Genomic DNA, 57671 nt, shown 5'->3' with positions numbered 1-57671 from the left:
TCCGGTCAGCGGGTGCACCCGCACCCGCCCGGTGTCCCACCGCAGCGCGGCCACGACGAGCACGGCGCTCATCCCTTCCGGAAGACGACGCCGTGGCCGCCTTCGGGGTAGCTCCAGCTGATGGCACCGTCGGCGTCGCAGACGAGGTAGCAGGTGCCGCATTCGAAGCACTGCTCGTGGTTGAAGACGAGGCCGCCGTCGGCGGTGGGCACGAAGAGCTTCGCCGGACACGCGTGCAGGCAGGCCCGGGTGGTGCAGCCGCGGCAGACGTCGGTGTCGACGGTGATGTGCGCGTTCGGCGAGACCCGGAACTCGACGGTGTCCATCCGGTCTTCGAAAGCCGTCCCGTACTGCTGCGCGGCCGCCTTGGCGGTTCCGGTCATCCGAAAGTCCTCAATCCGTTGAGCGCGTCGGCCACCAGGTGGCGGGCGCGGACGCCGTGTCGGCGGGCCGCGGTACGCAGCAGCCGCAGGGCGCCCGGCTTCGGGCGCGGGTTGTCGACGTGGAAGAGGCCCTGCACCACGTCGCAGATCAGGGCCGGGTACTGCTGCTGGAACCGCTCCGAGAACAGCAGGCCCGGAGCCCGGCGCAGCTTCCGGTGGTCGGCCAGGACGAACGACGCCTCCAGCATCCGCCGGTAGCCGGACAGACCCATGCGGGAGCAGTCGCCGCGGGCCACCGCCGCCGCGGCGGCACGGCCCGCGTACATGCCGGCGCCGAGCGCGAAGTTGACGCCCTCGAGCCAGATGCCCGCGGCCAGGCACATGGAGGCGGCGTCCCCGGCCACCAGGATCCCGTCGCCGACCAGATCGGGGATGGTGTCGAAGCCGCCCTCCGGGATCAGGTGGGCGGAGTACTCCTTCAGTTCCGCGCCCCGGATCAGCGGGGCGATGGCCGGGTGCGCCTTGAGACCGGCCAGGAGGTCCTCGGGGCGCACCTTGGCGGCCGCGAGGCCCTTGAGGCCGACGACGACGCCGATGCTGACCGAGTCGAGGTGCGTGTACAGGAAACCGCCGCCCGGGATGGACTGCGTACAGCCCAGGATCTCCAGGTCCACGCCCTCCCGGCCGGTGACGGCGAAGCGCTCCTCGATGACCTCACGGGGCAGCGCCAGGGTCTCCTTCACACCGAGCGTGGTGTGCTCGACCGTCGGCCCGGACGGGTACAGGCCCGCTTCCTTGGCCAGGAACGAGTTCACTCCGTCGCAGGCGATGACCACGGATGCGGTGAGGTCCCCGTCGGGGCGGTCCGTACGGACGCCCGTCACCCTGCCCCGCGCATCGCGCAGCAGCCCCGTCGCGACCGTCGAGGTGACGAGGACGGCACCCGCCTCCACGGCGAGGGAGGCGAGCCAGGAATCGAGTTCGGCGCGGTGGACCGTTGCGCCGTTGTACGGGGGAGCGGCCCAGTCCTGGCTGCGGAAGTCCACCGTCAGGGCCTGGTCCTGGGTCATCACCATGGTCGAGCGGCGCGTCACCCAGCGCTCGACGGGCATCTTCTCCCACCAGTCCTCAACGAGTTCGCCGAGGATGCGCCCGTAGACGACCCCGCCGTAGACGTTCTTGGAACCGGGGAAGGGGCCGCGCTCGACCAGGGCGACCGTGCGGCCGGCGCGGGCCGCTTCCAGGGCGGCCGCGCAGCCGGCGGGACCGGCGCCGACCACGACCACGTCGAACATCGGGTCAGTCATGGGTGACTCCCAGGCGGCGGGCGAGCTCTTCGACCACGGCGGGCACGTCGGCGACGATGCCCAGGTCGGCGAGTTCGGTCATCGGACAGGACGGATCGGTGTTGACGCTCACCACATGGCGCGGCCGGCCGAGGCCGCCGGTGTGCTGGGCGGCGCCGGACACTCCGAAGGCGACGTACAGCTCGGGGTCGATCACCACGCCCGTCGTGCCGATCTGCCGTTCGTGATCGAGCCAGCCCACGTCGGTGACCACGCGGGTCCCGCCGACGGAGGCGCCGAGCGACGCACCGACCGCGGCGAGCCGCGTCGTCGACGCCTGACTGCCGAGCCCCGCCCCGGCGCCGAACACCCGGGGCGCCTCGGCGAGATCGGCGGTACCGGGCTCCGGCTCGAGTACCTCGCGCACGCGGGCGTCGGCCACCGGCGCGACGGCCCCGGGCAGGACGAGGGCGACGGGCCCACGGGCCGGCGTCGCGGGAAGGGCGCCCCGCACGCCCGGTACGAGCGTGGCCACGAACGGGCCGTCGACGGCGAGTTCCACCAGCGCCTGGTCCTCCCGGCAGAGCACGTCGGCCCCGCCCGGGGTCACGGTCACCGCCCGAGCCAGCAGCGGCCGGTCCAGTGCCAGGGCGAGGCGGGGAGCCAGGTCGCGGCCGTCCGGCGACGCGGGCAGCACCACGACGGGCACGTCCGCCAGCAGGGGCGCCAGGGCGGCGGCGAGCGCGCCGGGTGCCGTACGGGCGTCCTCGGCCAGCCAGACGCGTTCGGCGGACGTCAGCACGGCGCAGGCGCGCGCGGTGCCGTCGCCGACGAGCAGGGCCGCACCGCCCGCCTCGGCGACGGCTTCGTCGCTGCCGACCGGCAGCCGGCCGCCGCGTACGACGACCACCGCGACGGCGCCGCCGTCCACCACCGGCCGGCTCACAGCGCCACCGCCACGCGGTGGCCCTCGATGACCGCCGCGTGCGCACGGCGCGGGGCGACGCAGTCACCCACGCGGTGCACGGCGAACGGAGCGTCCTTCAGCTCGTGCCACAAGGAGTCCTCCGGTGTCTGGTGCGTGGCGCACACCACCCAGTCGGCGCGCATCTGCCCGGTGGCGCCCGTGGTGTGGGTGAGGACCTGCAACTCCACGCCGCCGCCCGTCGGTTCGGCCGCCGCGCCCACGACGACCCGGTCCGTCTGCTGGCCGATGCCCTTGGCGTGCGCGCGGACCTGGAAGGTTTCCATGTCGAGGGTGATGCCGAGGTCCTGCCCGACCACCATCGCGGAGGTGATGACGGTGACGCGGCAGCCGCGGTCGGCCAGCAGCTCGGCCACCGAGGTGGCCTGGTGGAAGCCGAGGTCGTCGACGATCACGACCTCGCCGGACGGGGCGGCCCGGCCCTCCAGCACGTCGCGGACGTCCACGACGCGCTCCAGAGCGCCGGACCACCAGGGCGGCGCGGGGCGCGCCCCGGTGGCCAGGACCACGGCGTCGGGTGCCTCGGCGCGCAGCGAGGCGGCCGTCGCTTCCGCGCCGGTCCGGATCGTCACCCCGCGGCGCCTGCACTCGGCGGCGAGATTGCGCACGACGTCCAGGAATTCGGCGCGGGACGGTACGGTCGCGGCCACCGCGACCTGGCCGCCGGTCGCGCTGCCGCGCTCCAGCAGGGTCACGTCGTGACCGCGTTCCGCGGCCGTGGCCGCCGCCTGGAGTCCGCCCGGGCCGCCGCCGACGACCAGCACCTTCTGCGGCCGGCGCCCGGGGACGGGCACGGGCAGCGGCACGGCCTCCCGGCCTGCCCGCGGGTTCTCGATGCAGCCCAGCCAGCGGTTCAGGCCCATGCGCCCGACGCACTCCTGATTGCAGGAGAGGCAGGTGCGGATCGCGGAGGTCTCGCCCGCGCGGGCCTTGGCCAGGAAGTCCGGGTCGGCGATCTGGCCGCGTACGACGCCGACGAGGTCGCAGTGGCCCTCGGCCAGCGCACGTTCGGCCTGGACGGGGTCCTTGATCCGGCCGACGCCGATGACCGGCAGGTCCACCGCGCGCCGGATGGCGTTCGAGATGAACAGGGCGTATCCGGCCGGGATCGCCATCGAGGCCTCGATCATGTACAGCGTGGAGGTGGCCACGCCGATCGAGGTGTTGATGTAGTCGGCCTTGCCCGTCGCCTCGACCATCCGGGCGACCTCGACGGCCTCGTCGATGGTGGTGCCGCCCTCGATCAGCTCGTCGCCGCAGAGCCGGACGCCCAGCGCCCGGTCGGGGCCGATGGCCTCCCGTACCGCGTCGATGATCTCCAGCAGGATCCGGGCGCGGTTCGCGAGGGAGCCGCCGTACGCGTCCGTGCGGTGGTTGGTGGCGGGGGAGAGGAACCCGCGGACGATGGAGGAGTGCGAGCACTGCAGCTCCACCCCGTCGAACCCGCCTTCGGCGCAGTGCCCGGCGACCGTGCCGTAGCCCGCCACGATCTCGGCGATCTCGTGTGCGTCGACGGCCTTGGGCACCTCGCGGAAGAGCGGGTCGGGCACCGGGGAGGGCGCCCACACCGGCAGCCGCGAGTACATGCCCGAGGCCTGCCCGCCGTTGTGGTTGAGCTGCGCGATGATCGGCACGCCATGGGCGTGCACCGCCTCGGTGATGCGCCGGTAGCCGGGGACGACCGCGGGCCGGAACCCGTGGATGAGCTTCTCGTACGGCCAGTCCGTCGGGTGGGTCGAGTGCTCCTCGGTGATGATCAGCCCGGCCCCGCCGGCGGCGCGGGCCGCGTAGTACGCGGCGTGCTGCTCGCTCGGCAGCCCGTCCTCGGCGTAGTTCGTCAGATGGGCCGAGAACACCACGCGGTTGGCGACGGTGAGCGGGCCGATCCGCAGGGGGCTCAGCAGATGGCGCAGCCGCCCGGGATTACTGCTCATGACACCACCTGGAACTCGCGGAAGGGTACGGCGGGCAGCACGGTCGCGGCGTCGGCGCCCGACACGGCGAGCGCGGCGCGCCGGCCCTCGAGCACCGCCTCGTACACGGTGCGGGGGGCCACCCGGTCCCCCGCGGGCACCGCGCCCGCCGGCGGGGCGGCCGGGTCCGGCAGCCGGTGGCCGCAGTGCACGAGCGCCGCGCACGGCATCTCGGTCCGTACGCCGGTCAGCGCGTCCGTGACCACCACGTGGTCCGGGTGGACCTCGCGCAGCACGCTGCGCCGGGCCTGGACCACGCCGGCCTGCTGGAGGCGGGAGTTGGCCGGTGCGAGGTCGCCGGTGACGGCCAGCTGGGTGCCCACCACCTGGTCGCGCGTGATGACGGTGACGGTGCGGCCGGCCGCGGCGAGCAGCTCCGTGACGCCGACGGCGACCGCGTCGCCCACCGTGTCGTACACCGCGACCGGACCCTCGGGCAGGGCGGCGGCCGGCTCCGGCGCGCCGAGGACGTCGGCGACGTCGAGGACCGTTGCGCCCTCGTGCACCGCGTAGTCGCGCGGGCCGGGCACCGAACCGGTGGCCAGGACCAGACCGCCGGCGGCGGCCTCCAGCTCGGCCGCGGAGGGCCGTGTACCGGTCTCGACGGTGACGCCCAGCCGTTCCACCTCGGCCGTCAGCCAGTGCGCGAGCCGCGCCAGCCGTTCCCGCCCCGGGATCCTGGCCGCCAGGTGCAGGGTCCCGCCGAGGCGTTCGGCCGCCTCGACGAGACGCACCGGGTGGCCGCGCAGCGCCAGCACGCGGGCCGCCTCGAGCCCGGCGGGGCCGCCGCCGACCACCAGCACCGGCCGGCCGCCGCGGGCGGCAGCGCCGTCGGCGGCCTCGACCGGCCGGTCCAGGGTCTCGTGGCCGCTGCGCGGCTCCGCGATGCACGAGACCACCGGGTTGCGGTTGTCGCGCACCTGGCAGCGCTGGTTGCCCAGGGTGCAGGGGCGGATCCGGTCGGCGTGTCCGGCGGCCAGCTTGCGGACGAACTCCGGGTCGGCGATCTGCGCCCGGGTCATCTCGACCAGGTCGGCGACGCCGTCCGACAGGGCCCGGCGGGCCGGTTCCGCATCGACGACCGAACCCTGCAGGACCACCGCGCAGTGCCCCTCGACGGCATCGCGGACGGACCGGCACAGCTCCGTGTTGAAGCCGGGAGCGGTGTGCGCGTCGGGGCGGGTCGCCGCCGTGCCCATCGCCGAACCCCTCACCACCACCAGCAGGTCCACCTCCGGGGCGAGCCGCCGGGCGAGCTCCGCACCGGCCTCGGGCGTGATTCCGGCCCAGGGCGCCAGCTCGTCGCAGCTCAGCCGCAGCGCGAGGACGCGCTCGTGGCCGATCCGCTCGCGCACGACGGCCAGCACCTCCAGCAGCAGGGCCGCCCGGTCGGTGCCGTACGCGTCCTCCCGCTGGTTGGTCAGACCCGACAGGAACTGCCGCAGCAGCGCGTGCTGTCCGGCGTTGACCTCCACACCGTCCAGACCGGAGGCGGCGGCCAGTTCCGCGGCGGCCGCGAACCCGGCGACGACGGAGTCGATCTCGGCCTGCTCCATCTCCATCGGCATCTCGCGGCTGACCACGTCCGGCACCCGCGAGGGCGCCCACAGCGGCTCCTGGGAGTACGCGGAGGAGCCCTGCGAGCCGCTGTGTCCGAGCCCGGCCAGGACCAGCGCACCGTACGGGTGGCAGGCGGCGGCCGTCGCCGCCCAGCCGGGGCCGCACGCGGTGGCCAGCGGGGCGCGCTCGTAGGGCCAGTCGGAGGCGAGGACGCTCGCGGTCTCGGTGACGATCATGCCCGCGCCGCCCGCGGCCCGCCGCTCGTAGTAGGCGACGTGCCGCTCGGACAGGGCACGGGCGGTACCCAGGTTCGTCTCGTGCGGACCGAAGACGACACGGCTCTGCGCGCTGCGGCCGGCCAGTACGACGGGGCCGGTCAGCAGGCTCACAGCCGGAACCCGGCGAGCGGGCTGGTGTCGCAGGGCCGGGCGACCGGGGCCGGGGATTCGGCGGGCGGCCCCCAGCCGATCGACACCGGCACCGCGGCGGACTTCGGACGCCGGGTGCGGTGCGAGTGGTCCTTGTCGGGGCGGGGCCGGGCCTTCGCGCCGACCAGCTCGAGGGCACGCTCGCCATGGCCCTGCACGCACTCCGGATCCGGGCCGTCCAGCGGCAGCCCGGTGAAGAACTTGGCCGCCGGGCAGCCCCCGCGGCAGGAGTCGAAGGCGGAGCACGAGGAGCAGGCCCCGGCCGGCTGCGGACTGCGCAGCCGCGCGAACAGCTCGGAACCGCGCCACACCGAGGCGAAGCCGCCGGCGTCGCGGACGTTGCCGGCCAGGAACTCGTCGTGGATGGCGAACGGGCAGGCGTACACGTCGCCGACCGGGTCGATCAGGCAGACCACCCGGCCCGCGCCGCACAGGTTCAGGCCCGGCAGCGGGGTGGAGCCCAGCGCGTTCAGGTGGAAGAAGGAGTCCCCCGTCAGCACCTTCTCGCCGTTGGCCAGCAGCCACTGGTAGAGCACCATCTGCTGGTCGGCGGTCGGGTGCAGGTCGTGCCAGACGTCGGCGCCGCGCCCGGAGGGCCGCAGCCGGGTGATCCGCAGCTGCGCGCCGTACTGCGCGGCCAGCGCGGCGAACTCGTCGAGCTGCGGGACGTTGTGCCGGGTCACGGCCACACTGATCTTGAAATCGCGGAAGCCCGCGTCGCGCAGGTTGCGCATCGCGGTCACCGCCATGTCGTACGAACCCTCGCCGCGCACGGCGTCGTTGACCTCGGCGCTGGCGCCGTCCAGGGATATCTGCACGTCGACGTAGTCGGTGGCGGCCAGCCAGCGGGCCCGCTCCGGGGTGATGCGCAGGCCGTTCGTGGAGAACTTGACGCCCACCTGGTGGGCGACGGCGTACTCGACGAGCTCCCAGAAGTCCGGGCGCACCGTCGGCTCGCCGCCCCCGATGTTGACGTAGAACACCTGCATCCGCTGGAGCTCGTCGATCACGGCCTTGCACTCGTCGGTCGTCAGCTCGCGCGGGTCGCGGCGGCCGGACGAGGACAGGCAGTGCACGCAGGAGAGGTTGCAGGCGTAGGTGAGCTCCCAGGTGAGGCAGATGGGAGCGTCCAGCCCCTGCTCGAAGTGGTCGACGAGTTTCATGCGCGTACCTCACTCTCGCGGGGCTCGATCGTCCCCGCGGTCAGCAGTCCGGCCAGCGCCTGGCAGTACTGGGCGTGGTGGTCGGCCGGCACCCCGGCGGCCGTGAGCGCGGCGAGCGCGTCCGGCAGATCCGCCAGTCTGCGCACGGTGCCCACCAGCGCAGGTGTCTTCAGGAACGACAGCCGCCGGGTGCGGAAGTCGTAGGCGAGGGCGCCGAACGGCTCCGGGCGCAGGGACACGCTCGGGCTGAGGCGGTAGGGGAGGCCGGGGTCGAAGACGTTGGTCACGACGGGCCTAGTAGACGCCGCACATGCCGTCGATCGAGACCTCTTCGACGAGCAGTTCGGATTCCACGATTTCGTTGTCCTCGGAGTGCTGCGCGATTTCATCCGAGGCGGTCGAGTCGAGCTCGTCCGTTTTCATGACGGCACATCCTTGTCGACGGGAGGGGATCGCCCGCGGGCCCGGCTGTTGCCAGCAGCAGCCGGGGGCAGGGGGATATCCCCATGGTGTGCCCTGCCGCGGGCCGCGATGCTTATGGCACTTGAGGGCGACTTGAAAACGAGGAGAGCATCATGCGGATTCTGCCGGGTGACGGAGTGACCAGCACGGCCCTGGTGAACGGCCAGATGGATCTGCGCTCCAAGGGCGACGAATCCGGATTCCGGTGCAGCCCGGTCGGTGCCGCGATGTGGGTCGCACTGCGCCACAACGACGGATTCCTGGAACTGGCCGCGGACTCCCTCGCCGAGGTCTGGGAGACCGACACCACCAAGGTCAAGACGGCCATGACCGTGTGGTCCCGCAAGATGATCGAGGCCGGGCTGCTGCGTCTGGAGAAGTAGCGGCCCGGCCGGGGTCCGGCAGCGTCAGTGCATCGCCGGGCCGAGGAAGAACCCGCCCGTCGCGTCGAGGACGTGGCCGGTGACCCACGCGCCGTCGTCGGAGGCGAGGAAGGCGACCGCGGCGGCGATGTCGGACGGCTGGCCGATGCGGCCGAGCGTCGTCAGCGAGGAGAGCGCGGCGCGGACCGGCTCGTTGCCCTTCAGCCACGAGGTGATGTCGGTCTCCGTGATGCCCGCCGCCACCGAGTTGACGGTGATGCCGCGCGAGCCGACGGAGTAGGCGAGGGTGCGGCTGAGCACGTCCACCGCGCCCTTGGTCATCGAGTACGCCAGGTCGGTGCTGGCGATGCGCGTCGAGGGCGAGGAGATGTTGATGATACGGCCGCCGTCGCGCATCAGCTTCAGCGCGCGCTGGCTCACGAACAGGGGCGTCTTCGCGTTGATCGTGAAGATCTTGTCGAAGAGCTCCTCGGTGACCAGCTCGAGGGAGCCCAGCGGGCCGTTCGCGATGCCCGCGTTGTTGACCAGGATGTCGAGCGGCCGGCCGTCGAGGCCGGCCTCGAGGCCGGTGAACAGCTTGTCGAGGGCGTCCGCGTCCACGCCGAACTCCGCCTGGATCGTGAACGCCTTGCCGCCGGCGGCCTCGATGGCGGCGACCGTCTCCTTGGCGGCCGTCTCCTGGCGGCCGTAGTGGACGGCCACCAGGGCGCCGGAGCTGCCGAGCCGCTCGGCCACGGCCCGTCCGATCCCGCGGGAGGCTCCCGTCACCAGCGCCGTCTTGCCGGTCAGATCCGCCACGTCATGCTCCTCTTCGGTAGAGATGGCCCGGCTCGCACAGGTGAGCCACTGGCTACGCTTTCAGCCACCCACCCGTGCGGACACCCTTACCGGCCCCCTATGACGGGCGGAACACGACATGGCGGGGCCCCCGCACCGAATCGGTGCGGGGGCCCCGCCATGCGCTGCGTCGGGCGCGTTGCCCGGTGCCTGCCGCGGATGCCGGCAGGAGAGCGGCTCAGTGGTGGACGAGCTGCTCACCCCGGGCGTCCGGGGCGGCCTGCGGCATGGCCGAGGCCTTCGGCATCAGCAGGCTGGAGATGCCCGCGAGGGTGAAGGAGCCCACGGAGATCCACAGGCCGACCTCGACCGCGTCCCGGAGGGTCTCCGGGGTGGGGTTGGCACCGGCGATGTCGAAGAAGACGACACCGACCAGGGCGATGCCGAGCACGTAGCCGACCTGCTGGAACGTGGTGAACGTACCGGAAGCGGCACCCGCGTTCTCCGGGTCGACCGTGGCCAGCGTGATGTTGTGCAGGGTCGGGAAGAGCAAGGTCATGCCGAGGCCGGAGAGGGCCAGCGGCAGGGCCAGGTCCCAGCCGCTGAGCTCGGCGCCCTGGTTGACGATCTCGTAGCGGATCCACAGGAAGCTGACGGCCTGTACCAGGCCGCCGACCAGGATCAGGCCGCGCCCGAACTTGGCGAGCGGGGTCAGGATCGGCGTCGTGAGGATGGCGCCCGCGGTCATCGAGGTCAGCGTGACACCGGTGGCGAGGGCGGAGAAGCCCAGCGCCGCCTGGAGGTAGTAGCCGACGATCAGCATGTACGTGCCGGTGGCCGCCCAGGAGATGACCTGGACGATGATGCCGGAGCGGAAGCCGTGGTTGGAGAAGAGGTACAGCGGGATCAGCGGCGAGCCGTCGCGGGCCAGCTTCTTCTTCTGGTGCAGGACGAACAGCAGACCGGTGACCGGGGCCGCTGCCAGCATCGTCCAGATCCACCAGGCCCAGTCCTCGTGGCGGCCGTCGAACAGCGCGAAGGTCAGCAGGAAGACGGTGCCGGAAGCCAGCACCACGCCGAGCAGGTCGAGCTTGAGCGGACGCTCCGACTTGGTGTTCGGAACCACGATCAGGGCGGCGACGATCAGGACGGCGCCGATCGGCAGGTTGACGAGGAAGATGCTGCGCCAGTCGGCGCCGAAGGCGTCGGCCGTGATGAGCCATCCGCCGAGGACCAGGCCGGCGACCGAGCCGAGCGCGGTGACCAGGCCGATGATGCCGTAGATCGGGCCGCGCTCCTCGGGCTTGAAGAGGACCTGCACGGTCGAGAGCACCTGCGGGACCATCAGGCCGGCGAAGGCGCCCTGGATGACACGGGCGAGGACGAGCACGGTCGGGGTGTCGGCCAACGACGCCATCAGCGAGGCGGCGGTGAAGCCGGCGATGCCGAGGACGAAGATGGTCTTGCGGCCGTAGATGTCGCCGACGCGGCCACCGGTGATCAGGGTGCCGGCGAAGGCCAGCATGTAGCCGCCGATGGTCCATTCCAGCTGTGCTGCGGTGGCGCCGAGGCTCTCCTGGATCGCAGGGAGAGCCGTGTTCACGATGGTCGAGTCAACCAGGTCCATGAACATGGCAAAGATGAGCACCGTCACCGCGATGACGCGCTTATTCATGCGGACTCCGTCCGTTGAAGGAGGGGGGATGGGGAGGGCCGGAGCCCCGCCGCCTGTGTGGTTGGCGGGGCTCCGCCCATGACCGGTCGCCACAACGGGGGGTTTGCGTGGTGACCGGGCACATCAAGGGCCTGGGAAAACTGGTCAACGCCCAGGCCCCTGGGTCGGCGGTGACGTTCTGCTCGGACTCCGAAGCTCACACCTGTCGGTCCGAGGAAAGGTGCCCCCAAGAATCTGTACGTACTTACGTCATAAACGAATGTACATGACGCTGATGGAGCGTGGCAACACGCCGACGAGGCGCCAACAGGGGCGCCCCGTGCCCTACTTGCCGTGCTTGACGGCGGTTCCGCCGTCAACCTTCAGCTGGCTGCCGGTGACGAACCGCGACTCGTCGGAGGCCAGGTAGGTCACCGCGTGCGACACGTCGATCGGCTCGACGTACGGAGCCGGCAGGCCGAGGAAACCGGGGAAGACCTGCTCCGCGTCCTCGCGCGTCGGGTTCTCCAGGTCCGGGCGGAAGGTCTTGTAGATGCGCTCGTTGTGCAGCATCGGGGTGTTCACGTTGGTCGGGTGGATCAGGTTGATCCGCCGGTTGGTCGGCGCCAGGATCGGGGCGAACCAGTTGACGTACTGGCTCAGCACCTGCTTGGCGAACGGGTAGGCGATGCCGCCCGGGCCCATGTGCTCGTCGAAGCCCGGCGAGGCCAGGTAGGCGGCGGCCGAGCCGATCAGGATGATCGACGATCCTTCGCCCAGGTGCGGCAGCGCCGCGTGGACCGTGTTGAGCGAACCGATGAGGTTCACGTCCACGGTGTCGGCCCACACGCTCAGCGGACGGTCGGCGCCGATCGCCGCGACACCGGCGCTGGTCACCACGACGTCCAGCCGGCCGAGTTCGGCCACGCCCTCGTCAATGGCCTGCGAGAGCGCAGCCCGGTCGCGGACGTCGACCTTCTTGGTGACGACGCGCCGGCCGGCCTTCTCGACCAGGCGGGCGGTCTCCTGGAGCTCCTCCTCGGTGCCGAGCGGGTACTCGGCGACCTCGAGGTCCTCACAGATGTCGATGGCGATGATGTCCGCGCCCTCTTCGGCGAGCCGCACGGCATGGCTGCGGCCCTGCCCTCGCGCCGCGCCGGTGATTGCGACAACCTTTCCCGCTACACGGCCCATCGGGTCCTCCTTGACGATCGGTTGGTCGGCGGAGCCTGAGGCTCCTTTGCACTTTGTACCGTCGTCAGGTCGCCGCATTCCCGTTGTCCGACCCCTAATCGGGCCGCCCCCTGTGAATTAGGGGTGGCGGAACCGGACAGGACCGCTTTGGCGCGATCTCGCCGTCGCTTGAGATCCGCTAAAGCCTTGAGCAGGCCTTTTAGGGGTGCCGGACAGCCTGTTAGGGGGTCTGTTTCCTGGCGAGAACAATGCGGTTCGGACTTGAATGACATCGGCTCCGCTGCAAATCCCGGAAACCAGGACACTGGCGTCCCCGTGCCCTGCGAAGAGAATGAGGCCCAGAGGATTCCGTATGGTCTACAAATTGAGCGACTCGGTAACAATCGACGGTGACGTGTCGTCGGTCTGGAAGACGATGACCGACGTGGCGGCCTGGGCCACCTGGGACCCGCACTTCACCAGCTGCGGCTTCGACGGGGCGTTCGAGGTCGGCGGCGGTGGCTGGACCGTCAACCGCATCACGCCCGGCCGCCCCAGCCACTTCAAGATCGTCAAGATCGAGGAAGAGCGCTCGTTCACGACCCGGTCGCCCATGCCGTTCGGCCACATGCTGATCATCAACGAGTACCGGCCGGCCGGGGACGGAAAGGTCACCGTCAGCCGCACCTCCGAGATCTACGGCGGCTTCGCGCCGATCTTCCCCCTCTTCGCCAAGCGTTACCGCACGGACGTGCAGTTCACCTTCGCCGCCCTCGAGAAGGAAGCCCAGCGCCGTGCCGCCCTGCCGGAGGTGACCCGATGACCCACGCCCTCGTCCTGGGCGGCGGCCTCTCCGGCCTGCTCTCCGCCGTGGCCCTCTCGCGTCATGTGGACCGCGTGACCGTCGTCGACTACGACGTCTACCCCGACGGCCCGCGGCCCCGCCGCGGCATCCCGCAGGCCCACCAGTCGCACATGTTCATGGGCGGCGGCGCCGACGCCCTCGACCAGCTGCTCCCGGGCACGACCGACCTGCTGTACGCGGCCGGAGCCCACAAGCTGCGCATGGCCAAGGACATCCTGACCCTGTCCGCGGACGGCTGGTACACGCGCTTCGACCACGACGCGTACCTCATCAGCTGCACCCGCAGCCTGATCGACTACACGGTGCGCCTCCAGGCGCTGCGCGACGACGTCATCACCGTCCTGCAGGGCACCAAGGTGATCGGCCTGGTCGGCAACGCCCAGAAGGTGACCGGAGCCCGCGTCCAGGCCGGCACGGAGCCGGAGTACACGATCTCCGCGGACTTCGTCGTGGACGCCACCGGCAGCCGCTCCAAGGCCCCCGAATGGCTCGTCGAACTCGGCCTGCCGCAGGTCGAGGAGGAGCACCTCGATGCCGGACTCGCCTACGCGAGCCGCGTGTACGAGGCACCCGAGTGGGCCCGCGAAGGCATCCCGGCCATGCTCATCCAGGCCAAGGCCCACGAGGACGGGCCGGGCGGCGGCGCCGGCCTGATGCCGCTGGAGAACGGCCGCTGGATCATCCCGCTCATCGGCCACAGGGGCGGTCAGCCGCCCACGGGCGAAGAGGGCTTCAACGAGTTCGCCCGCAATGTCCGCCACCCCATGGTCGCCCGCCTGATGGCCACGGCCACGCCGGTCGGAGAGATCCGCGGCGCGCGCGGCCTCGCGGACCGCCGCCGCCACTGGGAGAAGCTCCCGGTGCCGGAGAACTTCATCGCCATCGGAGACTCGGCGACGGTGCTCAGCCCCAACTACGCCACCGGCATGTCGCTCGCGGCCTTCGGTGCCCTCGCGCTGCGCACGCAGCTCAAGACGTACGGTCTGAAGCCGGGCCTGTCCCGACGCGTCCAGGCCGACATCGCGAAGCTGGCCGACGGCCCCTGGATGACGGCGATCAGCAGCGACCGCTGGTTCCCCGGGGTCAAGACCAACATCAAGCTCAAGGGCGGCAACGCCCAGCGCAAGCTGGTCGCCCGCTTCGCCCAGGTGGCGACCGTCACGCCGCTGATCGCCGGCCTGGCCTTCGAGGTGGCCACGCTCAAGAGCCCGGCCAGCAAGATGATGTCGCTGTCGGCACTCATCACCGTGTTCCGCGGCCCGCAGCGCGCGCCGCTCACCGACGCGGAAGCCATCGCCCAGTTCCCGGAGTTCACCGGACGCCTCGACGAGGACGCCCCGGCCGCAGAACTGTCCGCAACCACCAGCAACCTGAGTTAGGGGACCGCTGTCCGTGAGCAACGAGGAGAAGCTTCTCGGATACCTCAGGCGCGCTACCGCTGATCTGCGGGAAGCCCGCCGACGGCTGGCCGAGGCCGAGCGCACCCAGGTGAGCGACGAGCCCATCGCGATCGTGTCGATGAGCTGCCGGTATCCGGGAGGCGTGTCCTCCCCGGAGGAGCTGTGGCGCCTGGTCGCGGAGGGCACCGACGCGATCACCGAGTTCCCCGCCGACCGCGGCTGGGACCTCGAAGACGTCTACGACCCGGAGCCGGGAGCTCCGGGCACGTCCTACGTCCGCGAGGGCGGCTTCCTCACGGGTGCGGGCGACTTCGACCCGGGCCTGTTCGGCATCAGCCCGAACGAGGCCCTGCTCATGGACCCGCAGCAGCGACTGCTGCTGGAGGCGAGCTGGGAAGCCCTCGAGAGCGCCGGCATCGCGCCGAACTCGCTCAAGGGCAGCCAGACCGGCGTGTTCGCCGGCCTGATGTACCACGACTACGGCCTGGGCGTGGAGGCCGGTGCCACCAGCGGCGGCAGCCTCGTCTCCGGCCGCGTCGCCTACACGCTGGGCCTCCAGGGACCGGCGCTCTCCGTCGACACCGCCTGCTCCTCCTCGCTCGTGGCCCTGCACCTGGCCGTGCAGTCGCTGCGCTCGGGCGAGTCCTCGCTCGCGCTCGCGGGTGGCGTCACCGTGATGTCGTCCCCGGAGATGTTCATCTACTTCAGCACCCAGCGCGGCCTCGCCGCCGACGGGCGCTGCAAGTCCTTCGCCGCCGCCACCGACGGCACCGGCTGCTCCGAGGGCGTCGGGGTGCTCCTGCTGGAGCGGCTGTCCGACGCGCGCAAGAACGGGCACCCCGTGCTCGCGGTGGTCCGCGGCAGCGCGGTCAACCAGGACGGTGCGTCCAACGGTCTGACCGCCCCGAACGGTCCTTCGCAGCGCCGGGTGATCCGGCAGGCGCTGGCCAACGCGGGTCTGGCCTCGGCCGATGTCGACGTCGTCGAGGCGCACGGCACGGGTACGAAGCTGGGCGACCCGATCGAGGCGGACGCGCTGCTGGCGACGTACGGCCAGGACCGGCCCGAGGACCGGCCGCTGTGGCTGGGCTCGCTCAAGTCCAACATCGGCCACACGCAGGCGGCCGCCGGCGTCGGCGGTGTCATCAAGATGGTCGAGGCGATGCGGCACGGCGTGCTGCCGAAGACCCTGCACGTGGACGAGCCGACCCCCGCGGTGGACTGGAGCGCGGGCAACGTCCGGCTGCTGACCGAGGCCCGCGAGTGGCCGGACCACGGCGGGATCCGCCGCGCGGGCATCTCGTCGTTCGGCCTCAGCGGGACCAACGCCCACGTGATCGTGGAGCAGGCCGCAGACGAAGCCGCCGAGGAGGCCGCCGAGGAGGCGGTCGCACCGGCCGGGGAGAGGTCTCCGGCCACGCTGTGGACGGTGTCGGGCAAGACGGCGCAGGCTCTGACCGCGCAGGCCGGACGGCTGCTGTCGTACGCGCAGGCACGGCCCGAACTGCGCCCCGTGGACGTGGCGTTCTCGCTGGCGAGCGGCCGGGCGGCACTGGAGCACCGTGCGGTGGTGGTGGGTGCGGACCGCGAGGAGCTGGTCGCGGGTCTGTCGGCGCTGGCCGAGGGCCGTAGCGCGGCGGGTGTCGTGCGTGGTGCGGGACGCGTCAAGGGACGTACCGCCTTCTTGTTCACGGGTCAGGGTGCGCAGCGTCCGGGCATGGGCCGTGAGCTGTACGGGGCCTTCCCGGCTTTTGCCTCCGCGTTCGATGCGGTGGCCGCGGAGCTGGACGGGCACCTGGAGATCCCGCTGAAGGATGTGGTCTGGGGTGAGGACGCGGGTCTGCTGAACCGGACCGCGTACACGCAGACCGGTTTGTTCGCCGTCGAGGTGGCTCTTTACCGCCTCTACGAGTCCTGGGGTGTGCGTCCGGACTTCCTGGCGGGTCATTCCATCGGTGAGCTGGCTGCCGCGCATGTCGCGGGGGTTCTGTCGCTGGCCGATGCGGCCAAGCTGGTGGCTGCTCGTGGGCGGCTGATGAACGCGCTGCCCGAGGGCGGTGCCATGGTGGCCGTCCAGGCGACTGAAGACGAGGTGCTGCCGCTGCTGGTCGAGGGCGTCGACATCGCCGCGATCAACGGGCCTTCGGCGCTGGTGCTCTCGGGCACCGAGGACGCGGTCGCCGGGATCCAGAACCACTTCGAGGGTCTGGGCCGCAAGACCAAGCGCCTGACCGTTTCGCACGCCTTCCACTCGGCTCTGATGGAGCCGATGCTCGAGGAGTTCCGCGCGGTCGCGCAGACCCTCACGTACGGCACGGCCGCCATCCCGGTGGTCTCCAACGTCACGGGCCTCCTGGCCGACGAGCTGGGCACGCCCGAGTACTGGGTGCGCCACGTCCGCGAGGCCGTGCGCTTCGCCGACGGCATCCGCACCCTCACCGCCCAGGGCGTCACCCGCTTCGTCGAGCTGGGTCCCGACGGTGTGCTGACCGGCATGGCCCAGGACTCCGTCGAGGACGAGGGCGCGGCCCTGATCCCGACCGTTCGCAAGAACCGTTCGGAGACGGAGGCGGTGCTGACCGCCCTCGGCCGGCTCCACACCACGGGAGCGTCCGTCGACTGGTCCGCGTACTTCGCCGGCACCGGCGCCCAGCGCACCGACCTGCCGACATACGCCTTCCAGCACGAGCGGTACTGGCTGGACACCACCGCCCACTCCTTCGTCCACCAGGCCCCCGAGGCCGCCGCCCAGGTGGCCGCCACCGCCGACGACCTCACCCGGCAGTTCGCCGGAGCGAGCGACGCCGAGCGCACCCGGGCCCTGCTGCGCCTCGTCCGCGAGATGACCGCCGCCGTACTCGGGCACGCCTCGGCCGGCGCGGTCGAGCCGGACCGCGCCTTCCAGGAACTGGGCTTCGACTCGCCGACGGCCATGGAGTTCCGTACGCAGCTGAGCGCCGCCCTCGGCATCCGGCTGCCCGCGACCCTGATCTTCGACTACCCGACGCCCGAGACGCTCGCCGAGCACCTGGCCGCGGAGCTGTCGGGGGCCACCGGCCCGGTCCGCGAGACGGCGGCGGCCACCGGCAGGTACGACGAGCCGCTCGCGATCGTCGGCATGGCCTGCCGCTACCCGGGCGGTGTGAGCACCCCCGAGGAGCTGTGGCAGCTCGTCGCGGGCGGCGTCGACGCGGTCGGCGACTTCCCGGCCGACCGCGGCTGGGACGTCGACTCGCTGTACGACCCCGAGCCCGGAAAGCCCGGCAAGAGCTACACCCGCCGGGGCGGCTTCCTCTACGACGCGGCCGAGTTCGACCCCGAGTTCTTCCGGATGAGCCCCCGCGAAGCCACCGGCACCGACCCGCAGCAGAGGCTCATGCTGGAGACGGCATGGGAGGCCCTGGAGCGCGCGGGCATCGACCCGCTGTCCCTCAAGGGCAGCTCGACCGGTGTCTTCGCCGGCGTCATCTACGACGACTACTCCCCGGACATGGGCACCGGCGCCATCTCCAGCGTCGTCTCGGGCCGCGTCTCGTACGTCCTCGGTCTCGAAGGCCCCGCGGTCAGCGTCGACACGGCCTGCTCGTCCTCGCTCGTGGCCCTGCACCTCGCCGGACAGGCGCTGAAGTCCGGCGAGTGCTCGATGGCACTGGTCGGTGGCGTCACCGTCATGGCCACGCCCGGTTCCTTCGTCGCCTTCAGCCAGGAGCAGGGGCTCGCCCCCGACGGCCGCTGCAAGTCCTTCGCCGCCTCCACCGACGGCACCGGCTGGGGCGAGGGCGCCGGTGTGCTGCTCCTGGAGCGGCTCTCCGAGGCGCGCAAGAACGGGCACCCGGTGCTCGCCGTCATCAGCGGCAGTGCGGTCAACCAGGACGGTGCGTCCAACGGTCTGACCGCGCCGAACGGCCCCTCCCAGCAGCGGGTCATCCGGCAGGCGCTGGCCAACGCGGGTCTGGCCTCGGCCGATGTCGACGTCGTGGAGGCGCACGGTACGGGCACCACGCTCGGTGACCCGATCGAGGCGCAGGCGCTGCTGGCGACGTACGGCCAGGACCGGCCCGAGGACCGGCCGCTGTGGCTGGGCTCGCTCAAGTCCAACATCGGCCACACGCAGGCGGCCGCCGGTATCGGCGGTGTCATCAAGATGGTCGAGGCGATCCGCCACGGCGTGCTCCCGAAGACCCTGCACGTGGACGAGCCGACCCCCGAGGTCGACTGGAGCGCGGGCAACGTCAAGCTGCTGACCGAGGCCCGCGAGTGGGCCGGGAACGGTCGTCCGCGCCGTGCCGCCGTGTCCGCGTTCGGCTTCAGCGGCACCAACGCGCACGTCATCGTCGAAGAAGCCGTGACCGAGGAAGCGGTGGCCGAGCAGGCCGGCCCGCCGGCCGGGGAGAACGCGCCGGTCACGGTGTGGGCGGTCTCGGGCAAGAGCGCGCAGGCGCTGACGGCCCAGGCCGACCGGCTGCTGGCCCATGTCGGGGAGCGGCCGGAACTGCGTCCCGTGGACGTGGCGTTCTCGCTGGCGAGCGGCCGGGCGGCGCTGGACCACCGTGCGGTGGTGGTCGGCTCCGACCGAGACGAGCTTCTCGCCGGCCTGTCCGCGCTCACCCTTGGCACGTCCGCGTCCCACGTGGTCAGCGGCGAGACGGCCCGCGGACTGACGGCCTTCCTGTTCACGGGTCAGGGTGCGCAGCGTCTGGGCATGGGCCGTGAGCTGTACGGGGCCTTCCCGGCTTTCGCGTCCGCGTTCGATGCGGTGGTCGCTGAGTTGGACGGGCACCTGGAGATTCCGCTGAAGGATGTGGTCTGGGGTGAGGACGCGGGTCTGCTGAGCCGGACCGCGTACACGCAGACCGGTTTGTTCGCGGTCGAGGTGGCCCTTTACCGCCTCTACGAGTCGTGGGGTGTGCGCCCGGACTTCCTCGCGGGTCACTCCATCGGTGAGCTGGCTGCCGCGCACGTTTCCGGTGTGCTGTCGCTGGCCGATGCCGCCAAGCTGGTAGCTGCTCGTGGACGGCTGCTGAACGCGCTGCCCGAGGGCGGCGCCATGGTGGCCGTCCAGGCGACTGAAGACGAGGTGCTGCCGCTGCTGGTCGAGGGCGTCGACATCGCCGCGATCAACGGCCCGGCCTCCCTGGTCATATCCGGTACCGAGGACGCCGTCCACAAGGTCGCCGAGCGCTTCGGCGAGCTGGGCCGCAAGACCAAGCGGCTCACGGTCTCGCACGCCTTCCACTCGGCCCTGATGGAGCCGATGCTCGAGGAGTTCCGCGCGGTCGCCGAGGGCCTGGCCTACAACGCCCCGGCCATCCCGGTGGTCTCCAACGTCACCGGCCTCCTGGCCGACGAGCTGGGCTCGGCCGAGTACTGGGTGCGCCATGTGCGCGAGGCCGTGCGCTTCGCCGACGGCATCCGCACCCTCACCGCCGAGGGCGTCACCCGCTTCGTCGAGCTCGGCCCCGACGGCATTCTGACCGGCATGGCCCAGGACTCCGTAGAGGACGAGGCCTCCCTCCTGGTCGCGTCGCTGCGCAAGAACCGCTCCGAGACGGAGGCCGTGCTCACGGCCCTGGGCCGGCTGTACACCGTCGGCGTGACCGTCGACTGGAACGCGTACTTCGCCGGAACCGGCGCCCGCCGCACCGAGCTGCCGACCTACGCCTTCCAGCGCAGCCGCTACTGGAGCGACCCGAAGACGGCCTCCGGCGACGTCACCGGCGCCGGCGTGGACTCCGCGGAACACCCGCTCCTCGGCGCCGAAATCGCGCTGCCGGACACCGACGGGCTCGCCCTGACCGGACGCCTCGCCCTGGAGACCCAGCCCTGGCTGGCCGACCACGACCTGCTCGGCACGGTGCTCTTCCCGGGCGCCGGACTGCTCGAACTGGCCGTCCACGCCGCCGAGCGCATCGGCTGCGCCGGAGTGCGCGCACTGACCGCCGAAGTGCCGCTCGTCCTGCCCGAGCACGGCGGAACCGCCCTGCGCGTGCTCGTCGGCCCCGCCGACGGGGCCACGGGAGACCGTCCCGTGAGCATCTACTCGCGCGGAGCGGACGCCGGCCTCCCCTGGACCCGCAACGCCTCCGGCGTGCTGACCGCCGAGCCGTCCGCCACCGCGGCCGAACCGCTCGCCGAGTGGCCCCCGGTCGGTGCGACCGCGGTCGACACCTCCGGCGCGTACGCGCAGCTGCTCGACCGGGGCTTCGCCCTCGGCCCGGTGTTCCAGGGCATCAAGTCGATCTGGCGGCGCGGCTCCGAGGTGTTCGCCGAGCTGTCGCTGCCCGAGCAGGCCCACACCGAGGCCGCCCGCTACGGCATCCACCCGGCGCTGCTCGACACCGTCGCCCAGGTGGCGGCCGTCGCCGGGGCGCTCGGCGCCCACGAGGTCCTGCCGTCCTCCTGGTCGGGCGTCGAGGCGTACGTCCCCGGCCTCACCGAGGCCCGCGTCCGCATCACCCGGACCGCGTCGGACGACGGCATCACCGCCCTCGTCACCGACACGGCGGGCCGCCCGGCCCTGTCGATCGGCTCGCTGGCCGCCGTACCCGTCTCCGCCGAACAGCTGGACCAGGCGCGAGGCGGCCGGGGCGAGGCCCTCTACCGGCTCGACTGGACCCCCGCGGCCGCCGCGGCCGTCACCGGGGACGAGGCCGGCCTAGCCGTCCTCGGCGCCGACACCTTCGGCCTGGGTGCGGGCGTGCCCGTCCACGAGGACCTGGACTCCCTCGCCGCGGCCGTCGCGGGCGCCGACCACGCGCCGACCGTGCTGTTCGACTGCGCCGCGCTCACCGCGGACGGTCCCTCGGCCGACGCCGCGCGCCGCACGGCGGGCGCGGTCCTGACCCTCTTGCAGGACTGGCTGAAGAACGAGGAACTCGCCTCCGCGAAGCTCGTCCTCGTCACCCGGGGAGCCGTCGGTGCGGGCGGTTCCGCCGCCCACCCCGGCCAGGCGTCCGTATGGGGCCTGGTCCGCGCCGCCCAGGGCGAGAACCCCGACCGGTTCGTGCTCCTGGACACCGACGACGCCCCGCACACCGCCGCCCGGCTGCTGCCCGCCGCCTTGCGCGGCGGCGAGGCCGAACTCGCCCTGCACGCCGGTACGGTCCTCGTACCGCGTCTCGTCGCGGCACCGCCCGCCGCCACCGGGGAGGCCGCTCTCGGCACGGGCACCACCCTGCTCACCGGAGCCGAGCACCCGGCGGGCGCGGAGCTGGCCCGTCACCTCGTACGCCGGTACGGGGCCCGCCTGCTGCTGACCGGCGGCGCGGCCGTGGAACCGCTGCGCGCCGAGCTGGCCGCGCTCGGGGCCGAGGTCGCCGTGGCCGACACGGACCCGGCCGACCGGGAGGCGCTCGCCGCCCTCCTGGCCGGCGCGTCCGCGGCGCAGCCGGTGACCGCCGTGGTGCACGCGGCCGGAGCCGTCGACAACGCACTGGTCGACGCCCTGACGCAGAAGCAGCTGGAGACCGTACTCACCGCGAAGGCCGAGTCCGCCTGGCAGCTGCACGAGCTGACCCGGGACCTCGACCTGACGGCGTTCGTCCTGCTCTCCTCCTCCGCCGGCATCACCTACGGCATGGGCCAGGCGAACTTCGCCGCGGCCAACAGCTACCTGGACGCCCTGGCCGCACACCGCCGGGAGCAGGGCCTGCCCGGCCTCTCCCTGGCCTACGGGCCCTGGGAGGCCGACGGCGAACCCGGCGAGGTGTACCGGGAGCGGATGGGCCGGATCGGCATGCCGGCGCTCACCGTCGCGGAGGGCCTGGCCCTGTTCGACGAGGCGCTCGGCGGCCGGGACGCCCTGCTGGTCCCGTTCCTGCTCGACCAGGGGGCCCTGCGCTCGCGCGCCGACGAACTGCCCGACGTACTGCGGGCCGTCGTCCGGGTCCCGGCCCGCAAGGGCGGCCGCTCCGGCGCCGACTCGGGCCTGCGCGACAAACTGGCGGTCCTCGACCCCGACGAGCGCGAGCGGGCCCTGCTCGACCTGGTCCGCATGCACGTGGCCGCGACGCTGGGGCACGCCTCCGGGGACTCCATCGGACCCGACCGGGTCTTCCAGGACCTCGGCTTCGACTCGCTCGCCGGCGTCGAGCTGCGCAAGCGGCTCGCCGCCGAGACCGGACTGAAGATCCCCGCGACGCTCGTCTTCGACTACCCGACCTCGCGTACGGCGGCGGCGTTCCTCTACGCCGCCCTCGACCCGGGCGACGCCGATGCCACCGCCCCGGTGTTCGGCGAGGTCGAACGGCTGGAGACGGTTCTCGCCGCCTTCGAGCCGGCCAGCGGCGAATTCAACAAGATCACCGCGCGGCTGGAAGCCCTGCTGCGCAAATGGCAGGACACCCACGGCGGCTCGCTGCCCGTGGAACCGGCCGACTCCTACGAAACGGCGACGGACGACGAGCTGTTCGAGTTCCTCGACAGCGAGCTCGGAGCCTGATGCGCATGTCTGCTGCTTCGCCAACTGCCCGCACTCGGTACGAGGGTTGAAATGGGAAACGACGAAAAACTCCGGGAATACCTCCGGCGCGCCACCGGTGACCTCCAGCAGACCAAGCGCCGCCTGCGTGAGCTGGAGGCCAAGTCGCGCGAACCCATCGCCATCGTCTCGATGAGCTGCCGCTACCCCGGGGGCGTCGCCACCCCCGAGGACCTGTGGGACCTCGTCGACCAGGGGCGGGACGCGGTCTCCGGCATGCCGGAGAACCGGGACTGGGACATCGAGGGCATCTACGACCCCGAGCCGCAGACCCCCGGCAAGACGTACGCCAAGGAGGGCGGCTTCCTGCACGACTCGCAGGGCTTCGACCCGGACTTCTTCCGGATGAGCCCGCGCGAGGCGCGCGAGACCGACCCGCAGCAGCGACTGCTGCTGGAGACGTCCTGGGAGGTCCTGGAACGTGCGGGGATCGACCCGCTCTCCCTCAAGGGCAGCCCGACCGGTGTGTTCGTCGGCATCGTCTACGACGACTACCTCGGCGGCGGCGGCATGGGCAGCATCACCAGCGTCGCTTCCGGCCGCATCTCGTACGTCCTGGGCCTGGAGGGCCCGGCGGTCAGCGTCGACACGGCCTGCTCCTCCTCGCTGGTCGCCCTGCACTGGGCCATCCAGGCGCTGCGGACCGGCGAGTGCTCGATGGCACTGGCCGGCGGCGTCACCGTCATGGCCACGCCGGGCGCGTTCATCGGCTTCAGCCAGGAGCGCGGCCTCGCCGCCGACGGCCGCTGCAAGTCCTTCGCCGGGGCGGCGGACGGCACCGGCTGGGGCGAGGGCGTCGGCATGCTCCTGCTGGAGCGGCTCTCCGACGCTCGCAAGAACGGGCACCCCGTACTGGCCGTCGTCCGCGGCACCGCCGTGAACTCCGACGGCGCCTCCAACGGGCTGACCGCGCCGAACGGCCCCTCCCAGCAGCGGGTCATCCAGGCCGCGCTCGCCAACGGCCAGCTCTCGACCGCCGAAGTCGACGTGGTCGAGGCGCACGGCACCGGCACCACGCTCGGCGACCCGATCGAGGCGCAGGCCCTGCTTGCGACCTACGGCAAGGGCCGCCCGGAGGACCAGCCGCTGTGGCTGGGCTCGCTGAAGTCGAACATCGGGCACACGCAGGGCGCGGCCGGCGTCGGCGGCATCATCAAGATGGTCCAGGCGATCCGCCACGGAAAGCTCCCCAAGACCCTCCACGTGGACGAGCCCACGCCCGAGGTCGACTGGGACGCCGGCAACGTCGAGCTGCTCACCGAGCCGATCGACTGGCCGGACTACGGCCACCCGCGCCGCGCCGGCATCTCCTCGTTCGGTCTCAGCGGCACCAATGCCCACGTCATCGTCGAGCAGGCCCCCGAAGCCGACGCGGCGGCCGACGCCGCGGCCGGACCGGACGCCGGGACGGACACCGAAGACGGGACCGCCGGGACCGCCGGGAGCACCGCACCGGCCCGCCGCGCCGGACTCCTGCCGCTCCCGGTCTCCGGCAAGTCCGAGGCTGCCCTGCGCGCCCAGGCGGCGCGGCTCCTGGCGCACATCGAGGGCAACCCGGGCCAGGAGCTCGTGGACCTCGGCTTCTCCCTGGCGACCACCCGTGCGGCGCTCGAGGACCGGGCCGTGGTCATCGCTTCCGACCGGGCCGAACTCCTCGGGGCCCTCGCGGCCCTCGCCGAGGGGGAGCAGGGCGCTTCGGTCCCCACCGGCACCGTGCAGGCCGACGGACTGACGGCCTTCCTGTTCACGGGTCAGGGTGCGCAGCGTCTGGGCATGGGCCGTGAGCTGTACGAGGTCTTCCCGGCTTTCGCGTCCGCGTTCGATGCGGTGGTCGCTGAGTTGGACGGGCACCTGGAGATCCCGCTGAAGGATGTGGTCTGGGGTGAGGACGCGGGTCTGCTGAACCGGACCGCGTACACGCAGACCGGTCTGTTCGCCGTCGAGGTGGCGCTGTTCCGGCTGCTCGAGTCGTGGGGGGTCCGTCCGGACTTCCTGGCGGGTCACTCCATCGGTGAGCTGGCTGCCGCGCACGTTTCCGGTGTGCTGTCGCTGGCCGATGCGGCCAAGCTGGTGGCTGCCCGCGGGCGGCTGATGAACGCGCTGCCCGAGGGCGGTGCCATGGTGGCCGTCCAGGCCACCGAGGAGGAGGTGCTGCCGCTGCTGGTCGACGGTGTCGACATCGCCGCGATCAACGGGCCCTCCGCGCTGGTGCTCTCGGGCACCGAGGACGCGGTCGCCGGGATCCAGAACCACTTCGAGGCTCTGGGCCGCAAGACCAAGCGCCTCGCCGTCTCCCACGCCTTCCACTCGGCCCTCATGGAGCCGATGCTCGACGAGTTCCGCGCCGTCGCCGCAGAACTGACGTACGCGAAGCCCGCCATCCCGGTGGTCTCCAACGTCACGGGTGAGATAGCCGATGCGCTGGGCACGCCCGAGTACTGGGTGCGCCACGTCCGCGAGGCCGTCCGCTTCGCCGACGGCATCCGCACCCTCACCGGCCGGGGCGTCACCACCTTCCTCGAACTCGGCCCCGACGCCGCCCTCTCCCCGATGGGGGCCGGCTGCGTCGCCGACGACGAGGACGTCGTCTTCGCGCCGCTGCTGCGCCGCGCCCGCGACGAGGAGCGCGAACTGCTCTCCGCCGTCGCCCTCGCCTCCACGCGGGGCACCGCGATCGACTGGGCCGTCTTCTACGAGGGCCTGGGCGCCCGCAGCGTGGAGCTGCCGACGTACGCCTTCCAGCGCCGCCGCTTCTGGATGTCCAGCTGGGACGAGGAGGAGACCGGAACCGCGGCTCCCGCCGCAGCCGCCGACCCGGCCGACGCCCTGTTCTGGGACGCCGTCGAGCGGGAGGACGCCACCGCGCTCGCGGAGCGCCTCGGCATCGACACCCCCGCCCTCGGCGAGGTACTCCCCGCCATCTCGGCCTGGCGCCGCAGGCAGCGCGCCCAGTCGGTCGTCGACTCCTGGCGCTACCGCCTGGACTGGGAGCGGCTCGCCGACCCGGCCCAGGCCCCGCTGACCGGGCCGTGGCTGGTCGCCGTACCCGCCGGGCACCGCGAATCCCCGCTGGTCGCCGCCGTCCTGGCCGCTCTCGAGGCCCGCGGGGCGCAGCCCGTGCCCATCGAGTCCGACGAGGACCGTACCCGGCTCGCCGGTCTGCTGCGCACGCAGCCGGCCCCCGCCGGCGTGCTGTCGCTGCTGGCCCTGGACGACCGTACGCACCCGCGGCACCCGGCGCTCTCCCGCGGCACCGCCGCCACGATCACCCTCCTGCAGGCGCTCACGGACGCCGGGGTCACCGCCCGCGTCTGGTGCGTCACCTCGGGAGCCGTGGCCGTCGACGACGCGGCCGAGCTGACCGCCCCCTTCCAGACCGCCCTGTGGGGACTGGGCACGAGCATGGCCCTGGACATCCCCGACACCTGGGGCGGCCTGGTCGACCTGCCCGCCGACGCCGACGAGCGCGCGGCCGGACGGCTGTGCGACATCCTCGCGGCGACCGACGGCGAAGACCACCTCGCCGTACGCGCCGACGGCGTCCACGGCCGCCGCCTGGTCCGTGCCTCGGCATCAGCGCCCCGCAGCGCGGCCCGCGGCCCGCAGAACAAGTGGAGCCCGCGCGGTACGACCCTGATCACCGGCGGTACCGGCGGACTCGGCGCCCATGTGGCCCGGCTGCTGGCCGCCGAGGGCGCCGAACACCTGGTCCTCACCAGCCGCCGGGGCCTGGCCGCCGAGGGCGTGGCCGAACTGGCCGCCGAACTCGGCGCGCTCGGCACCAAGGTGTCGGTCGAGGCGTGTGACGTGGCCGACCGCGAAGCCCTCCGTACCCTGCTCGGCAACCTGCCGGCCGAGTACCCGCTGACCTCGGTCGTGCACGCGGCCGGAGTGCCCCAGCGGCTCGCGCAGCTGACGGAGCTGAGCCCGGAGGAGTTCGCCGAGGTCGGCCACGCCAAGATCACCGGCGCGGTGCACCTCGACGAACTGCTCGCCGACACCCCGCTCGAGGCGTTCATCGTCTTCTCCTCGGGCGCCGCGGTCTGGGGCAGCTTCGGCCAGAGCGCGTACGCCAGCGCGAGCGCCTTCCTCGACGGCATCGCCGGCCGCCGCCGAGCCCGCGGCCAGGCGGCGACCTCGATCGCCTGGGGCACCTGGGACAGCGGCATGGTCGACGCCGAACTGCGGGCCGTCGTCAAGCGCATCGGCGTCCCGGCCATGGACCCGGCGCAGGCGGTCACCGCGCTGCGGCAGATCCTGGCGGACGGCGAGGAGGAGATCGTCGTCGCCGAGTTCGACTGGGACCGGTTCGCCCCCACCTTCACCCTGTCCCGGCCGCGTCCGCTGCTGCGCGGACTGCCCGACGTACAGGCCATCGTGGACGGCGACGGTGAGGACGAGTCCTCCGGCGGATCCGCACTGGCGGACAAGCTCGCCACGATGCCCGAGGCGGAGCAGCGCCGGACGCTCCTCACCCTCGTACGGACGCACGCGGCCGACCTGCTCGGCTACGACAACCCGGCCGACCTCCAGCCGACCCGGGCGTTCGACGACCTCGGATTCGACTCGGTCGCGGCGGTCGACCTGCGCAAGCGGCTCTCCAAGGCCACCGGCGCGAAGCTGCCCGCCACGATGATCTTCGACTACTCCAGCCCGGCGGCCCTCGCGGACTTCCTCCGCACGGAGCTCTGCCCGGACGCCGACGGCGGGCAGCCGTCGGTCCTGGAGGAACTCGACCGCATCGAGGACGCGATCACGGCGCTCGGCGCCGAGGAGATCGAACGCAACAAGATCAGCACCCGGCTGCAGGCCCTGCTCGCCCGGGTGAACGAGACCCTCGGTGCCACCGACGGCTCGAACGTGGAGGACAAGCTCGAGTCCGCATCGGCGGACGACGTCTTCGCCTTCATCGACAAGGAACTCGGCCTCGCCTGACCTGCCCGGCTGGCGCGCACACGGCATTCGGACCAAGGGACGCGTGGGATTCACATGCAAAACGAAGAGAAGCTCCTGGAATACCTCAAGAGGGTCACGGCGGACCTGCACCAGACCCGCCGCCGGCTCCAGGAGGTCGAGAACGAGGAGCAGGAACCCATCGCGATCGTGGCGATGAGCTGCCGCTACCCCGGAGGGGTCGACACCCCCGAGGAGCTGTGGCAGCTCGTCTCCGACGGCGGTGACGCCATCACGGAACTGCCCACCGACCGTGGGTGGAACCTTGAGGCCCTGCGCGGCGACGACCCGGGCCAGACCGGCTCCAGCTACGTCCACCAAGGCGGGTTCGTCAACGGCGTCGGCGACTTCGACGCGGACTTCTTCGGGATCAGCCCGAAGGAGGCACTGGCGACCGACCCGCAGCAGCGCCTGATGCTCGAGGTGTGCTGGGAGGCCGTCGAGCGGGCCGGCATCGATCCGCACAGCCTGCGCGGCCGCGACGTCGGCGTGTTCGCCGGCTCCGGCATCCAGGAGTACGAGTACCTCCTGGACGCGGTGCCCGAGATCGCCGAGGCCTACATGACCACGGCCAACTCGGGCGCCGTGATCTCCGGCCGCGTGTCCTACACCCTCGGCCTCGAAGGTCCCGCGCTCACCGTCGACACCGCCTGCTCCTCCTCGCTCGTGGCCCTGCACCTCGCGGCGCAGGCCCTGCGCAAGGGCGAGTGCTCGATGGCCCTCGCCGGTGGCGTCATGGTCATGGCGACCCCCTCGGCCTTCATCGCGTTCAGCCGTCAGAAGGGCCTGGCCACCAACGGCCGCTGCAAGGCCTTCGCCGAGTCGGCGGACGGCACCGGCTGGTCCGAGGGCGCCGGCGTGCTGCTCCTGGAGCGGCTGTCCGACGCGCGCAAGAACGGGCACCCCGTGCTCGCCGTCATCCGCGGCAGCGCGATCAACCAGGACGGCGCCTCCAACGGCCTGACCGCCCCCAACGGCCCCGCGCAGCAGCGGGTCATCCGCCAGGCCCTGGCCTCGGCGGGCCTCACCCCCGCCCAGGTCGACGCCGTCGAGGGCCACGGCACCGGCACCACGCTCGGCGACCCGATCGAGGCGCAGGCCCTGCTCGCGACCTACGGCAAGGGGCGCCCGCAGGACAAGCCGCTGTGGCTCGGTTCCCTGAAGTCCAACATCGGCCACGCCCAGGCGGCTTCCGGCGTCGGCGGCATCATCAAGATGGTGCAGGCCATCCAGCACGGCATCCTGCCCAAGACCCTGCACGTCGACGAGCCGTCCACGCACGTCGACTGGAGCGCGGGCAACGTCAAGCTGCTGACCGAGGCCCGCTCCTGGCCCGAGACGGGCAATCCGCGCCGGGCCGGCGTCTCCTCGTTCGGTCTCAGCGGCACCAACGCCCACGTCATCGTGGAGCAGGCTCCCGAAGCCGAGGCGACGGCCGCGGACGAAGCCGCCGAGCCCGCCCCGCAGCGCACCGCCGTCCCGCTGCCCTGGCTGGTCTCCGGACGCAGCGCGGACGCCCTGCGCGCCCAGGCCGCCCGGCTGGTGAGCCACCTCACCGAGCGCGACACCCTCGCCGAACCGCTCGACCTGGCCTACTCGCTGGCCACCAGCCGGTCGGCACTCGACCACCGCGCGGTGATCCAGGCGGCCGACCGGGACGCCGCCGTGGCCGCCCTGCGCACCCTCGCCGACGGCCAGAAGTCGCCGGGCACGGTCCAGGGCCTCGCCTCCGACGGTCTCACCGCCTTCCTGTTCACGGGTCAGGGTGCGCAGCGTCCGGGCATGGGCCGTGAGCTGTACGAGGTCTTCCCGGCCTTCGCGTCCGCGTTCGATGCGGTGGCCGCGGAGCTGGACGCGCACCTGGAGATCCCGCTGAAGGATGTGGTCTGGGGTGAGGACGCGGGTCTGCTGAACCGGACCGCGTACACGCAGACCGGTCTGTTCGCGGTCGAGGTGGCGCTGTTCCGGCTGCTGGAGTCGTGGGGTGTGCGCCCGGACTTCCTGGCGGGTCATTCGATCGGTGAGCTGGCTGCCGCGCACGTTTCCGGTGTGCTGTCGCTGGCCGATGCGGCGAAGCTGGTGGCTGCTCGTGGCCGGCTGATGAACGCGCTGCCCGAGGGCGGTGCCATGGTGGCCGTCCAGGCGACTGAAGACGAGGTGCTGCCGCTGCTGGTCGACGGTGTCGACATCGCCGCGATCAACGGGCCTTCCGCGCTGGTGCTCTCGGGCACCGAGGACGCGGTTCTGAGCGTCGCGTCGGTGATCGAGGGCCTGGGCCGCAAGACCAAGCGCCTGACGGTCTCGCACGCCTTCCACTCGGCTCTGATGGAGCCGATGCTCGAGGAGTTCCGCGCGGTCGCGCAGACCCTCACCTACGGCACCGCCGAGATCCCGGTGGTCTCCAACGTCACGGGTGAGATCGCCGATGCGCTGGGCACGCCCGAGTACTGGGTGCGCCACGTCCGCGAGGCCGTGCGCTTCGCCGACGGCATCCGCACCCTCACCGGCGAGGGCGTCACCCGCTTCGTCGAGCTCGGCCCCGACGGCGTGCTGACCGGCATGGCTCGCGACACCGCCGAGCATGCCGTCCTGATCGCCGCGGTCCGCAAGAACCGCCCCGAGCCGGAAGCCCTCCTGAGCGCGCTCGGCCAACTCCACGCCCACGGCGGCCCCGTCGACTGGTCCGCGTACTTCGCCGGCACCGGCGCCCAGCGCGTCGCCCTGCCGACCTACGCCTTCCAGCACCAGCGGTTCTGGATCGACGCCGCGCCCGGCGCAGGCGACGTCGCCGCCGCAGGCCTGGACGCCGCCGAACACCCGCTGCTCGGCGCGGCCGTGACCCTCGCGGACTCCGACGGCGCCGTCCTGACCGGCCGCCTCTCCACCGCCACCCAGGCGTGGCTGGCCGACCACGTCGTCGGCGAGACCGTCCTCTTCCCCGGCACCGGCTTCGTGGAGCTCGCCATCCGCGCCGGCGACCACGTCGGCTGCGACATCGTCGAGGAACTCACCCTCCAGGCCCCGCTGGTCCTCCCCGAGCACGGCGGCGTCCAGGTGCAGGTCGCCGTCGGCGCCGCCGACGACTCCGGCTGCCGGACCGTCTCCGTCCACTCGCGCGCCGAGGGCGAGAGCGACCTGCCCTGGACCCTCCACGCCGAAGGCGTGCTCGGTACGCGCACCACCGCGGCCACCGCCGCCACCGACACCACCTGGCCGCCCGCCTCCGCGACCCCGGTGGACACCGACCGGCTGTACCCGGAGCTCGCCCAGGCGGGCCTCCAGTACGGGCCGGTGTTCCAGGGCATCACCGCCGCCTGGACTTCGGGCAACGACGTGTACGCCGAGGTGGCCCTGCCCGCGGCCGAGGCCGCCGCCGCCGGCCGCTTCGGCCTGCACCCGGCCGTGCTGGACGCGTGCCTGCACGCCGCCTCGTACACCGACCTGTTCACCGACCAGGCCGTCCTGCCCTTCTCGTGGTCCGGAGTCGAACTCCACGCCTCCGGCGCCGCGAGCGTCCGCGTCCGGCTGTCCCCCAAGGGCTCCGGAGCAGTCACCCTCTCCGTGCAGGACGCGGCGGGCCGCCCGGTCCTGACCGCCGACTCCCTCACCCTGCGCCCGATCTCCACCGAGCAGCTGGCCGCGGCCCGCAGCACCTTCCACGAGTCGCTGTTCCGCCTCGACTGGGCAGCCGCCCCCGCGGCGCCGATCGGCGCCGTCGTGTCGAGCGCCGACTGGGAGACCGTTGCGGCGGATGCGGGTGTTGTGGTGCCCGAGGCCGTGGTGTTGCGGGTTGCGGGTGGCAGTGGTGTGGATGAGGTGCGCGGTGCGACGCATCGGGTGCTGGGGGTTTTGCAGTCCTGGCTGTCCGAGGAGCGTTTCGCGGCGTCGACGCTGGTTGTGGTCACTCATGGTGCGGTGGGGTTGCCCGGGGAGGACGTCGCCGATCTCGCGGGGGCGGCCGTCTGGGGCCTCGTCCGCGCCGCCCAGGCCGAACAGCCGGGACGCGTCGTCGTCGCCGACCTCGACGGCCTCGAGGACACGGCCGCCCTCGCAGGCGTGCTCGCCACCGGCGAGCCCCAGGCCGTGGTCCGGGGCGGCTCGGTCCACATCGCCCGCCTCGGCCGCGTCCCCGTGGCCGATGAGCCGGTCACCGGCCGCTTCGACGCCGACGGCCGCGTCCTGGTCACCGGCGCGTCCGGGATGATCGGCGGCCTGGTAGCCCGGCACCTGGTCACCGGCCACGGTGTCCGTGACCTGCTGCTGGTGAGCCGGCGCGGAGACCAGGCCCCGGGCGCGGCGCAGCTGCGCGCCGAACTGGCCGAGCTGGGTGCACAGGTTGCGTTCGCGGCCTGCGACGTGGCCGACCGCGAAGCGGTCGCGGCACTGGTCGCCGAGGAGCCGTTCACCGCGGTCGTCCACCTCGCCGGCGTCCTGGACGACGGCGTCATCGAATCACTGACCCCCCAGCGCATGGACACCGTCCTGCGCCCGAAGGTCGACGCCGCACTGCACCTGCACGAGCTGACGGCCGACCGCGAACTGACCGCCTTCGTCCTCTTCTCCTCCGCGTCCGGCGTCCTCGGCGCTCCCGGCCAGGGCAACTACGCCGCCGCGAACGCCTTCCTCGACGCCCTCGCCGCCCACCGCCGCGCCAACGGCCTGCCCGGTCAGTCCCTGGCCTGGGGCCTGTGGGGCGACCCGAGCGGCATGGCGGGCGAGCTCAGCGACACCGACCTGGAGCGGATGGCCCGTACGGGCATCAGCCCCCTCACCGCCGAGCAGGGCATGGACCTGTTCGACCGCGCGGGCACCATCGACACCGCGACCCTGCTGCCGATCCGCCTCGACCTCAAGGCCCTCGCCAAGGCGGGCGCCGAGGCGCTGCCCCCGGCCCTGCGCGGCCTGGTCCGCGGCCGTCCCCGCAGGGGCGCCGCGGCCGCGGGCGGCTCGGCCGCCGCCGCGGGCCTCCACCAGAAGCTCGCCGGTCTGACCGACGAGGAGCGCGAGCAGCACCTCCTGGACGTCGTACGGACGCAGGCCGCCCTGACGCTCGGCCACGCCGGAGCCGACTCCGTCGAGCCCACCCGCGCCTTCAGCGAGCTGGGCTTCGACTCGCTCTCCGCGGTCGAGTTCCGCACCTCCCTCAGCGAAGCGGTCGGCATCCGCCTGCCCGCCACGCTGGTCTTCGACTACCCCACCCCCGTGGTGCTTGCCGGCTTCCTCGCCGCCGAGCTCTCCGGCGCGGGCGAGCAGGCCGCCGCGGTCGTCTCCACCTCCGCCGCACACGACGACGACCCGATCGCCATCGTGTCGATGAGCTGCCGATACCCCGGCGGTGTGGCCTCGCCCGAGGACCTGTGGCGGCTCGTCGCCACCGGCACCGACGCCGTCACGGAGTTCCCGTCGAACCGCGGCTGGGACCTCGACCGGATCTACGACCCGAACGGCGAGCGCCCCAACACCACGTACACCCGCCAGGGCGGCTTCCTGCACGACGCCGGCGAGTTCGACCCGGCCTTCTTCGGCATCAGCCCGAACGAGGCCCAGGTCATGGACCCGCAGCAGTACCTGCTGCTGGAGTCCGCGTGGGAGGCCCTCGAGCGGGCGGGCATCGACCCGACCGCCCTGCGCGCCAGCTCCACCGGCGTCTTCGCCGGCATGATGTACCACGACTACGCCTACAACAGCAGCACGGGCGCCATCGCCTCCGGCCGCGTCTCGTACGTCCTGGGGCTGGAAGGGCCGTCGGTCACCGTCGACACGGCCTGCTCCTCCTCGCTCGTCACCCTGCACCTGGCCGCCCAGTCGCTGCGCTCGGGAGAGTGCTCCCTCGCGCTCGCCGGCGGTGTGGCCGTCATGGCCACCCCCGAGGTGTTCGTCGAGTTCTCCCGCCAGAAGGGCCTCTCCAAGGACGGGCGCTGCAAGTCCTTCGCCGCCGCCACCGACGGCACCGGCTGGGGCGAGGGCGTCGGCATGCTGCTCCTGGAGCGGCTGTCCGACGCGCGCAAGAACGGGCACCCGGTGCTCGCCGTCATCCGCGGCAGCGCGATCAACCAGGACGGCGCCTCCAACGGCCTGACCGCCCCGAACGGTCCTTCGCAGCGCCGGGTGATCCGGCAGGCGCTGGCCAACGCGGGTCTGGCCTCGGCCGATGTCGACGTCGTCGAGGCGCACGGCACGGGCACCACGCTCGGCGACCCGATCGAGGCCCAGGCGCTGCTGGCGACGTACGGCCAGGACCGGCCCGAGGACCGGCCGCTGTGGCTGGGCTCCCTGAAGTCCAACATCGGCCACGCGCAGGCGGCCGCGGGTGCGGCCGGGATCATCAAGATGGTCATGGCCATGCAGCACGGCGTCATGCCGAAGACGCTGCACGTCGACGCCCCGACGCCCCAGGTGGACTGGAGCGAGGGCAACATCGAGCTGCTGACCGAGGCCCGTGAATGGGCCGAGAACGGCCGTCCGCGCCGGGCCGGCGTGTCCTCCTTCGGGATCAGCGGCACCAACGCGCACGTGATCATCGAGCAGGCCCCGGCCGAGCGGCCGGCCGCCGATACGGACGGTGCGGCGCTCCTGCCCGCCCTCCCGGTCGTCGTCTCGGGCAAGAGCCCGGAGGCCGTCGCCGGTCAGGCGCAGCGCCTGCTCGGCCACCTCGAGGAGCACCCGGAGCTGCGACTGGCGGACCTGGCGTTCTCGGCGGCCACCTCGCGGGTGGCGTTCGACCACCGTGCGGTGGTGGTGGGTGCGGACCGCGAGGAGCTGGTCGCGGGTCTGTCGGCGCTGGCCGAGGGCCGTAGCGCGGCCGGGGCCGTGCGTGGTGCGGGCCGCGTCAAGGGACGTACCGCCTTCCTGTTCACGGGTCAGGGTGCGCAGCGTCCGGGTATGGGCCGTGAGCTGTACGGGGCCTTCCCGGCTTTTGCCGCAGCGTTCGATGCGGTGGTCGCTGAGTTGGACGGGCACCTGGAGATCCCGCTGAAGGATGTGGTCTGGGGTGGGGACGCGGGTCTGCTGAACCGGACGGTCTACACGCAGACCGGTCTGTTCGCGGTCGAGGTGGCTCTTTACCGCCTCTACGAGTCCTGGGGTGTGCGCCCGGACTTCCTGGCGGGTCACTCGATCGGTGAGCTGGCTGCCGCGCACGTTTCCGGTGTGCTGTCGCTGGCCGATGCGGCCAAGTTGGTGGCTGCTCGTGGGCGGCTGATGAACGCGCTGCCCGAGGGTGGCGCCATGGTGGCCGTCCAGGCCACCGAGGAGGAGGTGCTGCCGCTGCTGGTCGACGGTGTCGACATCGCCGCGATCAACGGGCCCTCCGCGCTGGTGCTCTCGGGCACTGAGGACGCGGTTCTGAGCGTCGCGTCGGTGATCGAGGGCCTGGGCCGCAAGACCAAGCGCCTGACCGTTTCGCACGCCTTCCACTCGGCTCTGATGGAGCCGATGCTCGAGGAGTTCCGCGCGGTCGCGCAGACCCTCACGTACGGCACGGCCGCCATCCCGGTCGTCTCCAACGTCACGGGTGAGATCGCGAACGAGCTGGGCACGCCCGAGTACTGGGTGCGCCACGTCCGCGAGGCGGTCCGCTTCGCCGACGGCATCCGCTACCTCGAAGGCGAGGGCGTCACGCGCTTCGTCGAGCTGGGTCCCGACGGTGTGCTGACCGGCATGGCCCAGGATTCCGTCGAGGACGAGGGCGCGGCCCTGATCGCGACGGTCCGCAAGAACCGTCCCGAGCCGGCCTCCGTGCTGACCGCCCTCGGCGCCCTGCACGCCCACGGCGCCACCGTCGACTGGACGGCACTGTTCGCCGGCGTCCCGGTCCGCCGGATCGAGCTGCCGACCTACGCCTTCCAGCGCCAGCGGTTCTGGATGGACACGCGCGAGTACCTCGCCGACTCCTGGATCGGCGGCGAGCTGGGCGGTGTCGCCTCCGCCGGTCTCCACTCCGCCGAACACCCGATGCTCGGCGCCGTGATCACCTCCCCGGACGCGGACACCGTCGTCCTCACGGGCCGTCTCGCCCTCGGCACCCACCAGTGGATCGCCGACCACGACGTCCTCGGGAGCGTGCTCCTGCCGGGAACCGGCTTCGTCGAACTCGCGATCCGCGCCGGTGACGAGGTCGGCTGCGACCTGGTCGAGGAGCTCACCCTCCAGGCCCCGCTGGTCCTGCCCGAGCAGGGTGGCGTTGCCCTCCAGCTCGTCGTGGACGCCGCCGACGCCACCGGCCGGCGCTCCGTGCGGATCTACTCGCGCGCCGAGAGCGACGGCGACCTCCCCTGGACCCTCCACGCCGACGGCGTCCTGGCGAGCGGCGCCCCGGCGCCGGACTTCGATTTCACCCAGTGGCCCCCGGCGGGCGCGGAAGCAGTGGACGTCTCCGACGCCTACGAGCTGCTGCTCGGCCGCGGTTACGGCTACGGCCCGGTGTTCCAGGGCATGAAGGCCGCCTGGCGGCGCGAGGGCGAGGTGTACGCGGAGATCACGCTCCCCGAGCGCTCCCACGAGGAGGCCGGACGGTTCGGCCTGCACCCGGCCCTCCTCGACGCGGCCATGCACGGCTCGCTGATCAACGTCGAGGGGCCGGGCGGAGACGAAACGATCCTGCCCTTCTCCTGGAACGGCGTCTCCCTGCACGCCGCGGGAGCCACCGCCCTGCGCGTGCGCATCACCCGGCCGACCTTCGACAACATCGTCCTGTCCGTGGCCGACGCGACGGGCAGCCCGGTGCTCTCCGTCCGCTCCCTCGTGGGCCGGCCGGTGTCCGGCGAGCAGATCAAGGCCGCCTCCGGCGGATCCGACGAGCCGCTCTTCCGCATCGGCTGGAGCCCCCTGTCCGTCTCCGCCGACACGGCGGCCGGACCGTGGCCCGCATGGGACCGGCTCGGCGAAGGCGACCCCGTCCCCGACATCGTGGTGCTGGAGTGCGCCCCGACGACGGGCGCTCCGCTGACCGACGTACGGACCCAGACCCACGCCGTCCTGGACGCCGTCCAGCGCTGGCTGTCCGACGACCGCTGGTCCGCGGCGAAGCTCGCCGTCGTCACCCGCGGCGCCGTCGCCAGCTCCGAGGGCGCCGACGTCGACCTCGGCCAGACACCCGTCTGGGGCCTGGTGCGCTCCGCGCAGCAGGAGAACCCGGGCCGTTTCGTCCTCGCCGACCTCGACGGCACCGAGGAGTCCGCGCGGGCCCTGACCGCGGCCCTGGCCTCGGGCGAGCCCGAACTGGCCGTACGGGCCGGCGAGGTCCTCGTTCCGCGGCTGACCCGCCTCGCGGTCCCCGCGGACGGCCGGGCAACCCCGCTCGACCCCGAGGGCACCGTCCTCGTCACCGGCGGCACCGGCGGCCTCGGCGCGATCGTGGCCCGCCACCTCGTCACCGAACACGGCATCCGCCACCTGGTGCTCACGAGCCGCCGCGGGGCCGACGCCCCCGGCGCGGCCGAACTGGCCGCCGAACTCGGCGGACTGGGCGCCGAGGTGACCCTCGCGGCCGTCGACGCCGCCGACCGCGACGCGGTCGCCGCCGCCCTCGCCGCGATCCCGGCCGCACACCCGCTCACCGCGGTCGTGCACGTGGCCGGCGTGATGGACAACGGGCTCGTGGACGGGCTCACCCCCGAGCGCCTGGAAACCGTACTGCGCCCGAAGGCCGACGCCGCCTGGCACCTGCACGAACTGACGAAGGACCAGCCCCTGGCCGCCTTCGTGATGTTCTCTTCCGCCGGCGGCATGGTCCTCGCCGCCGGACAGGCCAGCTACTCGGCCGCGAACGTCTTCCTCGACGCGCTCGCGTGGCACCGCCGGTCCCAGGGCCTGCCCGCCACCTCCATGGCGTTCGGCCTGTGGGGCGTCAACACCGGCCTGACCACGCACCTCGACGAGGCCGAGCAGCGCATGAAGTCGCTGGGCATGCCCGCCCTCCCGGCGGCCGAGGCCCTCGCGATGTTCGACGCCTCCCTCACCGGAGACGAGGCCGTCACCATCCCCCTGCGCATCGACGCCGCCGTCATCCGCAGCCGCGGGGACGAGATCCCCGCGCTGCTGCGCGGCCTGGTCCGCATGCCCGTGCGCAAGGCGGCGCGCGGTGGGGCCGGCGGCGACGGAGCGGGGCTCGGCCGACGGCTCGCCGGACTCGACGCGGCCGCGCGGGACACCGCCGTCCTGGACCTCGTACGGACCCAGGTCGCCGGCGTCCTCGGGCACGCCTCCGCGGACGCGGTGGAGCCGGAGCGCGCCTTCCAGGAGCTCGGCTTCGACTCGCTGGCGGCGGTGGAACTGCGCAACCAGCTCAACCAGGTCACCGGGCTGCGCCTGCCCGCGACGCTGATCTTCGACTACCCGAGCGCACGGGCCGTGGCCGACCACGTCCTCGCGGCGTTCTCCGGCACGGACGCGGATGCGGCACCGGTCGTCGCCACCCGGGCGACGGACGGCGACGACCCGATCGTCATCGTGTCGATGAGCTGCCGCTACCCCGGCGAGGTGTCCTCGCCGGAGGAGCTGTGGCAGCTCGTCGCGGGCGGCGTCGACGCGGTCACGGGCTTCCCGACCGACCGCGGCTGGGACGAGGGCGTCTACGACCCGGAGCCCGGCGTCCCCAACAAGTCGTACACCCGACAGGGCTCCTTCCTGCACGACGCGGGCGACTTCGACCCGGCCTTCTTCGGCATCAGCCCGAACGAAGCGCTCCTGATGGATCCGCAGCAGCGCCTGCTGCTCGAGTCCACCTGGGAGGCGTTCGAGCGGGCCGGCATCGACCCGGCATCGCTGAAGGGCACCTCGACCGGTGTGTTCGCCGGTCTGATGTACCACGACTACGGACTGGGCGTCGAAGCGGCGATGGCCAGCGGCGGCAGCCTCGTCTCGGGCCGCACGTCGTACGTCTTCGGCCTCGAGGGTCCCTCGGTGTCGGTCGACACGGCCTGCTCCTCGTCCCTGGTGGCCCTGCACCTGGCCGTGCAGTCGCTGCGCTCGGGCGAGTGCTCCCTCGCCGTCGCGGGAGGTGTGGCCGTCATGGCGACGCCGGGCATGATCGTGGAGTTCTCGCGGCAGCGCGGCCTGTCCGCCGACGGGCGCTGCAAGTCCTTCGCCGGAGCCGCCGACGGCACCGGCTGGGGCGAGGGCGCCGGTGTGCTGCTCCTGGAGCGGCTGTCCGACGCTCGCAAGAACGGGCACCCCGTGCTCGCGGTCGTCCGGGGCACGTCCATCAACCAGGACGGCGCTTCCAACGGCTTCTCCGCCCCGAACGGTCCTTCGCAGCGCCGGGTGATCCGGCAGGCGCTGGCCAACGCGGGTCTGGCTTCGGCCGATGTCGATGTCGTGGAGGCGCACGGCACGGGTACGAAGCTGGGCGACCCGATCGAGGCGCAGGCGCTGCTGGCGACGTACGGCCAGGACCGGCCGGAGGACCGGCCGCTGTGGCTGGGCTCGCTCAAGTCCAACATCGGCCACACGCAGGCCGCGGCCGGCGTCGCGGGCATCATCAAGATGGTCGAGGCGATCCGCCACGGCGTGCTCCCGAAGACCCTGCACGTGGACGAGCCCAGCCCCCAGGTGGACTGGAGCGAGGGCAACGTCCAGCTGCTGACCGAGGCCCGCGAGTGGCCCGAGACGGGCCGTCCGCGCCGGGCCGGCGTGTCCTCCTTCGGGATCAGCGGCACCAACGCGCACGTGATCATCGAGCAGCCCCCGGCCGAGCAGCCGGCGGCCGAAACGGACGCGGACGTCTCTCTGCCCGCCGTGCCGGTGGTGCTGTCGGGCAAGAGCCCGGAGGCGCTGACGGCGCAGGCGCGGCGGCTGCTGTCGTTCGCGCAGGAGCGGCCGGAACTCTCCGTCGTGGACCTGGCGTTCTCGGCGGCCACCTCGCGGGTGGCGTTCGACCACCGTGCGGTGGTGGTGGGTGCGGACCGCGAGGAGCTGCTCGCGGGTCTGTCGGCGCTGGCCGAGGGCCGTAGCGCGGCCGGGGCCGTGCGTGGTTCGGGCCGCGTCAAGGGACGTACCGCCTTCCTGTTCACGGGTCAGGGTGCGCAGCGTCCGGGTATGGGCCGTGAGCTGTACGGGGCCTTCCCGGCCTTCGCCGCAGCGTTCGATGCGGTGGTCGCTGAGCTGGACGGGCACCTGGAGATCCCGCTGAAGGATGTGGTCTGGGGTGAGGACGCGGGTCTGCTGAGCCGGACCGTCTACACGCAGACCGGTCTGTTCGCGGTCGAGGTGGCCCTCTACCGCCTCTACGAGTCCTGGGGTGTCCGTCCGGACTTCCTGGCGGGTCACTCCATCGGTGAGCTGGCTGCCGCGCACGTTTCCGGTGTCCTGTCGCTGGCCGATGCGGCCAAGCTGGTGGCTGCTCGTGGCCGGCTGATGAACGCGCTGCCCGAGGGCGGTGCCATGGTGGCCGTCCAGGCCACCGAGGAGGAGGTGCTGCCGCTGCTGGTCGAGGGCGTCGACATCGCCGCGATCAACGGGCCTTCCGCGCTGGTGCTCTCGGGCACTGAGGACGCGGTTCTGAGCGTCGCGTCGGTGATCGAGGGCTTGGGCCGCAAGACCAAGCGGCTCACGGTCTCCCACGCCTTCCACTCGGCCCTCATGGAGCCGATGCTCGACGAGTTCCGCACGGTCGCCGAGGGCCTGGCCTACAACGCCCCGGCCATCCCGGTGGTCTCCAACGTCACCGGCCTCCTGGCCGACGAGTTGGGCACGCCCGAGTACTGGGTGCGCCACGTCCGCGAGGCGGTGCGTTTCGCCGACGGCATCCGCTACCTCGAAGGCGAGGGCGTCACGCGCTTCGTCGAGCTGGGTCCCGACGGTGTGCTGACCGGCATGGCTCAGGACTCCGTCGAGGACGAGGGCGCGGCCCTGATCGCGACGGTCCGCAAGAACCGTCCCGAGCCGGCCTCCGTGCTGACCGCCCTCGGCGCCCTGCACGCCCACGGCGCCACCGTCGACTGGACGGCACTGTTCGCCGGCGTCCCGGTCCGCCGGATCGAGCTGCCGACCTACGCCTTCCAGCACGAGCGGTACTGGATGGACGCCCTGTCCTCCTCGGTCGGCGACGTCTCGGCCGCCGGCCTGGGCGACGCCGAGCACCCGCTGCTCAGCGCCGTGGTCGTGCTGCCCGACGACAACGGAGCCGTCCTGACCGGCCGGCTCTCCGTCTCCAGCCTGCCCTGGCTGGCCGACCACATCGTCGGCGAGACCGTCCTCTTCCCCGGCACCGGCTTCGTGGAGCTCGCCCTGCGCGCCGGTGACGAGGTCGGCTGCGAGGTCCTCGACGAGCTGACGCTCCAGGCCCCGCTGGTGCTGCCGCAGCACGGCGCGGTCCACGTACAGGTCGTCGTGGGAGCACCCGACGAGACGGGCGCGCGGACGGTCACCGTCCACTCGCGTCCCGAGGGCGACAGCGAACTGCCGTGGACCCCGCACGCCGAGGGCCGGGTGGCCCCCGGCGACAACGCGCCCGGCTTCGACCTCTCCGTGTGGCCGCCCGAGGACACCACGCCGCTCGGCGTGGACGACGCCTACGAGGTGCTGCGCGGCTACGGATACGGCTACGGCCCGGTGTTCCAGGGCCTGCGGGCCGCCTGGCAGTCCGGTGACGCCCTGTTCGCCGAGGTCTCCCTCCCCGAGCAGGCGCACGCCGAGGCAGTCCGGTTCGGCCTGCACCCGGCCCTGCTCGACGCGTGCCTGCACGCGGCGATCGTCGCCGGCGACTCCGCGAGCGAGGACGAGACCGTCCTGCCCTTCTCGTGGGCCGGGGTCCGACTCCACGCCACCGGGGCGACGACGGTACGGGTCAAGGTGACCCCCACCGCCGAGAACTCCATCGCGCTCGTACTCGCCGACGGGACGGGAGCACCGGTGGCCTCCGTCGAGGCGCTCACCTCCCGGCCCGTCTCCGCCGAACAGCTGTCGGCCGGTCAGACGGCCGTCCACCCCTCCCTCTACAAGGTCGACTGGACGAAGGTGGCGGCCGCCGAAGCCGCAGCCGCCGCCTGGCCCGACTGGGAGACTGTTGCGGCGGATGCGGGTGTTGTGGTGCCCGAGGCCGTGGTGTTGCGGGTTGCGGGTGGCAGTGGTGTGGATGAGGTGCGCGGTGCGACGCATCGGGTGCTGGGGGTTTTGCAGTCCTGGCTGTCCGAGGAGCGTTTCGCGGCGTCGACGCTGGTTGTGGTCACTCATGGTGCGGTGGGGTTGCCCGGGGAGGACGTCGCCGATCTCGCGGGGGCGGCCGTCTGGGGCCTCGTCCGCGCCGCCCAGACGGGCAACCCGGGCCGGTTCGTGCTCGCCGACACCGACGACCACGGCGTGCTCCCGGCGGTGCTCGCCACGGGCGAGACGCAGATCGTCGTACGCGAAGGCGCCTTGTACGCCGCCCGACTGGCCCCGGTGCCGGCCGTGGAGCAGGAGCCCGCTTCCCGCTTCGACGCACCGGACGCCCGTGTGCTGCTGTCCGGCGCGTCCGGGATGCTCGGCGGCCTGGTCGCCCGGCACCTGGTCACCGGCCACGGTGTCCGTGACCTGCTGCTGGTGAGCCGGCGCGGAGACCAGGCCCCGGGCGCGGCGCAGCTGCGCGCCGAACTGGCCGAGCTGGGTGCTCAGGTCGCGTTCGCGGCCTGCGATGTGGCCGACCGCGAAGCGGTCGCGGCACTGGTCGCCGAGGAGCCGTTCACCGCGGTCGTCCACCTCGCCGGCGTCCTGGACGACGGCGTCATCGAATCACTGACCCCCCAGCGCATGGACACCGTCCTGCGCCCGAAGGTCGACGCGGCTCTGCACCTGCACGAGCTGACGGCCGACCGCGAACTGACCGCCTTCGTCCTCTTCTCGTCGGCGGCGGGAGTCCTCGGCAACGCCGGACAGGGCAACTACTCGGCCGCGAACGCCTTCCTCGACGCCCTCGCCGCCCACCGGCGCGCCAACGGGCTCGCGGCACAGTCCCTGGCCTGGGGCCTGTGGGCGAGCGGCGCGGGCGGCATGGCCGCCGAGCTGGACGAAGCGGGCCTGGAGCGGATGAACCGCTCCGGCATCGAGGCGATCACCGCCGAGCAGGGCATGGACCTGTTCGACCGGGCCGGCGCCACCGACGAGGCCCTGCTCGTGCCGATCCGGTTCGACCTCAAGATGCTGGCCGGGGCGGCCGACCAGCTCCCGCCGATGCTGCGCGGTCTGGTCCGCGGCCGTCCGCGGCGCACCTCCGCCGCGAGCGGGGCGCACGGCGCATCGCTCAAGCAGCGGCTCGCCGCGCTGGACGCGAGGGAATGCGCGACAGCCGTCCTCGACGTGGTCCGTACGGAGATCGCGGCGATCCTCGGCCACGGCCGGCCGGACGCGATCGAGCCGGACAAGGCGTTCAAGGAGCTCGGCTTCGACTCCCTCACCGCCGTGGAGTTCCGCAACCAGCTCGGCGCGGTGACCGGGATGCGGCTCCCGGCCACGCTCGTCTTCGACTACCCCAACGCCCAGGCGCTCGCCGACCACCTGCTGGCCGAACTGGCCCCGCAGGCCGGGAGCGGTACGGGCGCGGAATCCGAGGACGAGCAGATACGCCGCCTCCTGCAAGCCATCCCGATCAGCCGGCTCCGCCAGGCCGGCATGCTCGACGGCCTGCTCGAGCTCGGCGGCCACGCCCCGGAGCGTTCCGGCGGCGAGGCGGACGAAGACCCACTGGGTTCGATCGACGACATGGACGCGGCGAGCCTGATCAGCCTGGCACTGGACGAAGTCGACCTCGACGGCGCAACACGAGAAGCGGGGATTTGAGATGGCCAATCCGGACGAGAAGCTGGTCCAGGCGCTGAGGGCCTCCCTGAAGGAGGCCGAGCGGCTGCGGTCGCAGAACCGGAAGCTGACGTCGGCGATGTCCGAGCCGATCGCGATCGTGGGCATGGCCTGCCGCTACCCCGGAGGCGTGTCCTCCCCGGAGCAGCTGTGGTCCCTGGTCGCGGAGGGCACCGACGCGATCACCGAGTTCCCCTCGGACCGCGGCTGGGACGTCGAGCGCATCTACGACCCGGAGCCCGGCCAAGACGGCAAGACGTACGCCAGGGAAGGCGGCTTCCTGCACGACGCGGGCGAGTTCGATCCCGGCTTCTTCGGCATCAGCCCGAACGAGGCGCTGACCATGGACCCCCAGCAGCGGCTGCTGCTGGAGTCCTCCTGGGAGGCCTTCGAGCGGGCGGGCATCGACGCCGTCGCCCTCAAGGGCCGCTCGGTGGGCGTCTTCACCGGGATGATGTACCACGACTACCCCTACAACGGGGCTGCCGGATCGGTGGCCTCCGGCCGTGTCAGCTACGTCTTCGGCTTCGAAGGCCCGTGCGTGACCGTCGACACGGCCTGCTCCTCGTCCCTGGTGGCCCTGCACCTGGCCGTGCAGTCGCTGCGCTCGGGCGAGTGCTCCCTCGCGCTCGCCGGCGGCGTGTCCGTCATGGCCACGCCGGAGACCTTCATCGAGTTCTCGAGGCAGCGCGGCCTGTCCGCAGACGGGCGCTGCAAGTCCTTCGCAGCCGCCACCGACGGCACCGGCTGGGCCGAGGGCGTCGGCATGCTGCTCGTGGAGCGGCTTTCGGACGCCCAGCGCAACGGCCACCGCGTACTGGCCGTCGTACGGGGCAGCGCGATCAACCAGGACGGCGCCTCCAACGGCCTGACCGCCCCGAACGGTCCTTCGCAGCGCCGCGTGATCCGCCAGGCGCTCGACAACGCGGGCCTGACGGCCGCCGATGTCGACGTCGTGGAGGCGCACGGCACGGGCACCACCCTCGGTGACCCGATCGAGGCCCAGGCGCTGCTGGAGACCTACGGCCAGGACCGGCCGCAGGGCCGGCCGCTGTGGCTGGGCTCGCTGAAGTCCAACATCGGCCACACGCAGGCGGCCGCCGGCGCGGGCGGCATCATCAAGATGGTCGAGGCGATGCAGCACGGCGTGCTGCCGAAGACCCTGCACGTGGATGCCCCGACCCCGCAGGTCGACTGGACGGCGGGCGAGGTCGAGCTGCTGACCGAGGCCCGCCCGTGGCCGGAGACCGGGAGCCCGCGCCGCGCGGGCGTCTCCTCCTTCGGCTACAGCGGCACCAACGCGCACGTGATCATCGAGGAGGCCCCGGCCCCCGTGGAGACGGCGGAGCCGGTCGAGCCGGTCGAGCCGGTACGGCTCGCGGCGCTGCCGGTGGTGCTGTCGGGCAAGAGTCCGGAGGCGCTGACGGCGCAGGCGCGGCGGCTGCTGTCGTTCGCGCAGGAGCGGCCGGAACTCTCCGTCGTGGACCTGGCGTTCTCGGCGGCCACCTCGCGGGTGGCGTTCGACCACCGTGCGGTGGTGGTGGGTGCGGACCGCGAGGAGCTGCTCGCGGGTCTGTCGGCGCTGGCCGAGGGCCGTAGCGCGGCGGGCGTGGTGCACGGCGCGGGCCGGGTCAGGGGCAAGACCGCCTTCCTGTTCACGGGTCAGGGTGCGCAGCGTCCGGGCATGGGCCGCGAGCTGTACGGGGCCTTCCCGGCTTTCGCGTCCGCGTTCGATGCGGTGGCCGCGGAGCTGGACGGGCACCTGGAGATCCCGCTGAAGGATGTGGTCTGGGGTGGGGACGCGGGTCTGCTGAACCGGACCGCGTACACGCAGACCGGTCTGTTCGCCGTAGAGGTGGCCCTCTACCGCCTCTACGAGTCCTGGGGTGTGCGCCCGGACTTCCTGGCGGGTCACTCCATCGGTGAGCTGGCTGCCGCGCACGTTTCCGGTGTGCTGTCGCTGGCCGATGCGGCCAAGTTGGTGGCTGCTCGTGGGCGGCTGATGAACGCGCTGCCCGAGGGTGGCGCCATGGTGGCCGTCCAGGCCACCGAGGAGGAGGTGCTGCCGCTGCTGGTCGACGGTGTCGACATCGCCGCGGTCAACGGGCCGGTTTCGCTGGTGCTCTCGGGTGTCGAGGACGCCGTCCTCGCCGTGGCCGGCCGGCTCGGCCAGCTGGGCCGCAAGACCAAGCGCCTGACGGTCTCGCACGCCTTCCACTCGGCTCTGATGGAGCCGATGCTCGAGGAGTTCCGCGCGGTCGCCGAGGGCCTGGCCTACAACGCCCCGGCCATCCCGGTGGTCTCCAACGTCACCGGCCTCCTGGCCGACGAGTTGGGCACGCCCGAGTACTGGGTGCGCCACGTCCGCGAGGCCGTGCGCTTCGCCGACGGCATCCGCACCCTCACCGCCCAGGGCGTCACCCGCTTCGTCGAGCTGGGTCCCGACGGTGTGCTGACCGGCATGGCCCAGGACTCCGTCGAGGACGAGGGCGCGGCCCTGATCCCGACCGTTCGCAAGAACCGTTCGGAGACGGAGGCGGTGCTGACCGCCCTCGGCCGGCTCCACACCACGGGAGCGGCCGTCGACTGGTCCGCGTACTTCGCCGGCACCGGCGCCCAGCGCACCGACCTGCCGACCTACGCCTTCCAGCACGAGCGGTACTGGATCGACGCCATCGCTGAGGCCGGGGACGTCACCAGCGCCGGCCTGGCCGACCCCGGGCACCCGCTGCTGCGCGCCGCCGCCCTCCTCGCCGACGACGGCGGAGCCGTCCTGACCGGCCGGCTCTCCGTCTCCAGCCTGCCCTGGCTCGCCGACCACGTCGTCGGCGAGAGCATCCTCTTCCCCGGCACCGGCTTCATCGAGCTGGCCGTGGCGGCGGGGGACCAGGTCGGCTGCGACCAGGTGGACGAACTCACCATCCACGCGCCGCTGATCCTGCCCGAGCGCGGAGCCGTCCAGGTCCAGATCGTCGTCGGCGCACCCGACGACTTCGGGGGCCGCTCCCTCGGCGTGTACTCGCGTCCCGAGGACGACGAGGACCGGCCGTGGACCCAGCACGCCCAGGGGACCCTCGGCAGCCGGCCCGACGAAGCGGCAGCCGCGCCCTTCGACCTCGGGCAGTGGCCGCCCTCCGGCGCCACCGCCCTGGACGTCTCCGGCGCGTACGAGCGGCTGCTCGCCGGCGGTTACGGCTACGGCCCCGTGTTCCAGGGGCTCAAGGCCGCCTGGCGGCGCGGGGACGAACTGTTCGCCGAGGTGGCCCTGCCCACTACGTCCCACACCGACGCGGGCCGCTACGGCCTCCACCCCGCGCTGCTCGACTCCGCCATGCACGTCGCGATCATCGGGGACGAGGACCGCGGCGACGACACCGTACTGCCGTTCCTGTGGGGCGGCGTGCGCCTGCACGCCGTCGGCGCGGCCGAACTGCGCGTGCGCATAGCCCCCTCCGGTGAGGAGGGCGAGCACAGCATCGTCGTCCAGGCCGCCGACGGCACCGGCCAGCCCGTGTGGTCCGTGGACAGCCTCGTCTCCCGGCCCGTGGCCACCGACCAGCTCGCCGCACAGGGGGGCGGCGTCGCCGACTCCCTGCTGCGGGTCGACTGGAGCCCGGTCGCCGTGGGCGCCGCGGACCCGGCCCCGCTCACACCCTTCGACGAGCTCTCCGACGGGGCGTCCGTGCCCGACGTCGTCGTGCTCGACTGCGGTCGGGGCGGCCCCGACGTGCTGGCCGGCATCCGTACCGGCGCACACCGGGTCCTCGACGCGGTCCGGCAGTGGCTGGCCGAGGAACGGTTCGCGCACTCCACCCTCGCCGTGCTCACCCGCGGCGCGGTCGCCACCGGCGACGGGACGCCCGTCGACCTGGCCCACGCGCCCGTCTGGGGCCTGCTGCGGGCCGCGCAGGCGGAGAACCCGGGCCGGTTCGTCCTCGCCGACACCGATGGCCGGCCGGAGTCCGACGCCGTGCTGGCCGCCGCCCTCTCCCGCGGGGAGCCCGAACTGGCCCTGCGGGCCGGGCAGGTGCTCGTACCCCGGCTGGTCCGCGCAGGCGCCGCACCCGCCGACCGTCCGCTTCCCGCGCTCGACCCCGAGGGCACCGTCCTCGTCACGGGCGGAACCGGCGGCCTCGGCTCCGCGGTGGCCCGCCACCTCGTCGCCACTCGCGGAGTGCGCAACCTGCTGCTGACCAGCCGCCGCGGCCAGAACGCCCCCGGCGCCGCCGAGCTGAGCGCGGAACTCACGGCGGCGGGCGCCCGCGTGACGATCGCGGCCTGCGACGTCGCCGACCGCGACGCACTGGCCGAACTGCTCGCGGGCATCGCACCGGAACATCCGCTGACCGCCGTCGTCCACACCGCGGGCGTCGCCGACAACGGCCTGGTCGCCGCCCTCGACTCCCGGCAGCTCGAGGCGAGCCTGGCGCCCAAGGCCGACGCCGCCTGGCACCTGCACGAGCTGACGCGCGATCTGGACCTCGCGGCCTTCGTACTGTTCTCCTCCGCGGGCGGCATGGTCCTGGCCGCGGGCCAGGCCGGGTACGCGGCCGCCAACGTGTTCCTCGACGCGCTCGCCGAGCACCGCGCCGCCCAGGGCCTGGCCGCCACGGCGATGGCCTGGGGCCTGTGGAGCTCGGACACGGGCATGGGCCAGTGGCTCACCCACGCCGACCTGACCCGCATCCGCAGGCAGGGCGTGGGCGCCTTCTCCGTGGCGGACGGGCTCGCCCTGTTCGACGCCGCGCTCGACTCGGGCCGCCCGGCCGTCGCCCCCGTCCAGATCGACACGGCCGCCCTGCGGGCCCGTACCGACGAGGTCCCGGCGCTGCTGCGCGGCCTGGCCCCGGCGGTCCGCCGCCGCACCGCGGTCAGCGGCGCCGAGGCCGGATCGCTGCGCAAGCAGCTGGCCGGGCTCGGAGCGGCCGAGCAGGAGGCCGCCCTGCTGGACCTCGTGCGGGTCAACGCGGCGATCGTCCTGGGCCACGGCGGCGCCGAGGCGATCGACCCCGAGCGCGACTTCCTGGAAGCGGGCTTCGACTCGCTGACCTCCATGGAGCTGCGCAACCGGCTCAACCAGCTGACCGGGCTGAAGCTGCCCGCGATGGCCGTCTTCCAGAACAAGACCCCCTCGGGGCTCGCCGGATTCGTCCACGGCGAGTTCGCCGCCCGGCTCGCCGCCGGCGGGGAGCAGCCGGGCGACGACCCGGCCGCCGTCGTGCAGGCGAAGGCCACCGCACCGGACACCCTCAGCGAGCTGTTCCGCGGCGCCGCGGAAGCGGGCAAGGCCGCCAAGGCCATGGACCTCCTCGCGGCCGTCGCCAACATCCGCCCCGGGTTCGCCTCCGTTGCCGAACTGGAGCGCGTCCCGGCCCCGGTGAAACTCGCCGACGGGCCGGCCCGGACCCGGTTGATCTGCGTCAGCACCCCCATGGTGACGGGCGGCCCCTACCAGCAGGCCCGCCTCGCCGCCTGCTTCCGGGACGTCCGCCACGTGAGTGCCGTACCGCTCAGCGGGTTCCTGCCGGGCGAGAGCCTGCCCACCACGCCCCGGGCGGCGGTGGAGGCCATCGCGGAGAGCGTGCTGCTCGCCGCCGAGGGCGAACCCTTCGTGGTCGTCGGCTACTCCGCGGGCGGGGTCCTCGCCCACGCGGCGGCGGCCCACCTGGAGCAGGAGCGCGGCATCGTCCCCGCGGGCGTGGTCCTGCTCGACAGCTACCGCATCGACCGGTTCTCCGCCGGCTCCGAGGACGGTTTCGGCGACATGTTCGTCACCGGTGCCCTCGAAGTCGAGTCCGCCTTCGGCGGTTTCGACAGCGCGCGGCTGTCGACGATGGGCAGGTACAGCGAGCTGATGCCGCACGTCAAGACCGACCCCATCAAGGCTCCGGTGCTTTTCGTCCAGTGTCTGGAATGGTTTGGCGCCTCCGACGGGGCCGATGCCGATGCGCCGGAGTACCGGGCCCAGCCCTGGGACAGCACGCAGACACTGCGGTCCGTCCACGCCAATCACTTCAGCATGCTGGAGGAGAAGGCGGGCGACACTGCACAGGCCATCGAGGAGTGGTTGAAGTGACCTCCGCACATCCGGCACCCAGCGCCAAGGGCACCGTGCCCTTCGGCCCGTACAAGACGTGGTACCGGGTCACCGGCGACCTCTCATCGGGCAAGCCCGCCCTCGTCGTCGTCCACGGCGGCCCCGGCAGCACCCACGACTACCTGCTGAACCTGACCCGCTTCGCCGAGGCGGGATGGCCGGTGGTCCACTACGACCAGCTCGGCAACGGCGGCTCCACGCACCTGCCCGACAAGGGCGCGGACTTCTGGACGGTCCAGCTCTTCCAGGACCAGCTGGAATCGCTGCTGAGCTCGCTCGGCATCGGGGACGACTACATCCTGTTCGGCCAGTCCTGGGGCGGCCTGCTCGTCACGCAGCACGCGGCGACGCGCCCTGCCGGGCTTCGGGCACTGGTCATCGCCAACGCCCCGGCCTCCTACCCGCTGTGGCTCCAGGAGATGAAGGTCCTGCGCGACCAGCTGCCGCCCGGGGTCAACGAGACCCTGCTCGCGCACGAGGCCGCCGGCACCACCGGCAGCCCCGAGTACGAGGCCGCCCTCATGCCGTTCTACCAGCGGCACGTGTGCCGTCTGCGGCCGTGGCCCCGCGACTTCCTCGCCTCGATCATGGAACTCAACAACGACCCGACGGTGTACTCCGTCATGAACGGGCCGAGCGAGTTCCACGTGATCGGCACGCTCAAGGACTGGGGCGTCATCGATGCCTGCCCCGACGTGGCCGTGCCGACCCTGCTGATCTCCGGGCGCCACGACGAGGCCACCGAAGTGACCGTCCAGCCCTTCGCCGAGCTGATCCCGGACGTGCGTTGGGAGATCTTCGAAGAGTCGAGCCACATGCCCCATCTCGAGGAGCCCGAGCGCTTCGCGGAGGTCATGGACCGGTTCCTCCAGGGCCTCGGCTGAGCCCGGCCCCGCGCCCACACTTTAGGAAGGCTTGGAATGTCCCTTCTGACCCCCAGCTTCATCGAAGGAGCGCGCTACCGCGCCCACGGTCCCCGTCAGCTCGACGAGATCGCCGAGCGGTACGGCCTCCCCGCGGACATCCGCGAAACGGTCCGGCTGGTCTCGCAGGTACTGCCGTTCCGCGTGAACGAGTACGTACTGTCCGAGCTCATCGACTGGGACCGCATACCCGACGACCCCATGTTCCAGCTGGTCTTCCCGCAGTCCGGCATGCTCTCCTCCGAGGACGAGAAGCGTCTCGACGTCCTCTCCCGCGACCCCGCCGACAAGCTGGAGCTGCGCGAGCAGATCAAGGACATCCGCTCCCGCCTGAACCCGCACCCCTCCGGGCAGATGGAGCACAACGTCCCCATGCTGGACGGGGTCAAGATCCCGGGCCTCCAGCACAAGTACCGCTCGACCGTGCTCTACTTCCCCGGGCAGGGCCAGACCTGCCACGCGTACTGCACCTACTGCTTCCGCTGGGCCCAGTTCGTCGGCGACGCCGACCTGCGCTTCTCCGCGCCCGGACCGGAGCAGCTCATCACCTACCTCGGCCTCCACCCGGAGGTCACCGACGTGCTGATCACCGGCGGCGACCCGATGATCATGACCACCGAGCGCCTGCGCAGCCACATCGAGCCGCTGCTCGCCATCGATTCGCTGCGCACCATCCGCATCGGCACCAAGTCGGTCGCCTACTGGCCGCAGCGCTTCGTCACCGACCAGGACGCCGACGAGGTCCTGCGCCTGTTCGAGAAGGTCGTGGCCTCCGGCAAGACCCTCGCCGTGATGGGCCACTTCAGCCACCCGCGCGAGCTGGCCACCGACATCGCCCGCACCGCCCTCGCCCGCATCCGCAGCACGGGCGCGGTCGTCTACTGCCAGGCCCCGCTGATCGCGAAGGTCAACGACGACGCCGCCGTGTGGGACGAGATGTGGCGCGCGGAGCTCGCGGCCGGCGCCGTCCCCTACTACATGTTCGTGGAGCGCGACACCGGCCCGCACGACTACTTCCAGGTCCCGCTCGCCAAGGCCGTCGACATTTTCCAGACCGCCTACCGGCAACTGCCCGGTCTGGCCCGCACCGTGCGCGGCCCGGTCATGTCGGCCACGCCCGGCAAGGTCGCGGTCGACGGCATCGAGGAGACCCCGCAGGGCAAGTTCTTCCAGTTGCGGCTGCTCCAGGCGCGCAACCCCGAGCTGGTCGGCCGCCCCTTCCGGGCGCACTTCTCGGAGACCGCGGCCTGGGCCGGCGACCTCGAGCTGGTCTCGACGGTCCCCGCCGACATCGCGGCCGCCATGAACGGCACGCCTCTGCGCGTCGTATCCGCCGCCGCCTGACCGGCGCGGCATCCACGATCAACCCAGAACCGCAGAAAGGAGCCGTCCATGGCCGGTCGGGGAATCTCGCCCAACCTGGCGCTCGACCACATGGTGGCGCAGCGCCGGGCAGCCGGAGAGTCCATCGTCCACCTCGGGTTCGGCGAGTCGCGCCTGCCCGTCTTCCCGCCCCTGGTGGACCAGCTCACGGCCGGGGCCCACCGCAACGGCTACGGTCCCGTCGCCGGCGACCCCGGCGTCCGGTCGGCCGCGGCCGGCTACTTCACCCGCCGCGGCCTGCCGACGGCGGCCGACCAGATCGTCGTCGCCCCCGGCAGCAAGCCCCTGCTGATGGCGCTGCAGGCGGCCGTCCCCGGCGACCTGGTCATCCCCCGCCCGGCCTGGAACACGTACGCCCCCCAGGCGCGGCTGGCCGGCAAGGAAGTCTTCGCCGTGGAGATCCCGAAGGACTGCGGCGGCGTGCCCGAGCCCGCCGCGCTGCGGGAGACCCTGCGCACCGCGCGGGCCGCGGGCCACCGTCCCGGGGTGATCATCCTGACCCTGCCGGACAACCCGACCGGGACCCTGGCCCCGGCCCAGACGGTCCGTGAGATCTGCGCCATCGCCGAGGAGGAGGACCTCCTCGTCATCTCCGACGAGATCTACCGCGACGTCATGCACGACCCCGACCAGCCCGTGCTGAGCCCGGCGACCATCGTGCCGGAGCGGACCGTGGTCCTGACCGGCCTCAGCAAGAACCTCGCCCTCGGCGGCTGGCGCATCGGCGTCGCCCGCTTCCCCGAGGGGCCCCGGGGCGCCGCCATCCGCGACGAGGTCGCCTCCTACGCCAGCGAGGTGTGGTCCACGCTGGCGGGCCCCATGCAGCAGGTCGCCCAGTACGCCTTCGAGGAGCCGGCGGAGCTCACGGCCCACCTGCGGGCCTCCGCCCGGCTGCACGGGACCCTCGCGCGCGCCGTCCACCGCATCCTGGTCGACGCCGGGGCCGACTGCCGTCCGCCGCAGGCCGGCTTCTACCTGTATCCGGACTTCGAGCCCGTACGGGAGGAACTGGCGGCGATCGGCGTCACCGACAGCGCCTCGCTCCAGCACCACCTGCTGGAGAAGCGCGGCATCGCCGTGCTGGCCGGCCACCACCTGGGCGACGACCCGCACGCGCTGCGGGTGCGGCTGGCCACGAGCATGCTCTACGGCGACACCGCACAGGAGCAGTGGGAGGCACTGCGAAGCCCCGACCCGCTCGCGCTTCCGCACGTGCGCCGGCTGCTCGAGGCCATCGAGGAAAGTTTCGCGAAGCTGCTGATCGCGTGAACACGCCGATCAAGGGCTTCCTTCGAGAAGGGGAACCACCGCACGTGGAAACGGAACCGCGCACGGGAGTAGCTGCCGTATTCCCCGGAATGGGGCCGGCCAAATTCCAGGACATCGCGAAGTTCATGCTCGTCCACCCGGCCGTCAGGCGACTGACGGAGGTCGTGGACGACACCCTCGGCTACCGCCTCTTCGACCGCTACCGCCAGGCCGAGGGCGACTATTCCGAGTACGCCCAGGTGGCGTTCCTCGTGAACTGCGTCGCCCTCGCCCAGTGGGCCGAGGAGGAGCTCGGCATGCGCGCCGACTACGTCGCCGGAGCGAGCTTCGGCGGGAAGGCCGCCGCGGTGTACTCCGGAGCGCTGTCGCTGGCCGACGCCGTCACCCTGACCGCCCGCATGTCCCGCCTGGAGCAGGAGTACTTCTCCGGCGAACAGCATGCGGTGATCACGCAGTCGTTCGCCCGGCTCCCCGAGGACCGGCTCGCCGAGATCCTCGCGGAGCTCGACGACCGCGGTGGCTGGCATGACATGTCCTGCCATGTCGATGCCGACTTCGCCATGGTCAACCTGCACCGGGAGCACCTCGACTGGTTCCAGCAGCGGCTGCGGACCGCGGGCGCCCTGCCGCTCTACACGGCGGAGCCCCCGATGCACTCGAGGGCCTTCGGCCCGCTGCGCGAGCGTGCCGAGCGGGAGATCTTCCCGGACCTGACGTTCACCGACCCCATCGTCCCGGTCGTCGCCGACCAGGACGGCAGCGTGCGGACCACCGCCGAAGGCGTCCGCGCCACCCTGGTCGACGGGATCGTCGAACCGGTGCGCTGGCCGGACGTGGTCGCCTCGCTGTCCGGCCTCGGCGTCGGAAAGCTGTACGTGGCGGGGCAGGACGCCCTGTTCAGCAGGGTCGCCCTGACCCGGCGCACCTTCGAGGTCAACGCGATCGACCCGCGGCGCGCCATGCGCCCGCGCCGCGTCGGCTCCGCCCCCACCTCGGCCGCGGCCTGACCCGCAGGCCGAAAAGGTCCGCCCCGGCCGCACCGTGAACGGTGCGGCCGGGGCGGGCGAGGGGGGCGGAAGCCGGGTGCGGGACCTCAGGCGGCCGAGGCGGTCAGCGAGGTCAGCGCCGACCACAGGACGCCGGGAGAGGTGAAGGTCTCCATGTCGAGCATGTCGTCCGTGAAGCGCACGGCGTAGCCGCTCTCGAGGGACGACAGCAGGTCGACCATCCCGACCGAGTCGAGACCGAGGTCGCGCAGGCTGGAGTCGGCGGTGAGCACGTCACCGGGCTCCAGGAAGGGCAGATGCTGCCGCAGTGTTTCCTCGAAATTCTTGTCCCACATGATGACTCCCGTTTCTCGACACTCGAATGCCAGTCGGCGCGTCCGCCGATTTCGATCGAAGACGACGTGAATGCCCCGCACAACCCTTAACCACCCCTGCTTTTCCGGAGGAAGAATGAACCAGGTGACCGAGCCGGCGCTGTACGCGCGCTTCCTGCGGGGACTGGCCCTCTCCCCGCGGGGCACCGCGATCCGGGTCGGCGCCGAGGAGGTGAGCTACGAAGAGCTGCACGAGCGCGCGCTGCTGTGGGCCGGCGCGCTGCTCGCCTCCGACGCCGAACCGCCGAAGGCCGTCGGCGTGCTCGCCGACAAGGGGATCGAGTCCTACGTGGGGCTCCTCGCGGGCCTGTACACCGGCGCCACCGTCGTCCCGCTCCACGCGGAGTTCCCCGCCGCCCGTACCCGGTACATGCTCGAGGCGTCCGGCGTCCGCTCGGTCATCGCCGACCGGCGCGGACTGGCCGCCCTGGAAAGCGCCGCGCCGCAGGGGTCGCGGCTGTCCGTGCTGGCGCCCGGCGTCGCCGATGGGGGCTCGGACACCCTGCGCACCCTCGCCCTCGACCCCGGCCGGGCCCTGCACGAGCCCCTCCGGGTCAAGGAGCAGGACGAGGCGCTCATCCTGTTCACCTCCGGCTCGACGGGACGCCCCAAGGGCGTGCCGATCACGCACGGCAGCTTCCACCACTACTTCCAGGTCCTCGACGGCCGCTACGACTTCCGGCCCGACGACGTCTTCTCGCAGAGCTTCGACCTCAACTTCGACTGCGCGATGTTCGACCTGTTCTGCGCCTGGGGCGCCGGCGCGAGCGCGCACGCCATCCCGCCGGCCGCCTACCGGGACATGCCCGCCTTCTTCGCCGACCGGCGGATGACCGTGTGGTTCTCCACGCCGAGCGCGATCTCCTTCGTACGCCGCATGGGCGGCCTGCGGCCCGGTGCCATGCCCTCCCTGCGCTGGAGCTTCTTCGCGGGCGAGGCCCTGCGCGCGGACGACGCCACCGCATGGCAGGAGGCCGCCGACCGCTCCACGCTGGAGAACATCTACGGGCCCACGGAACTCACCGTCACCGTGACCGGCCACCGCTGGTCGCCGCAGGACTCCCCGCAGGCCTGCGTCAACGGACTGGTCCCCATCGGCGCGGTGCACGAGGGGCACGACCACCTGCTGCTCGACGAGCGGGACGAGCCGGCCGACCACGAGGGCGAGCTGTGCATCACCGGCCCGCAGATGACCTCCGGCTACCTCGACCCGGCGGACGACGAGGGCCGGTTCCTGGAGCGCGACGCCCGCACCTGGTACCGCACCGGCGACCGGGTCCGCAGGATCGGCAACGGCGAACTGATCTACCTCGGCCGGCTGGACTCCCAGGTGCAGGTCCAGGGCTGGCGCGTCGAACTGCCCGAGATCGAGCACGCGCTGCGCGGGTGCGAAGGCGTCGACGGCGCCGTCACCGTCACGAGGCAGGGGGACAACGGCACCGAACTCGTCGTCTTCTACACCGGCGTGCGCACCGCCCCTGCCCGGCTGGCACACCGGCTCAGGGAGATCCTGCCCAAGGGGATGCTGCCCCGCGAGTACCGCCACCTCGAGGCGTTCCCGTTGAATTCCAACCGCAAGGTCGACCGCAAGCAGCTGGCCGAGGACGCCGCCAAACCTCCGGTGGCCGCTGCCTCTTCCGGTCAGGGGTGACCCCCTAATCGGGCCCGGAACGGTGGGGTTACTCCACCCTCCAATAGGGGGCTAGCCGCATTACGGGCACCGGGCGCGCTCGCAATACTGGGCGGCATGGCAAAAGAATCCCTACTCGCGCCGAGCGTAGCCCCCACGAGCTCGCCGCGCGGCAGCGACTTTTCGCAGCTGTCGCGGCGGATAGCCCAGGCCGGCCTGCTCGACCGACGACCGCTGTACTACACCGTGAGGTTCGGCCTCGTCGGCCTCTCGCTGGTGGCGGGCTGCACGGCGTTCTTTGCGCTGGGCGACACGTGGTTCCAGATGCTCCTCGCGGTGGCCATGGCCTTCGTCTTCGGCCAGATAGCCCTGGCCACCCACGACCTGGCGCACCGGCAGGTCTTCTCGCGCAACCGTGCGAGTGAGACGGGCGGGCTCATCACTGCCAACCTCCTGCTGGGCATGAGCTACGGCTGGTGGATGAACAAGCACACCCGCCACCACGCCAATCCCAACCACGAGGAGAAGGACCCCGACGTCTCGCCCGACATCCTCGTCTGGTCCAAGCGCCAGGCGCGGGCCGCCAAGGGGCTTCCGCGGTTCATCGGACGCCACCAGGCACACCTGTTCTTCCCGTTGCTGACGCTCGAGGGGCTCAACCTCAGCTTCTCCAGCTTCCGCGCCCTGCGCAGCCCTTCCATGAAGCGGCCGGCTCTGGAAGGCACCCTGCTCGTCACGCACTTCGTCGCCTATTTCGGCGCCCTGTTCGTGGTGCTGTCCCCGCTGAAGGCGCTGGCGTTCATCGCCGTCCACCAGGGGCTGTTCGGCCTCTACCTCGGCTCGTGCTTCGCCCCCAACCACAAGGGCATGCCGATGATCACCGAGGGCCAGGAGCTCGACTTCCTGCGCCGCCAGGTCCTCACCTCGCGCAATGTGAAGGGCGGCCCCTTCGTGGACGTCTTCATGGGCGGCCTCAACTACCAGATCGAGCACCACCTCTTCCCGAGCATGCCGAACGCGGCGCTCAAGAAGGCACAGATCATCACGCAGGCGTTCTGCGAGGAGATCGGCGTCCCGTACTACCAGACCGGACTGCTGGCCTCCCACCGCGAGGCGCTGCGGCACCTGCGCAGCGTCGGCGAGCCCCTGCGCCTGGAGTTCTGACCGCTGCGGAAGGCCCCGGGCCCCCCGCCGCGGGCCCCCCCCCCCCGCCCCGGGGGGGGGGGGGGGCGGGGGGGGGGGGCCGGGGGCCCCCCCCCCGGGGGGGGCGGCGCCCGCCGCCCCCCCCGCAAC

The 57671-nt window shown here is 72.6% G+C and carries 26 protein-coding genes (1 of these 26 only partly in view); 13 read left to right on the top strand and 13 right to left on the bottom strand.

Features of this window, described 5'->3' with window-relative positions; translation table 11 throughout:
- The 9 genes in view from ACFY1T_RS25135 to mftA are tightly spaced (at most 7 nt apart) and all read right to left on the bottom strand, a layout consistent with a single transcriptional unit that may run on beyond the window.
- On the bottom strand, window positions 1-72 hold the 5' portion of the coding sequence (locus ACFY1T_RS25135; protein ID WP_390790163.1) for a mycofactocin-associated electron transfer flavoprotein beta subunit. 795 nt of this gene lie to the left of the window's left edge; only the first 72 of its 867 coding nucleotides appear in the window; it begins with the start codon at window positions 70-72; the stop codon falls past the left edge of the window.
- Window positions 69-383, bottom strand: coding sequence for a ferredoxin family protein (locus ACFY1T_RS25130; RefSeq protein ID WP_030870370.1), 315 nt, complete (start codon window positions 381-383; stop codon window positions 69-71). Before ACFY1T_RS25130 ends, ACFY1T_RS25135 begins: the two co-directional genes overlap by 4 nt.
- Window positions 380-1690 (bottom strand): FAD-dependent oxidoreductase, encoded by a 1311-nt coding sequence (locus ACFY1T_RS25125; RefSeq protein WP_390790162.1) that lies wholly within the window; start codon window positions 1688-1690, stop codon window positions 380-382. The genes ACFY1T_RS25130 and ACFY1T_RS25125 overlap by 4 nt, the downstream gene beginning before the upstream one ends.
- On the bottom strand, window positions 1683-2615 hold the full coding sequence (locus tag ACFY1T_RS25120) for a mycofactocin-associated electron transfer flavoprotein alpha subunit (RefSeq protein WP_390790161.1): 933 nt from the start codon (window positions 2613-2615) through the stop codon (window positions 1683-1685). Before ACFY1T_RS25120 ends, ACFY1T_RS25125 begins: the two co-directional genes overlap by 8 nt.
- Complete coding sequence (locus ACFY1T_RS25115; protein ID WP_390790160.1) at window positions 2612-4588, bottom strand: mycofactocin system FadH/OYE family oxidoreductase 2; 1977 nt, start codon at window positions 4586-4588, stop codon at window positions 2612-2614. The genes ACFY1T_RS25120 and ACFY1T_RS25115 overlap by 4 nt, the downstream gene beginning before the upstream one ends.
- Window positions 4585-6576: a mycofactocin system FadH/OYE family oxidoreductase 1 gene (locus ACFY1T_RS25110; protein WP_390790159.1), complete on the bottom strand. Its 1992-nt coding sequence runs from the start codon at window positions 6574-6576 to the stop codon at window positions 4585-4587. Before ACFY1T_RS25110 ends, ACFY1T_RS25115 begins: the two co-directional genes overlap by 4 nt.
- Complete coding sequence (gene mftC / locus ACFY1T_RS25105) at window positions 6573-7778, bottom strand: mycofactocin radical SAM maturase (RefSeq protein WP_030870355.1); 1206 nt, start codon at window positions 7776-7778, stop codon at window positions 6573-6575. Before mftC ends, ACFY1T_RS25110 begins: the two co-directional genes overlap by 4 nt.
- A complete protein-coding gene (gene mftB, locus ACFY1T_RS25100) occupies window positions 7775-8065 on the bottom strand; it encodes a mycofactocin biosynthesis chaperone MftB (protein WP_030870352.1) in 291 nt (96 codons plus the stop codon). The genes mftC and mftB overlap by 4 nt, the downstream gene beginning before the upstream one ends.
- 7 nt (window positions 8066-8072) lie before the next feature.
- Window positions 8073-8201 (bottom strand): mycofactocin precursor MftA, encoded by a 129-nt coding sequence (gene mftA, locus ACFY1T_RS25095; protein ID WP_063755672.1) that lies wholly within the window; start codon window positions 8199-8201, stop codon window positions 8073-8075.
- Between the two features lie 152 nt (window positions 8202-8353).
- Between mftA and ACFY1T_RS25090 the strand changes: the two genes are divergently transcribed.
- Window positions 8354-8623 carry a hypothetical protein gene (locus tag ACFY1T_RS25090; protein WP_030870350.1) on the top strand — a complete coding sequence of 90 codons (270 nt, stop codon included), beginning with the start codon at window positions 8354-8356 and terminating at the stop codon, window positions 8621-8623.
- A gap of 24 nt (window positions 8624-8647) precedes the next feature.
- Here ACFY1T_RS25090 and ACFY1T_RS25085 read toward each other — a convergent pair whose 3' ends face one another.
- From ACFY1T_RS25085 to ACFY1T_RS25075, 3 genes are all read right to left on the bottom strand, one after another.
- Window positions 8648-9421, bottom strand: coding sequence for an SDR family NAD(P)-dependent oxidoreductase (locus ACFY1T_RS25085; protein WP_390790158.1), 774 nt, complete (start codon window positions 9419-9421; stop codon window positions 8648-8650).
- A gap of 217 nt (window positions 9422-9638) precedes the next feature.
- On the bottom strand, window positions 9639-11075 hold the full coding sequence (locus ACFY1T_RS25080; RefSeq protein ID WP_390790157.1) for an MFS transporter: 1437 nt from the start codon (window positions 11073-11075) through the stop codon (window positions 9639-9641).
- 324 nt (window positions 11076-11399) lie between these two features.
- Window positions 11400-12248 (bottom strand): mycofactocin-coupled SDR family oxidoreductase, encoded by an 849-nt coding sequence (locus ACFY1T_RS25075; RefSeq protein WP_390790156.1) that lies wholly within the window; start codon window positions 12246-12248, stop codon window positions 11400-11402.
- 352 nt (window positions 12249-12600) lie between these two features.
- Here ACFY1T_RS25075 and ACFY1T_RS25070 point away from each other — a divergent pair, with 352 nt between their 5' ends.
- The 10 genes from ACFY1T_RS25070 (at window position 12601) to ACFY1T_RS25025 (ending at window position 54374) form a co-directional block, all read left to right on the top strand.
- Window positions 12601-13050 carry an SRPBCC family protein gene (locus tag ACFY1T_RS25070; protein WP_158734399.1) on the top strand — a complete coding sequence of 150 codons (450 nt, stop codon included), beginning with the start codon at window positions 12601-12603 and terminating at the stop codon, window positions 13048-13050.
- Window positions 13047-14471: an NAD(P)/FAD-dependent oxidoreductase gene (locus tag ACFY1T_RS25065; protein ID WP_390790155.1), complete on the top strand. Its 1425-nt coding sequence runs from the start codon at window positions 13047-13049 to the stop codon at window positions 14469-14471. Before ACFY1T_RS25070 ends, ACFY1T_RS25065 begins: the two co-directional genes overlap by 4 nt.
- A gap of 13 nt (window positions 14472-14484) precedes the next feature.
- Window positions 14485-22932 (top strand): beta-ketoacyl synthase N-terminal-like domain-containing protein, encoded by an 8448-nt coding sequence (locus ACFY1T_RS25060; protein ID WP_390790154.1) that lies wholly within the window; start codon window positions 14485-14487, stop codon window positions 22930-22932.
- 9 nt (window positions 22933-22941) lie between these two features.
- Window positions 22942-27906 (top strand): type I polyketide synthase, encoded by a 4965-nt coding sequence (locus ACFY1T_RS25055; protein ID WP_390790233.1) that lies wholly within the window; start codon window positions 22942-22944, stop codon window positions 27904-27906.
- A gap of 54 nt (window positions 27907-27960) precedes the next feature.
- Window positions 27961-43677: an SDR family NAD(P)-dependent oxidoreductase gene (locus tag ACFY1T_RS25050; RefSeq protein ID WP_390790153.1), complete on the top strand. Its 15717-nt coding sequence runs from the start codon at window positions 27961-27963 to the stop codon at window positions 43675-43677.
- 1 nt (window position 43678) lies between these two features.
- Entirely contained in the window at window positions 43679-49771 is a 6093-nt protein-coding gene (locus ACFY1T_RS25045; protein WP_390790152.1) for a type I polyketide synthase, read from the top strand.
- Window positions 49768-50676, top strand: a complete 909-nt coding sequence (locus ACFY1T_RS25040; protein WP_390790151.1) for a proline iminopeptidase-family hydrolase — start codon at window positions 49768-49770, stop codon at window positions 50674-50676. The genes ACFY1T_RS25045 and ACFY1T_RS25040 overlap by 4 nt, the downstream gene beginning before the upstream one ends.
- Before the next feature lie 36 nt (window positions 50677-50712).
- On the top strand, window positions 50713-52059 hold the full coding sequence (locus tag ACFY1T_RS25035; protein ID WP_390790150.1) for a KamA family radical SAM protein: 1347 nt from the start codon (window positions 50713-50715) through the stop codon (window positions 52057-52059).
- A gap of 48 nt (window positions 52060-52107) precedes the next feature.
- Window positions 52108-53367 (top strand): pyridoxal phosphate-dependent aminotransferase, encoded by a 1260-nt coding sequence (locus tag ACFY1T_RS25030; RefSeq protein WP_390790149.1) that lies wholly within the window; start codon window positions 52108-52110, stop codon window positions 53365-53367.
- An 89-nt stretch (window positions 53368-53456) separates the two neighbouring features.
- A complete protein-coding gene (locus ACFY1T_RS25025) occupies window positions 53457-54374 on the top strand; it encodes an ACP S-malonyltransferase (RefSeq protein ID WP_390790148.1) in 918 nt (305 codons plus the stop codon).
- A gap of 86 nt (window positions 54375-54460) precedes the next feature.
- On the opposite strand, the gene ACFY1T_RS25020 is transcribed toward ACFY1T_RS25025, so the two are convergent.
- Window positions 54461-54709 carry an acyl carrier protein gene (locus ACFY1T_RS25020; RefSeq protein ID WP_030873505.1) on the bottom strand — a complete coding sequence of 83 codons (249 nt, stop codon included), beginning with the start codon at window positions 54707-54709 and terminating at the stop codon, window positions 54461-54463.
- Window positions 54710-54824: 115 nt separating this feature from the next.
- Here ACFY1T_RS25020 and ACFY1T_RS25015 point away from each other — a divergent pair, with 115 nt between their 5' ends.
- Together ACFY1T_RS25015 and ACFY1T_RS25010 are read left to right on the top strand one after the other, a co-directional pair.
- Window positions 54825-56399, top strand: coding sequence for an AMP-binding protein (locus tag ACFY1T_RS25015; protein ID WP_390790147.1), 1575 nt, complete (start codon window positions 54825-54827; stop codon window positions 56397-56399).
- A 96-nt stretch (window positions 56400-56495) separates the two neighbouring features.
- The gene (locus ACFY1T_RS25010) at window positions 56496-57542 is read left to right on the top strand and encodes a fatty acid desaturase family protein (protein ID WP_390790146.1); all 1047 of its coding nucleotides are present in this window, start codon (window positions 56496-56498) and stop codon (window positions 57540-57542) included.
- The last annotated feature ends 129 nt before the right edge of the window (window positions 57543-57671 follow it).

Origin of the sequence: Streptomyces sp. NPDC001194 (assembly GCF_042896985.1) — a bacterium.
Lineage (GTDB): Bacteria > Actinomycetota > Actinomycetes > Streptomycetales > Streptomycetaceae > Streptomyces.
Note: the sequence above shows the minus strand (reverse complement) of the source record. Positions and strands in the feature narration are given on the sequence as shown.

What these genes read in the sequence shown, in the direction of transcription:
- ACFY1T_RS25035 (WP_390790150.1), top strand. Translation starts at nt 50,713, where the DNA reads ATGTCCCTTCTGACCCCCAGCTTCATCGAAGGAGCGCGCTACCGCGCC.
- ACFY1T_RS25010 (WP_390790146.1), top strand. Translation starts at nt 56,496, where the DNA reads ATGGCAAAAGAATCCCTACTCGCGCCGAGCGTAGCCCCCACGAGCTCG.
- ACFY1T_RS25080 (WP_390790157.1), bottom strand. Translation starts at nt 11,075, where the DNA reads ATGAATAAGCGCGTCATCGCGGTGACGGTGCTCATCTTTGCCATGTTC.
- mftC (WP_030870355.1), bottom strand. Translation starts at nt 7,778, where the DNA reads ATGAAACTCGTCGACCACTTCGAGCAGGGGCTGGACGCTCCCATCTGC.
- ACFY1T_RS25030 (WP_390790149.1), top strand. Translation starts at nt 52,108, where the DNA reads ATGGCCGGTCGGGGAATCTCGCCCAACCTGGCGCTCGACCACATGGTG.
- ACFY1T_RS25075 (WP_390790156.1), bottom strand. Translation starts at nt 12,248, where the DNA reads ATGGGCCGTGTAGCGGGAAAGGTTGTCGCAATCACCGGCGCGGCGCGA.
- ACFY1T_RS25020 (WP_030873505.1), bottom strand. Translation starts at nt 54,709, where the DNA reads ATGTGGGACAAGAATTTCGAGGAAACACTGCGGCAGCATCTGCCCTTC.
- ACFY1T_RS25065 (WP_390790155.1), top strand. Translation starts at nt 13,047, where the DNA reads ATGACCCACGCCCTCGTCCTGGGCGGCGGCCTCTCCGGCCTGCTCTCC.
- ACFY1T_RS25045 (WP_390790152.1), top strand. Translation starts at nt 43,679, where the DNA reads ATGGCCAATCCGGACGAGAAGCTGGTCCAGGCGCTGAGGGCCTCCCTG.
- ACFY1T_RS25130 (WP_030870370.1), bottom strand. Translation starts at nt 383, where the DNA reads ATGACCGGAACCGCCAAGGCGGCCGCGCAGCAGTACGGGACGGCTTTC.
- ACFY1T_RS25015 (WP_390790147.1), top strand. Translation starts at nt 54,825, where the DNA reads ATGAACCAGGTGACCGAGCCGGCGCTGTACGCGCGCTTCCTGCGGGGA.
- mftA (WP_063755672.1), bottom strand. Translation starts at nt 8,201, where the DNA reads ATGAAAACGGACGAGCTCGACTCGACCGCCTCGGATGAAATCGCGCAG.
- ACFY1T_RS25025 (WP_390790148.1), top strand. Translation starts at nt 53,457, where the DNA reads ATGGGGCCGGCCAAATTCCAGGACATCGCGAAGTTCATGCTCGTCCAC.
- ACFY1T_RS25090 (WP_030870350.1), top strand. Translation starts at nt 8,354, where the DNA reads ATGCGGATTCTGCCGGGTGACGGAGTGACCAGCACGGCCCTGGTGAAC.
- ACFY1T_RS25070 (WP_158734399.1), top strand. Translation starts at nt 12,601, where the DNA reads ATGGTCTACAAATTGAGCGACTCGGTAACAATCGACGGTGACGTGTCG.
- ACFY1T_RS25115 (WP_390790160.1), bottom strand. Translation starts at nt 4,588, where the DNA reads ATGAGCAGTAATCCCGGGCGGCTGCGCCATCTGCTGAGCCCCCTGCGG.
- ACFY1T_RS25125 (WP_390790162.1), bottom strand. Translation starts at nt 1,690, where the DNA reads ATGACTGACCCGATGTTCGACGTGGTCGTGGTCGGCGCCGGTCCCGCC.
- ACFY1T_RS25050 (WP_390790153.1), top strand. Translation starts at nt 27,961, where the DNA reads ATGCAAAACGAAGAGAAGCTCCTGGAATACCTCAAGAGGGTCACGGCG.